Below are 57,671 nucleotides of genomic sequence, written 5' to 3' on the forward strand. Positions count from 1 at the left end.
ACCGGAGCGCTAGCTTCGGTGGAGGCGCTGGTGGGATACCGCCCTGACTGTATTGAAATTCTAACCTACGGGTCTTATCGACCCGGGAGACAGTGTCAGGTGGGCAGTTTGACTGGGGCGGTCGCCTCCTAAAGTGTAACGGAGGCGCCCAAAGGTTCCCTCAGAATGGTTGGAAATCATTCGTAGAGTGCAAAGGCATAAGGGAGCTTGACTGCGAGACCTACAAGTCGAGCAGGGACGAAAGTCGGGCTTAGTGATCCGGTGGTTCCGCATGGAAGGGCCATCGCTCAACGGATAAAAGCTACCCCGGGGATAACAGGCTTATCTCCCCCAAGAGTCCACATCGACGGGGAGGTTTGGCACCTCGATGTCGGCTCATCGCATCCTGGGGCTGTAGTCGGTCCCAAGGGTTGGGCTGTTCGCCCATTAAAGCGGTACGCGAGCTGGGTTCAGAACGTCGTGAGACAGTTCGGTCCCTATCCGTCGTGGGCGTAGGAAATTTGAGAGGAGCTGTCCTTAGTACGAGAGGACCGGGATGGACGCACCGCTGGTGTACCAGTTGTTCTGCCAAGGGCATAGCTGGGTAGCTATGTGCGGAAGGGATAAGTGCTGAAAGCATCTAAGCATGAAGCCCCCCTCAAGATGAGATTTCCCATAGCGTAAGCTAGTAAGATCCCTGAAAGATGATCAGGTTGATAGGTTCGAGGTGGAAGCATGGTGACATGTGGAGCTGACGAATACTAATAGATCGAGGACTTAACCATATAATATGTAGCAAATGTTATCTAGTTTTGAAGGAATATGCCTTCATAGTTTGGTGATGATGGCAGAGAGGTCACACCCGTTCCCATACCGAACACGGAAGTTAAGCTCTCTAGCGCCGATGGTAGTTGGGACCTTGTCCCTGTGAGAGTAGGACGTCGCCAAGCAAGAACCTAAGTTATTTTGACTTAGGTTTTTTTGTGTTTATTTTTATTTACCGAATGCTATAATCCGTAAATTTAATAAAGCTACAGACGAAAAAAGAATGAAGTAGAGACTCTTTAAAATAATAGTAATGATTTTTTGTGTTCCTGATTTTCCTAATGTCGCTAAAGTAATACTTAAAATAGGACACATTATTTCTATCATAAGTATATATTTTAAATAATGAGATGCTATAAATAAATATTTAATAATTACAGAAATTACTGCAATAGAGAAAAATAAATAGGATAATAGCCAAGTTCTTTCTTTAACAGTTATCCTCCTTAGAAATTAAATCGTTATAATAATACAAGAGTGTATATATTTTGATTAAAAACATACTGAAGTGCTATTTAAACGATAAATACATAAAATAGATCTCTAGAAATATATATTCTAATTCCCTTTTCTTCTTGTATATAGTTGCAATTCTTCTTTTGAATATAACTAAAACACGAACGTTATTGACTGCTAATAAAAAAACATTCGATTATTTATTGACATTGTTTATGAAATATTGTTAATATAGCCATAGAAACAATAATATAAGACCTCATATAATCGCGGGGATATGGCCTGCAAGTCTCTACCTAACGACCGTTATTCGTTAGACTATGAGGGAAAGTCACTCGGTATTTTTCTATTCACAAGGGATACGTATGCCTGAGTAGAGCGCTTTCTCTCATAGTAAAAGAGAAACTGTTCTATTTCAGGCTTTTTTTATTTGAATCGGGGGGATTCTAATATGAAATCACTAGTTGGAGTCATAATGGGAAGTACGTCAGACTGGGAAACAATGAAATATGCTTGTGACATTTTAGATGAATTAAATATACCGTATGAGAAAAAAGTTGTATCCGCTCATCGGACTCCGGATTATATGTTTGAATATGCAGAGACGGCTCGTGAACGTGGATTGAAAGTTATTATTGCTGGAGCTGGTGGAGCAGCACATTTACCAGGAATGGTTGCAGCGAAGACAAATCTTCCTGTAATTGGAGTTCCAGTTCAATCAAAAGCATTAAACGGCTTAGATTCATTATTATCCATCGCCCAAATGCCAGGAGGTGTTCCAGTTGCAACTGTTGCAATTGGTAAAGCCGGTTCAACGAATGCTGGATTACTTGCCGCACAAATACTTGGATCATTTCATGATGATATACATGATGCATTAGAATTGAGACGAGAAGCGATTGAAAAAGATGTGCGTGAAGGTAGTGAGCTAGTATGACGAGAATCATTTTACCTGGAAAAACAATCGGTATTATTGGAGGCGGCCAGCTAGGAAGAATGATGGCATTGGTAGCTAAGGAGATGGGATATAAAATTGCTGTTTTAGATCCTACAAAGCATTCGCCATGTGCACAAGTTGCTGATATTGAAATTGTTGCACCATATGATGATTTAAAAGCAATTCAGCATTTAGCAGAGATAAGTGATGTTGTCACATATGAATTTGAGAATATTGATTATAGATGTTTACAATGGCTTGAAAAACATGCGTACTTACCACAAGGTAGTCAGTTGTTAAATACAACACAAAATCGTTTTACAGAAAAGAATGCGATTGAGAAGGCTGGGTTACCAGTAGCAACGTATAGATTAGTTCAAAATCAAGATCAGCTTACAGAAGCAATTGCTGGGTTATCATTCCCTTCCGTCTTAAAAACGACGACAGGTGGATATGATGGGAAAGGACAAGTTGTTTTAAGAAGTGAAGCTGATGTTGAGGCAGCAAGAAATCTTGTGGATAAAGCAGAATGTATTTTAGAGAAATGGGTGCCTTTTGAAAAAGAAGTATCAGTTATTGTGATTCGTAGTGTAAGTGGTGAAACAAAAGTGTTTCCAGTAGCAGAAAATATTCATGTAAATAACATTTTACATGAATCTATCGTTCCAGCTCGCATTACAGAAGAGCTTTCTCAAAAAGCAATTGCGTATGCAAAGGTACTTGCGGATGAATTAGAACTTGTGGGAACACTAGCTGTAGAGATGTTTGCTACAGATAATGGTGAGATTTATATTAATGAATTAGCGCCAAGACCTCACAATTCAGGACACTATACACAGGATGCATGTGAAACGAGTCAATTTGGTCAACATATTCGAGCAATCTGTAATTTACCTCTAGGAGAAACAAATTTGTTAAAACCAGTTGTCATGGTAAACATTTTAGGCGAACATATAGAAGGGGTCCTAAGACAAGTGAATAGATTAACCGGGTGCTATTTACACTTGTATGGAAAAGAAGAAGCAAAAGCACAGCGAAAAATGGGGCATGTTAATATTTTAAATGATAATATTGAAGTCGCTCTAGAAAAAGCGAAGAGTTTGCATATTTGGGACCATCAAGAACAACTGTTGGAGGGAAAAAGATGATTAGTCGTTATACACGCCCTGAAATGGGTGCGATTTGGACGGAAGAGAACAAATTTAAAGCGTGGTTAGAAGTTGAGATTTTAGCTTGTGAAGCATGGGCTGAGCTTGGCGATATTCCAAAAGAAGATGTTAAAAAAATTCGTGAACATGCATCATTTGATATTGATCGTATTTATGAAATTGAAAAAGAAACACGTCATGACGTAGTTGCATTCACTCGTGCTGTATCAGAAACGCCAGCATTAGGCGAAGAACGTAAATGGGTTCATTACGGTTTAACATCTACAGATGTAGTAGATACAGCATTATCTTACATCTTAAAACAAGCGAATGAAATTATATTAAAAGACTTAGAGAACTTTGTAAGCATTTTAGCTAACAAAGCGAAAGAGCATAAATACACAATCATGATGGGAAGAACACACGGTGTTCATGCAGAACCAACGACATTTGGTTTAAAACTTGGTCTTTGGTATGAAGAGATGAAACGTAACGTAGAGCGTTTCAAACAAGCTGCTGATACAGTTCGTGTTGGTAAACTATCTGGTGCGGTTGGTACATATGCAAATATCGATCCATTCGTAGAAAAATATGTTTGTGAAAATTTAGGATTAGAAGCAGCACCAATTTCAACACAAACATTGCAACGTGATCGTCACGCACACTACATGTCAACACTTGCACTAATTGCAACATCTATCGAAAAGATGGCAGTTGAGATTCGTGGTTTACAAAAGAGTGAAACACGTGAAGTTGAAGAAGCTTTCGCAAAAGGTCAAAAGGGTTCTTCTGCAATGCCACATAAACGTAATCCAATTGGTTCTGAAAATATGACTGGTTTAGCTCGTGTTATCCGCGGTTATATGATGACAGCTTACGAAAATGTTCCATTATGGCATGAGCGTGACATTTCTCACTCTTCGGCAGAACGTGTAATTTTACCAGATGCTACAATCGCATTAAATTACATGTTAAATCGCTTTGGTAATATCGTTAAAAACTTAACTGTATACCCAGAGAATATGAAACGTAATATGACAAGAACATACGGCTTAATTTATTCTCAGCGCGTAATGCTTACACTAATCGACAAAGGTATGGTACGTGAAGAAGCTTATGATATCGTACAGCCTAAAGCGATGGAAGCTTGGGAAACACAAGTACAATTTAAAGAGCTTGTAGAAGCTGATGAGCGTATTACAAGCAAGTTAACACAAGAAGAGATTAATGAATGCTTCAACTATGAGCATCATATGCAACACGTTGATACAATCTTTGAACGCCTTGGATTAAACGAAGCGTAAAATTTCATATGGCACAGAATAGAGTCATTCTGTGCCATTCTTTATAAAAATATTATTCACATTTTTCAAACTACAGGGGGCTTGCGAAATGCAAAAGCTAGAATTGCTGTATGAAGGTAAGGCAAAAAGAATTTATCGTACAGAATCAGCAGATATGGTTTGGGTAGAGTACAAAGATAGTGCGACTGCTTTCAATGGGGAGAAAAAAGAGACGATTACAGGAAAAGGTCGTTTGAACAATGAAATTACAACTTTATTGTTCAGAAAGTTACAAGAAGTGGGAATTAAAACACATTTTGTTGAGAAGTTATCTGAAACAGAACAACTTGTTAAAAAAGTGAGTATTATTCCTTTAGAAGTTGTCACAAGAAATGTAATTGCAGGAAGTCTTTCAAAACGATTAGGAATGGAAGAGGGAACTGTACTTGCAGAACCAATCGTAGAATTTTACTTCAAAGATGATGATTTAGGAGATCCGCTTGTAACGGAAGATCATATTCGTGTATTAAACGTTGCATCGCCAGAGCAAGTAAGTGTATTACGAGATATGGCTCTACAAATCAATCAAGTGTTGATTGATCATTTCGCAAGCTGTCGTGTAAGATTAGTAGATTTCAAATTAGAGTTTGGTGTAACGGAAGAAGGAGAAATCATTTTAGCGGATGAAATTTCACCAGATACTTGCCGTTTATGGGATGAAACGAGCAATGAAAAGTTTGATAAAGATGTATTCCGTCGTGATCTTGGAAATTTAACAGATGCTTATGAAGAGATTTTAAAACGTTTAGGGGGAATTTCACATGTATAAAGTTAAGGTATATGTAACATTAAGAGAAAGCGTATTAGATCCACAAGGAACAGCAGTAAAAGGAGCACTTCATAGTCTTTCATTCACAGAAGTACAAGACGTTCGAATCGGAAAGTACATGGAACTAACAATTGATAAATCTGTATCTGATTTAGATAGCAAGGTAAAAGAAATGTGTGAAAAACTATTAGCGAACGTTGTAATGGAAGACTTCCGTTATGAAGTTGAGGAGGTTGTCGCACAGTGAAATTTGCCGTAATAGTATTTCCGGGTTCGAACTGTGATGTCGATATGTTCCATGCAATTAAAGATGAGCTTGGCGAAGAAGTAGATTACGTTTGGCACGATACAGAGAATTTAGATGAATATGATGCAATTCTACTACCAGGTGGATTTTCTTATGGTGACTACTTACGCTGCGGTGCTATCTCTCGCTTTGCTAATGCAATGAAAGCAGTGCAAAAAGCTGCTGAGCAAGGAAAGCCGATTTTAGGTGTATGTAATGGATTCCAGATTCTTGTTGAATCAGGATTACTACCAGGAGCGTTAATAAGAAACGAAAACTTAAAATTTATGTGTCGCACTGTTCAGTTACGTGTTGAAAATAATGAAACGATGTTTACATCACAATATGAAAAAGATGAAATAATTAATATTCCAATCGCGCATGGTGAGGGGAATTACTATTGTGATGAAGCGACTCTTAAACAATTAGAAGAGAACAATCAAATCGCATTCCGTTACGTAGAAAACCCTAACGGTAGCGTTTCAGATATTGCTGGTATTGTAAATGAAAAAGGAAATGTACTTGGTATGATGCCGCACCCAGAGCGTGCTGTAGATGAATTACTTGGCGGTGCTGAAGGGTTAAAAGTCTTTCAATCTATCTTAAAACAGTGGAGGGAAACATATGTCGTTAATGCTTGAACCAAATCCAACACAAATTAAAGAAGAGCGTATATATGCGGAAATGGGGCTAACAGACGAAGAGTTTGCCATGGTTGAAAAGATTTTAGGTCGTCTGCCAAATTATACAGAAACAGGGTTATTCTCTGTAATGTGGTCTGAACATTGTAGTTATAAAAATTCAAAACCAGTTCTTCGTAAGTTTCCAACTACAGGTGAGCGCGTTCTGCAAGGACCTGGAGAAGGTGCTGGAATTGTAGATATCGGTGATAATCAAGCAGTTGTATTTAAAATGGAAAGTCATAACCATCCTTCAGCTATTGAACCATATCAAGGAGCTGCAACAGGTGTTGGTGGTATTATTCGTGACGTATTCTCTATGGGAGCACGCCCGGTAGCTCTATTAAACTCACTTCGTTTCGGTGAATTACAGTCACCACGTGTGAAATATTTATTCGAAGAAGTAGTAGCAGGAATTGCAGGATACGGTAACTGCATCGGTATTCCGACTGTTGGCGGCGAAGTACAATTTGATCCATGTTATGAAGGAAATCCACTTGTAAATGCAATGTGCGTAGGTTTGATTAACCACGAAGACATTAAAAAAGGGCAAGCGCACGGTGCTGGTAACACAGTAATGTACGTAGGAGCATCAACTGGTCGTGACGGTATTCACGGTGCAACATTCGCGTCGGAAGAACTATCTGAAAGCTCAGAAGCGAAACGTCCAGCGGTTCAAGTAGGGGATCCATTTATGGAAAAGCTTCTTATTGAAGCGTGTTTAGAATTAATTCAATCCGATGCACTTGTTGGAATTCAAGATATGGGTGCGGCTGGTTTAACATCATCATCTGCAGAAATGGCAAGTAAAGCAGGAATGGGTATTGAAATGTACTTAGATGATGTACCACAGCGTGAAACAGGAATGACACCATATGAAATGATGCTATCTGAATCACAAGAGCGTATGTTAATTGTCGTGAAAAAAGGTAGAGAACAAGAAATAGTAGATTTATTTGAGAAGTATGGTCTTGCAGCGGTTACGATGGGGAAAGTAACAGAAGATAAAATGCTTCGTTTATTCCATAAAGGTGAAAAGGTAGCTGAAGTTCCAGCAGATGCTTTAGCAGAAGAAGCACCAATTTATCATAAGCCATCAAAAGAAGCAGCATACTTTGCTGAATTCCAAGCAATGAAAATGGAAACGCCAAAAGTAGAAAATTATAAAGAAACGTTATTCGCTTTATTACAGCAACCAACAATTGCAAGTAAAGAGTGGGTATACGATCAATACGATTACCAAGTTCGCACAAGCACAGTTGTTACGCCAGGTTCAGATGCTGCAGTTGTACGTGTACGCGGTACAGAAAAAGGATTAGCAATGACGACAGATTGTAACTCTCGCTACATTTATCTAGACCCAGAGATGGGCGGTAAAATTGCAGTAGCAGAGGCAGCGCGTAATATCGTATGTTCTGGCGGAGAGCCACTTGCAATTACAGATTGCTTAAACTTCGGTAACCCAGAAAAACCAGAAATCTTCTGGCAAATTGAGAAATCAGTAGACGGTATGAGTGAAGCTTGTCGCACATTACAAACACCAGTTATCGGCGGAAACGTATCGATGTATAACGAGCGTAGTGGTGAAGCTGTATATCCAACACCAACTGTTGGGATGGTCGGACTTGTGCATGACTTAAAACATGTAACAACACAAGAGTTTAAGCAAGCTGGTGATTTAGTGTATGTAATTGGTGAGACGAAAGCTGAGTTTGGCGGAAGTGAATTACAGAAAATGATTCACGGCAAAATTTTCGGTCAATCACCAAGTATCGATTTAGATGTAGAATTAAAACGCCAAAAACAAGTATTAGAAGCAATTCAAGCTGGTCTTGTTCAATCTGCACATGATGTTGCTGAAGGTGGTTTAGCAGTTGCGATTTCAGAAAGTGCAATTGGTGCTAAAGGCTTAGGTGCTACTGTGAAATTAGATGGAGAAGCAACAGCAGCATTATTCGCTGAATCACAGTCTCGCTTCGTGATAACTGTAAAACGTGAAAATAAAGAGGCGTTTGAGAAAGTGGTAGAAGCAATCCAAGTTGGAGAAGTAACAAGTACAAATGAAGTAACAATTCATAATGAAGAAAATGAAGTATTACTTACAGCAAATGTAGATGAAATGAGAAAGGCTTGGAAAGGGGCAATCCCATGCTTGCTGAAATAAAGGGGTTAAACGAAGAATGTGGCGTTTTCGGAATTTGGGGGCATGAAAATGCAGCACAAGTTTCATACTACGGATTGCACAGTTTACAGCACCGTGGGCAAGAAGGCGCAGGCATTGTCGTAAATAATGGGGAAAAAATCGTCGGTCACAAGGGGTTAGGTTTAATATCAGAAGTGTTTTCAAGAGGTGAGCTAGAAGGATTAAATGGAAAATCAGCGATCGGACATGTACGATATGCAACAGCTGGTGGAAGTGAAGTTGCTAACGTTCAACCATTGTTGTTCCGTTTTTCCGATCATAGTATGGCGTTAGCTCATAACGGAAATTTAATTAACGCAAAAATGCTTCGTCGTGAATTAGAAGCAGAGGGCAGTATTTTTCAAACTAGTTCAGATACAGAAGTACTTTTACATCTTATTAAACGTAGTACAAAAGATTCTTTAATTGAAAGTGTAAAAGAAGCTTTAAACAAAGTGAAAGGTGCGTTTGCGTATCTTTTACTAACTGGAAATGAAATGATCGTTGCATTAGATCCGAATGGGTTCCGTCCGCTTTCAATTGGAAAGATGGGGGATGCTTACGTTGTAGCATCTGAAACATGTGCTTTTGATGTAGTAGGTGCAACATACATTCGCGATGTAGAACCGGGTGAATTACTTATCATTAATGATGAAGGAATTCACGTAGATCGTTTCACAAACGATGTAGAACATGCAATTTGTAGTATGGAATACATTTACTTTGCACGACCAGATTCTAATATTGCTGGTGTTAACGTCCATGCAGCACGTAAGAATATGGGGAAACGTTTAGCGGCAGAAGCTCCTATTGAAGCAGATGTTGTTACTGGTGTACCAGACTCTAGTATTTCAGCTGCGATTGGCTATGCGGAGGCGACAGGTATTCCATATGAGTTAGGATTAATTAAAAATCGTTACGTTGGACGTACGTTTATTCAACCTTCTCAAGAACTGCGCGAGCAAGGGGTTAAGATGAAGCTTTCCGCAGTAAGAGGTGTAGTTGAAGGGAAACGAGTTGTTATGATTGATGACTCTATCGTAAGAGGAACGACAAGTAAACGAATTGTTCGTATGCTTCGTGAAGCTGGAGCGACAGAAGTTCACGTAAGAATTGCTTCACCACCTCTGAAATATCCATGTTTCTATGGCATTGATATTCAAACGAGAAAAGAATTAATTGCAGCAAATCATACAGTAGAAGAAATCCGTGAAATGATCGGAGCAGATTCTTTAACATTTTTAAGTGAAGATGGATTAGTAGATGCAATTGGACGTCCATATGAAGGGAAATATGGCGGCCTATGCATGGCTTACTTTAATGGGGACTATCCAACAGCTCTTTATGATTATGAGCAAGAGCTTTTAGAAAGCATGAAATAAGAAAAGTGAGAAAAGCTTCTACTTCTTTTGATGTAGGAGCTAGATCCTTTCTTAAAATAGCCCGCCCTGGATGGGGAGAAATTAAAAGACGAGGTGTAAATAACGATGGCGAATGCATATAAGCAAGCAGGAGTAGATATTGAAGCTGGATATGAAGCGGTATCTCGCATGAAAAAACACGTACAAACAACTATGAGAAAAGAAGTACTAGGCGGTTTAGGCGGTTTTGGAGGTATGTTTGATCTATCAAAATTTGCATTAGAAGAACCTGTATTAGTATCTGGAACAGATGGCGTGGGAACGAAATTGATGCTCGCTTTTATGGCAGATAAACATGACACAATTGGTATTGATGCAGTAGCAATGTGTGTAAATGATATTGTTGTCCAAGGAGCAGAGCCGCTTTTCTTCCTTGATTATATTGCTTGTGGTAAAGCTGAACCTAGTAAAATTGAAAACATCGTCAAAGGTATATCAGAGGGCTGTCGCCAAGCTGGTTGTGCATTAATCGGTGGAGAAACAGCTGAAATGCCAGGAATGTATTCTACGGAAGAATATGATTTAGCTGGTTTTACAGTTGGGATTGTTGATAAAAAGAAAATTGTAACAGGTGAAAAGATTGAAGCTGGTCACGTGCTAATTGGCTTAGCATCTAGCGGTATTCATAGCAATGGTTACTCTTTAGTACGAAAAGTGTTATTAGAAGATGGGGAACTATCTTTAGAGCGTATTTATGGCCGCTTAGAACTACCTCTTGGTGAAGAATTATTAAAACCAACGAAAATTTATGTCAAACCTATTTTAGAACTATTGAAGAAACATGAAGTATACGGTATGGCGCATATTACAGGTGGTGGATTTATTGAAAATATTCCACGCATGTTGCCAGAAGGAATCGGTGCTGAGATTGAACTAGGATCTTGGGAAATTCAGCCGATCTTTAGTTTGCTTCAAGAAGTTGGAAAACTGGAAGAGAAAGAAATGTTCAATATTTTTAACATGGGTATTGGTATGGTAGTAGCAGTGAAGGAAGAAGATGCAAAAGATGTTGTTCGTCTTCTTGAAGAGCAAGGAGAAATGGCTCGTATTATTGGACGTACTATACAAGGAGCTGGCGTTACTTTTAATGGGGGCACAGCACTATGAGTAGATTAGCAGTTTTTGCTTCTGGAAGTGGATCTAACTTTCAATCTCTCGTTAATGCGGTAGAAGAAAAAAGATTGGATGCAGAAATTAGTTTATTAGTATGTGATAAACCAGAAGCACGAGCTGTTGGACGGGCAAATTATCATCATATTCCGTGTTTTGCTTTTTCAGCGAAAGCATATGAGTCAAAAGAAGCGTTTGAAAAAGAGATATTAAAGAAGCTAGAAGAATATGAAATTGATTATGTTATTTTAGCTGGATATATGCGTTTAATCGGGCCGACGTTACTAGAAGCATACGGCGGGAAGATTATTAATATTCATCCATCATTACTACCGAGCTTTCCGGGTAAAGATGCTGTCGGTCAAGCGTTAGAAGCAGGTGTGAAAGTAACTGGAGTAACAATTCATTATGTAGATGCAGGTATGGATACAGGGCCAATTATTGCACAAGAAGCAGTGGTTGTTTCTGAAGGGGATACGAGAGAAAGCTTACAAAAGAAAATTCAACAAGTTGAACATAAATTATACGTAAATACAGTGAATCAAATTGTTCAGTCTGTGAAAGAATCAACTGTTAACTAACATACAACCAGGGGTGAAGGATAAATGAAAAAGCGTGCATTAGTAAGTGTTTCAGATAAAACAGGAGTAGTAGAATTTGTTAAAGGGTTACTAGAACAAGGGATTGAAGTTATTTCAACAGGTGGTACGAAAAAGTTACTAGAAGAAAATGGCTTACAAGTAATCGGCATTTCTGAAGTAACTGGTTTCCCTGAAATTATGGATGGCCGTGTGAAAACATTACATCCAAATATTCATGGTGGTCTATTAGCAGTTCGTGATAATGAAACACATGTAACACAAATGAATGAGTTAGGTATAGAGCCAATTGACTTTGTTGTTGTTAACTTATACCCATTTAAAGAAACAATCGCTAAGCCTGATGTAACATTTGCTGATGCAATTGAAAATATTGATATCGGTGGCCCAACAATGATTCGCTCTGCTGCGAAAAATCATAAATTCGTATCGGTAATTGTAGATCCAGTAGATTATGATATTGTGTTAGCAGAACTGAAAGAGAACGGTGAAGTAGCAGAGGAAACAAAACGTAAACTAGCAGCGAAAGTATTCCGTCATACAGCAGCGTATGATGCGTTAATTTCTAACTACTTAACAGAGCAAATGGGTGAAGAAAGTCCAGAAACATTAACTGTGACATTTGAGAAAAAGCAAGACTTACGCTATGGCGAGAACCCACATCAAAAGGCAACTTTCTATAAAGCGCCATTCGCAGCAACTTCTTCTGTTGCATACGCAGAACAATTACACGGTAAAGAATTATCGTATAACAATATTAATGATGCAGACGCAGCACTTAGCATCGTAAAAGAATTTACAGAACCAGCAGTAGTAGCAGTAAAACATATGAATCCATGTGGTGTTGGAGTAGGAACTGATATTCACGAAGCATATACTCGCGCTTATGAAGCAGATCCAGTATCAATTTTCGGCGGTATTATTGCAGCAAATCGTGAAATTGATAAAGCTACAGCAGAAAAGTTACATGAAATTTTCTTAGAAATTGTTATCGCACCTTCGTTCTCGCAAGAAGCTTTAGAAGTGTTACAAAGTAAGAAGAACTTACGTTTATTAACTATAAATATTGAAAAAGCGACAAGTGCAAGCAAAAAACTAACTTCTGTACAAGGTGGACTTCTCGTTCAAGAAGAAGATACGTTATCATTAGATGAAAGTACAATTTCAATTCCAACGAAACGTGAACCTTCAGAGCAAGAATGGAAAGATTTAAAACTAGCTTGGAAAGTTGTAAAACATGTGAAATCAAACGCAATTGTTTTAGCGAAAGATGACATGACAATTGGCGTCGGTGCGGGACAGATGAACCGTGTAGGTTCTGCAAAAATCGCAATTACACAAGCTGGTGAAAAAGCACAAGGTAGCGCACTTGCATCTGATGCTTTCTTCCCAATGCCAGATACATTAGAAGAAGCAGCAAAAGCAGGAATTACAGCAATCATTCAACCAGGCGGATCAATCCGTGATGAAGATTCTATTAAAGTGGCAGATACTTATGGGATTGCTATGGTGTTCACTGGCGTACGTCATTTCAAACACTAATAGAGGATGTTTAAAAAGTCCGGTCGAGATAACCTTTTATTGATATGAAAAAGCAAACTAGGAGCATAGCTTCTAGTTTGTACTTATTTAATTATTGGGGGATGAAATATGAATGTTTTAGTAATTGGCCGCGGTGGTCGTGAGCATGCTTTAGCTTGGAAGTTTGCACAATCTAAAAAAGTAGAAAAGGTATATGTAGCACCAGGTAATGAAGGTATGAGAGATGTTGCAACACCAGTTGATATTGATGAAAATGATTTTGATGCATTAGTTTTATTTGCAAAAGAGAATAATGTTGAGTTAACTTTCGTTGGACCAGAAATTCCGCTTATGAATGGAATTGTTGATTGTTTTAAAGAAGAGGGACTTCGCGTATTTGGTCCGAATAAAGCGGCTGCTGTTATTGAAGGTAGTAAAGCTTTTACAAAAGAGCTTATGAAAAAGTATGATATTCCAACTGCGGCGTACGAAACTTTTACAGATTATGAAGAAGCAGTACAGTACATTCAAAAAGTTGGTGCACCAATCGTTATTAAAGCTGACGGCCTAGCTGCGGGTAAAGGGGTAACGGTAGCAATGACGCTTGAAGAGGCATTACAAGCTGTGAAAGAAATGCTACAAGATGTGAAATTCGGCGCGGCAAGTAAGAAGATCGTTATTGAAGAGTTTTTAGATGGACAAGAATTTTCATTAATGGCATTCGTGAATGGAACAACTGTACATCCAATGGTAATCGCCCAAGATCATAAAAGAGCTTTTGATGGTGATAAAGGTCCAAATACGGGCGGAATGGGTGCATATTCTCCAGTACCACAAATTCCAGAATCAGCAGTTCAAGAAGCGATTCAAACCGTATTACATCCAACTGCTAAGGCGATGATTGCAGAAAACCGTTCGTTTACAGGTATTTTATACGCAGGTCTTATTTTAACAAATGATGGTCCGAAGGTAATTGAATTTAATGCACGCTTCGGTGATCCTGAAACAGAAGTTGTATTACCTCGCTTAGAAAATGATTTAGTTGACGTATGTAACGCTGTATTAGATGAAAGTGAACTAACGTTCCAATGGTCAGAAGAAGCTGTAATCGGTGTTGTACTTGCTTCTAAAGGATATCCAGAAGCATATAAAAAAGGTGATATTATTAGTGGACTAGATGCACTGCAAGATGTGATTGTTTTCCATGCAGGTACAGCAATGAAACATGGGGACTTTGTAACGAACGGTGGCCGTGTATTATTTGTTGCTTGTAAGGCAAATAGTTTACAAGAAGCAAAAGATAAAGTATATAAAGAAATCGGTAAAATTGAGAGTGATGGTCTATTTTATCGAAGTGATATAGGATATCGTGCAATTGGGCATGAGATGACGAAAAGTTAATATGTAAAAATCCCGCTGAGGAATCAGCGGGATTTTTTATGCATCTTTATCTTTTTTTAATTTCCCTTTTTGCTTTGCCATTTCTCGAAGTAAATACTCGATGTGTGCATTGACGCTACGAAATTCATCATTTGCCCATTTTTCGATGACTGCGTGTAATTCAGGATCAATACGTAATGGAAAGCTTTTCTTTTTAGCCATAATTACTTATAGCCCTTAGTATAGGCTTCCTGTATTAATAACTGGTTGCGCACCTTTATCTGAAACGATGGCAACTAATAAGTTGTTTACCATATTTGCTTTACGCTCGTCATCGAGTTCTAGTACGCCTTCTTCATCTAACATATGGATGGAATCTTTCGCCATCTTCACAGCACCTTCAACAATTTCTTTTCTAGCAGCTAATACTGCTTTTGCTTGCTGGCGTTGTAGCATTGCATGGGCAATTTCTGTTGCGTAAGCTAAGTGCGTTAAACGAGTTTCTAATACTTCTACACCAGCAATTTCAAGACGCGCCTCTAATTCACGTTTTAATTCTTCAGAGATTTCTTCAGTATTTCCGCGTAACGTAACGCAGGTTTCATCTTGGAAATTGTCATAAGGATATTTTGTTGCAACATGGCGGATTGCCGTTTCGCTTTGAATTTCTACAAATCGATCATAATGTTCAACACCAAACATTGCTTTTGCAGAATCAACAACTTTATATACGATAACAGCTGCAATTTCAATTGGATTTCCATCAACGTCATTTACTTTTAATTTTTTACTGTTAAAGTTTTCAACACGTAAAGATACAGTTTGACGGAATGCGAACGGAATCGTTAAAAATAAACCGTTTTGACGAATTGTTCCTAAATAATTACCGAAGAACGTAATAACCTTCGCTTGATTCGGTTGAACAATACCGATACCTGTAGCGAGAACTGCGGCTAATATAATAGTTAGTGCCGCTCCTATGAAAATTTCTTGTGCAAGGAAAAATACACCGATAGCAGCTAAAATCAAAATTCCAATAATACCGAGAAAACCATTTACATAAAATACTTGTTTTTCTTTCATATGATCGCCTCCTGATATAAAAATGATATCACTTTTATATCATTTTAAGCAAGAGGTATGCACCTAATTTTCTGAATTTTATTGATTGATATCTTTTATATACATTTTAAGGTCGAAAAAGAGAATGTACGTTCTGTTTTATGGTAAAATAAAGAAGACTTAACCGCCCACTGCAGCAGCTAAGTCCCTTTGAGAGCATCTTGCATCGTGACAAATGATTCAAAGCGGTTTTGCCAGGATTATATTTTCAATCGCTGACTCAATCTCTTTGTCAGAAGCGTCATAACTTCCTTTTGACTTTGGCTTGTCATGAGTGGAAGTTTGATTCACTTCTTCTTTAGCATGTCCTTTTTCAGCAAAATTCATGCTAGGCATTTTAAATGCCCCCATATTCATGTATTTTCCGAATTTCCACATTTCAACAACAGGGCAGAAACGAACAATTCCTTCTGCAACTTTCATTGCACCAATCCATAGAAAAATGTTAGACCAAGTGCACCACGGCTTGCGTACAAGTTTAGTTGCACTACATCCGAAGAGGACAAGCCCAAGTGTAATTCGAATTAGAGCGTTTATTGTCCCGATATTTTGCTTCATTAGAAAAACACTCCTTTTTATGAAAGTTGAAATAGATAATACTATTTCTTTTATTAGTATCCCGTTTGATTTTTGGGATATGTAATCCAACATTTGACGTGGAAAAAGATGTTGGAATGTGCGTGTGTGTAAGTAACTTTTTTTGTTATAATGAAAGAATGCATAAAAGGAACTTCAAAATTAAATCCTCTAGTTTAAAAAATATGGAAGAGGTAATTCCAAACTTAATTCTCCGTTTTAAACAAATATTTAAGATGAAGTTAAAACAATAATGATGAAAATAAACTGTTATTTTGAACAGAAATATATATAACTAGAGAAAAGGAAGGGTGTTTTCATGTACGATATTTCCGGATGGAAACATGTATTTAAGCTTGATCCAAATAAGGAGTTAAGCGATGAACATTTAGAAATGATTTGTGAGTCTGGAACTGATGCGGTTATTGTAGGCGGAAGTGATGGAGTTACAATTGATAACGTATTACACATGCTAGTTAGCATTCGTAGATATGCAGTTCCTTGTGTATTAGAGGTTTCTGATGTAGAAGCAATTACACCAGGATTTGATTTTTATTACATCCCAAGTGTTTTAAATAGCCGAAAAGTAGAATGGGTAACAGGTGTTCATCATGAGGCATTGAAAGAATTTGGGGATATTATGGACTGGGACGAAATTTTTATGGAAGGGTATTGTGTTTTAAATCCAGAAGCGAAAGTAGCCCAGCTTACAGAAGCGAAATGTGATTTAACAGAAGATGACGTTATTGCATATGCTCGTTTAGCAGACAAGTTATTACATTTACCGATATTTTATTTAGAATATAGCGGTACGTATGGAGATGTTGAACTTGTTAAAAATGTAAAAGCAGAATTGAAACAAGCTAAGTTATACTATGGCGGTGGTATTTCTAATGCAGAACAGGCGAAAGAAATGGCACAATATGCTGATACAGTAGTTGTTGGAAATATTATTTATGATGATATAAAATCGGCGTTAAAAACAGTTAAAGCAGTAAAAGGAGAGTAGGTGCAGGCGTATATGAGTATGACAGATAGATTATTAAACGGTTTAAATCCACAGCAACAAAAAGCAGTCCAAACAACGAATGGACCACTTCTATTAATGGCAGGTGCAGGTAGTGGTAAGACACGTGTGTTAACACATCGTATTGCGTATTTACTTGGTGAAAAAGGTGTAGCACCATGGAATGTACTAGCTATTACCTTCACAAATAAAGCAGCTCGTGAAATGCGTGAGCGTATTGATACACTTGTGGGACCAGAAGCAGAAGATATTTGGATTTCGACGTTCCACTCTATGTGTGTACGTATTTTACGACGGGATATCGATCGTATTGGTATTAATCGTAACTTTACAATCTTAGATTCAGGCGATCAGCTAACTGTAGTCAAAAAAATTATGAAAGAGCGCAATATTGATCCGAAGAAATTTGAGCCGCGCTCTATTTTAGCGGGTATTAGTAATGCGAAAAATGAACTGTTATCTGCGGATAAATATGCAAAAAAAATTACAATGGCTGATCCATATGAAAAATTAACGAGCGATGTATACACAGAGTATCAAAAACGTCTTTTGAAAAATAATTCATTAGACTTTGATGATTTAATTATGACCACGATTCAGTTATTTGAACGTGTTCCAGAAGTATTAGAGTTTTATCAGCGTAAGTTCCAATATATTCACGTTGATGAGTATCAAGATACGAACAAAGCGCAATATCTTCTTGTTAAACATTTGGCAGCGCGTTTTAAAAATCTTTGCGTTGTAGGTGACTCTGACCAGTCTATTTATCGCTGGCGTGGTGCAGATATTTCTAACATTTTGTCGTTCGAAAAAGACTATGAGAATGCACAAGTAATTTTGTTAGAACAAAACTATCGTTCGTCACAAAATATTTTAAATGCAGCGAATGCTGTTATTGAAAAAAATACGAATCGTAAGCCGAAGAAATTATGGACAGACAATCAAGTTGGAAGTAAAATCTCGTATTATCGTGCTGCAACTGAAAAGGACGAAGCGTATTTTGTTGCGAAAAAAATTCGTGACGATATTCAAATGGGGAAACGAAAATATACTGATTTTGCAGTGTTATATCGTACGAATGCTCAGTCTCGTATGGTCGAGGAGATTTTCCTTAAATCTAACATTCCGTACAAAATTGTCGGGGGTACGAAGTTCTACGACCGTAAAGAGATTAAAGATATTTTGGCGTACTTACGTTTAATCGGTAATCCAGATGATGAAATTAGTTTTGCACGTATTATTAACATGCCAAAGCGTGGTATTGGTGCGACTTCTATCGATAAAATTATTAATTACGGTGTGCAAAACGGAATTTCATTAACTGCTGTATTTGATGAAATTGAGCATGTTGGAGTAAGTGCAAAAATTACAAAGGCAGTAAAAGAATTTGCGAATTTATTAAATAACTGGGTAAATATGCAAGAGTATTTATCTGTTACAGAATTAGTAGAAGAAGTTATTGAAAAAACAGGCTATCGCGATATGTTGAAAAATGAACGTTCTTTAGAAGCGGAAGGTCGTTTAGAAAACTTAGACGAGTTCTTATCTGTTACGCAAACATTTGAATCTCAAAGCGAAGATAAGAGCCTTGTTGCATTCTTAACAGATTTAGCACTTGTTGCTGATATTGATCGTGTAGATGAAGACCCAACTGCTGGTGAAGAAGTTATTTTAATGACGATGCACTCAGCGAAAGGATTAGAGTTCCCGGTTGTGTTTATTGTTGGCTTAGAGGAAGGGATATTCCCTCATACTCGTTCTCTTATGGAAGAGGATGAAATGCAAGAAGAACGTCGTCTTGCTTATGTAGGTATTACCCGTGCAGAAGAAGAGCTATATTTATCTAACGCGCAAATGCGTACTTTATTTGGTAGAACAAGTATGAACGCTGCGTCTCGATTCATTACAGAAATCCCGACAGAACTAGTGGAATCATTAAATGAAACAGCGCCAAAGCGTGAAACATCGTTTGGTGCAAAAGGCAGAACGGCAAGTAGCGGCAAAACGACAATCACAACGACAACACGCTCTCGTTCAGCTTTCGCGCGCCCTGCAGCTAAGACGACAGGCGGCGAACAAATTGGCTGGGCAGTAGGAGATAAAGCTTCCCACCAAAAATGGGGAGTCGGTACAGTTGTAAGTGTAAAAGGTGAAGGTGATGCAAAAGAATTAGATATTGCATTCCCAAGCCCAATTGGTGTTAAACGTTTGTTAGCAAAATTTGCACCTGTGACGAAACAATAGAAAGGAATGAGGATATGTCAAAAGAGATAGCAAAAAAACGTATAGAAGAACTGCGTGATTTATTAAATACATTTAACTATCAATATCACGTATTAGACAATCCTTCTGTTTCTGATGCGGAATATGACCGTAATATGCAGGAGCTTATAAAATTAGAAGCAGAGAACCCAGAGTTTATGAGTGAAGATTCTCCCTCCGTTCGCGTTGGGGGGACTGTTCTTGATATATTTGAAAAAGTAACACATAAGTCACCAATGTTAAGTTTAGGAAATGCATTTAACGAAGGAGATTTACGTGATTTCGACAGAAGAGTACGTCAAGGAATTGATGGTGCGAATGTAAGATATATATGTGAATTAAAAATTGACGGGCTTGCCGTTTCGCTTCATTATGAAAAAGGACGCTTCATTCAAGGGGCGACACGTGGTGATGGTGTAACGGGTGAAGATATTACTCAAAATTTAAAAACGATTAAAGCTATCCCACTTCGTTTAAATGAAGAAGTAACGTTAGAAGCACGAGGCGAAGCTTATATGCCGAAGCGTTCATTCGTTAAACTAAATGAAGAAAAAGAGCAAAATGGAGAAGATGTATTTGCGAATCCGCGTAATGCAGCAGCAGGTTCAATACGTCAACTTGATCCGAAAATTGCAGCGAAGCGTAACTTATCTATGTTTGTGTATGGTCTTGCGAATGTAGAAGAAAAAACAATTCCATCACATAGTGAATCGCTTGATTTCTTAGGTGAACTTGGATTTAAGACAAATCCAAATCGCCGTACATGTGAAACAATTGAAGAAGTTATAGCTTATGTAGAAGAATGGCAAGAAAAACGTCCGCATCTTGATTATGAGATTGATGGAATCGTTATAAAAGTAGATGATGTTGCCCTTCAAGAAAGTCTAGGAACTACAGCGAAGAGTCCAAGATGGGCGATTGCTTATAAATTCCCGGCTGAAGAAGTTGTAACGAGATTAACAGGCATTGAATTAAGTGTTGGCCGAACAGGAGTTGTAACACCGACTGCAGAACTAGAGCCAGTGAGAGTTGCTGGTACGATTGTTCGTCGTGCTTCTTTACATAACGAAGATTTAATTCGTGAAAAAGACATTCGAATTGGTGACTACGTTGTTGTGAAGAAGGCTGGAGATATTATTCCTGAAGTTGTGAACGTTATTTTTGATAAGCGTACTGGTGAGGAAGAAGAATACCGCATGCCAACTCATTGTCCAGCATGTGAGAGTGAACTTGTTCGTTTAGAAGAAGAAGTAGCACTTCGTTGTATAAATCCAACTTGTCCTGCTCAAATTCGAGAAGGGTTAATCCATTTCGTTTCAAGAAATGCAATGAATATTGATGGACTTGGAGAACGTGTCATTACACAACTCTTTGATGCTGATTACATTCGTACATTTGCTGATTTATATGCATTGACGAAAGAGCAATTATTACAGTTAGAACGTTTTGGTGAAAAATCAGCAACAAACTTAATACAAGCAATTGAAAATTCTAAAGAAAACTCGTTAGAGCGATTATTATTTGGTCTTGGAATTCGCCACGTTGGAGCGAAAGCAGCACGTACATTTGCAGAGCACTTTGAAACGATGGATGAGCTTGTAAAAGCAACGGAAGAAGAACTAAAAGCAATTAATGAAATTGGCGAAAAAATGGCTCAATCTGTTGTGACATATTTTGATAATGAAGATGTATTAGAGTTATTACAGCAGTTTAAAGAGTATGGCGTGAATATGACATACAAAGGTATAAAAATTGCAGATTTACAAAATGTTGAATCTTACTTCGCAGGAAAAACGGTTGTTTTAACAGGTAAGCTAGAAGTTATGGGGCGAAGTGAAGCGAAGAAGAAGATTGAGGCATTAGGTGGAAAAGTAACGGGAAGTGTTAGTAAGAGTACGGATTTAGTTGTTGCAGGTGAAGCGGCTGGTTCGAAATTAGCACAAGCGGAGAAACATAATGTTGAGGTTTGGAATGAAGAGAGGTTCTTACAAGAGCTAAATAAGTAAGAGGTGCAAACTTACCATGAAAAAAATAGCATTAGCGGTATTAAGCCTTGGCCTACTTGTAAGTGGGTGTAGTGCAGGTGCCGACAAAGATGAAAAAGTGGCTGAGAAATCGGGGAAAGCAAAAGAACAATCAGTTGTTCCAAAATACGCTATTTCGGATGAATATTATAAGACGACTATTCCATTTGATGGTGGAAATGCACGTGGTTTAGTGGTGCAAGGGTTAAATAGTCGTCTTGATATAGATGAATTTGAAACAGGGTTAATGCGAATTGCAAAAGAATCATTTAGTACGAAAGATAATTTTTTAAAAGGCGGAAAAGCTCTAGATACTCAAACTATACAGATGCTTGTTAAAAGAAAACGTACAGATGCTGAACAAAAGGAACTAGAGGACAAATTAAAAAAAGATGCAGTTAAATTTCCTAATATAGGATTAAACCCTGCATTAGGAACAGGATCCGAATCACTAGAAGTGAAAAATAAAAAAAATCCAATATATATTTCAAATATTTTAGAGCATGATTATTATGTGAAAAAAGGCGATAACGGCGAGGAACGCGTTGGTATGGTAGTTGGATTAGCAATGAATTCTGTTCAATATTTTAACGAAGAGCATGGTTATCCACGTGAAGCTGCAATCCCGGATGAAAAGATGTTAGCTGAAGGGAAAAAAATGGCGCAAGAAATTTTGAAAGTCATACATCAAAAAGAACCTGAAACCAAAAATATTCCAATAACATTTGCGATTTATCGCCAAGCTCCAAAGTCTTCGCTCGTGCCAGGTAACTTTGTTTCTTATGCAAATGCCGAAAAAGGTAGTGAAACGGTTGAAGATTGGCAACAAATTAATGAAAAATATTATTTGTTCCCATCAGAGCAAGCGAAAACAGATAATAAACGTGAAGACCTTGCAAGAGTATCCAACTTTAAGGCAAAACTAAGCGATTATTTCCAAGGCGACTATACAGCTGTTATTGGTACTGGTATGTATAGAGATGATGAATTAAGAGAAATGAAGCTTGATATTCCTGTCCAGTTTAATGGAAAAGCTGAAATAGTTGGTTTTACACAATATGTGGCAGGGCTTGTTATGGAATACTTCCCGAATTATATGAAAGTACAAGTAACGATTAAATCTGTAGAACGCCCAGAAGCTATTATTATACGTGAAGCAAAACAAGATGAACCACTTGTGAAGATTTTAGATTAAATATGAAGGCTGTTCCTCTATGGAACAGCTTTTTTTCTTATGTAATTTTGTTATAATTTAAAATGTTGTAAAAAATAGGGGTAAGGGGTAAATCTCATGGAAGAATTAAGTTTTCAAGTCATTATTTTATTAATTGCATTCGGTTTTTTAGCAGCTTTTATTGATTCCGTTGTTGGAGGAGGAGGGTTAATTTCGCTTCCTGCGCTTATGTTTGTTGGCTTATCGCCAGCTTCGGCAATTGCAACGAATAAATTAGCGGCAACAATGGGGACGTTTACGAGTGCGATGTATTTTATTCGATCAGGAAAAGTTGATTTTAAAATTGTAGGAAAGTTAATCCCGTTAACTATTGTTGGAGCTGTTGCAGGTGCTTTAGTAGTAAAATTTATTCCACCGGATATTTTACGCCCATTAGTACTTGTAATGTTGGTATTTATTGCTATTTATATTATTGCAAAAAAGAATTGGGGAAGTGTGTCTACCTATAAGAAGATGACGCAAAGAAAAACATTAATATTTTTCTTTGCTATTTTAATGATAGGATTTTATGATGGATTTTTTGGACCAGGGACAGGGTCGTTTTTAATTTTTGCATTTTTATTAATTGGCTTGGATTTTATTCAAGCGGCAGCATCTGGAAAATTTTTGAACTTTGTTAGTAATATTGTATCTTTAATTACTTTTTTATTTTTAGATATAATTCATTTTGAATACGGTATTATCATGGGATTATCAATGATCTTAGGTGCTTATTTTGGATCGAAGTTTGCGGTTCAAAAAGGTGTTGGATATGTAAGGACTTTATTTTTATTAGTTACTATATTATTGATCGGGAAAAATGTTTTGGAATATACTCATATTTTGTAGATTCATACGCATGTATGAATCTCTTTTTTTTATTATATTTTAAAAATTTATTAATTTTTAAAATATAAGTCTAGGAATATTTGAATAAATCTAAATTATCGTGTAGAATAATGTTGTAAAATGTAAACGTTTTTCTAAGGGGAGGCTAAAAAAAATGGTAGTAGCATACAAACATGAGCCATTTACAGATTTTTCAGTGGAGGCTAACAAATTAGCGTTTGAAGAAGGTTTAAAGAAAGTAGAATCTTATCTTGGACAAGACTATCCATTAATTATTGGGGGAGAAAAAATCACTACAGAAGACAAAATTGTTTCTGTAAACCCTGCAAATAAAGAGGAACTTGTTGGTCGTGTTTCAAAAGCAAGCCGTGAGTTAGCTGAAAAAGCAATGCAAGTAGCGGATGAAACATTCCAAACTTGGAGAAAATCAAAGCCAGAAATGCGTGCAGACATTTTATTCCGTGCTGCAGCAATCGTTCGTCGCAGAAAACATGAATTCTCTGCTATTCTTGTAAAAGAAGCAGGTAAGCCATGGAATGAGGCAGATGCTGATACAGCAGAAGCAATCGACTTTATGGAATATTATGGTCGTCAAATGTTAAAATTAAAAGACGGTATTCCAGTAGAAAGCCGTCCAATTGAATATAATCGTTTCTCTTACATTCCATTAGGAGTAGGTGTTATCATTTCTCCTTGGAACTTCCCATTCGCAATTATGGCAGGTATGACAACAGCTGCTTTAGTTTCTGGTAACACAGTATTACTAAAACCAGCTAGTACAACTCCTGTAGTAGCAGCGAAATTTATGGAAGTATTAGAAGAAGCTGGCTTACCAGCTGGCGTAGTAAACTTCGTTCCAGGTAACGGTTCTGAAGTTGGTGACTACTTAGTAGATCATCCTCGTACACGTTTCGTAAGCTTCACGGGATCTCGTGATGTAGGTATCCGCATCTATGAGCGTGCAGCGAAAGTAAACCCAGGACAAATTTGGTTAAAACGTGTTATCGCTGAAATGGGCGGTAAAGATACAATCGTTGTTGATAAAGAAGCAGATCTTGAATTAGCAGCTAAGTCTATCGTTGCATCAGCATTCGGATTCTCAGGACAAAAATGTTCTGCATGTTCTCGTGCAGTAATCCATGAAGATGTATATGATCATGTATTAAATCGTGCTGTTGAATTAACAAAAGAATTAACAGTTGCTAACCCAGCAGTATTAGGTACAAACATGGGTCCTGTTAATGACCAAGCTGCATTCGATAAAGTAATGAGCTATGTTGCAATTGGTAAAGAAGAAGGTAGAATCTTAGCAGGTGGCGAAGGAGACGATTCAAAAGGCTGGTTCATCCAACCAACAATCGTTGCTGACGTTGCAGAAGATGCTCGCTTAATGAAAGAAGAAATCTTCGGACCAGTAGTAGCATTCTGTAAAGCGAAAGACTTCGATCATGCACTTGCAATTGCAAATAATACGGAATACGGTTTAACAGGTGCTGTTATTACTAACAACCGTGACCATATTGAAAAAGCACGCGAAGACTTCCACGTTGGTAACTTATACTTCAACCGTGGATGTACTGGTGCAATCGTAGGTTACCAACCATTCGGTGGCTTTAACATGTCTGGTACAGACTCTAAAGCTGGTGGACCTGATTACTTAGCACTTCACATGCAAGCAAAAACTACTTCTGAAACTTTATAAGAAATAGTAGAGGAGCTCTTCACAGAATGTGAAGAGCTCCTTTTAAAATTGAAATCCTATATATTACCATCGTTCGAAGGGAATGAGCTAAAACCTATTAATAGCGGGATAAACATGTGAACAGAAATAAAATGATGAGAAAAGTTGACTTATTAGTCATATTTTTTAGTATTCATTTTGAGAATTTCCTGTATAATACAATTTGAAAGAAAATCTATGGTTCGACAAGGAACACTCCTTTCGGTTTTGCTCACTGAAAGGAGTGTTTTTTTATGTAGCTAAAAATTCTTGCGTGCTTATTACATTTGCATATACGCCATTTAAACTAGCTAAAATTGTATTGTGAATGTAAACAGCTGGTATAGTAGCGTTCTTAAAAGACAGGTCTTTTGTAGCACAAGCATCATGTATAACGGTACATTGAAAGCCAAAATCGAATGCAGCCCTTACTGTAGCATCGATACACATATGAGTCATCATCCCACATACAACGACATGTTCAATATTTAAACGTTTTAATTGCTCTAGAAGATTAGTTTCTCGGAAGCTATTTGGATAATGTTTGACTATAACTGTTTCTTCTCTAAGTGGACGTACGCTTTCGTGAATATGTACACCTTCTGTATTAGGTAGGAAAAAAGTAGCGTCATCTTTTATAGCTACGTGTTGGATATGAAAAATAGGTTCGCTGTTTGTTCTAAAGTGTTGTAATAACTGATTAGCATATTCGCTTGCTTCTACTGGATTACGCAATTCCATCTTTCCATTTGGAAAATAATCGTTTTGAATATCGATGAGTAAAAGAGCTGTTTTCATATATTTATCTTCCTCCGAGTTTCATATTCAAATAAATTTATTCAATTCGTAGAGAAGATTCTCCTGTTTAAAAATATGAGGAAGAAGAATTTTAAATAACCTTGAAAGTTACTATTTTCTCATGAATTTTCATCTGAAAATTTTAATAAAGGAATAATTAATATTTTTCTAAAAAATGTATTGACTCTTATTATTCTGAGTTCTATAATGAGAATTAATTAAACGACAATTAAATCGATACATTCTTATCCAGAGAGGTGGAGGGACTGGCCCTACGATACCTCAGCAACGGGTTTTTTTAATACCGTGCTAACTCCAGCAAGCCATATAAAGGCTTGGAAGATGAGAAGATGTGAACGAGTACATATAAGTGCTCTCCTTCTTATCTTTATGGTTGATAAGAAGGAGAGCACTTTTTATTTTACCTCGAAAGCTCTGCTTCAAGTTTTTACAGCATATAGGAGGGGAAAAAATGATTTCTTTTAACAATGTAAGTAAAGTGTATGAATCAGCTGGGCAATCTGTTCATGCGGTGGAGGATGTAACATTATCAGTTGAGAAAGGCGAAATTTTTGGCATTATTGGTTTTAGTGGCGCTGGAAAGAGTACGTTATTACGCTTAGTAAATATGTTAGAGAGACCGACGGCAGGAACGATTTCAATAGATGATAAAGATATTACATCATTATCGACGAAAGAATTACGTAAACTGAGACAAAGAATCGGAATGATTTTCCAAAGTTTTAATTTATTTAATTCAAGAACAGTATTTGGAAATATTGCTTATCCATTAAAGTTAGCGAAAGTACCAAAGAATGAGATAAAAGAAAGAGTAAATGAACTGCTGAAGTTTGTAGGGTTAGAAGATAAAGCAAACTATTACCCAGAGCAGCTATCAGGTGGACAAAAGCAGCGTGTGGGCATTGCTAGAGCACTTGCGACATCGCCAGATATTCTTATATGTGATGAGGCAACATCAGCCTTAGATCCAGAAACAACGACAGAAATTCTAAACTTATTAAAGAAAGTAAATAGAGAATACAATTTAACAATTCTTCTTATTACACATGAAATGCATGTTGTGAAAGAAATTTGTCACCGTGTAGCTGTAATGGAGAAGGGAAAAGTTATTGAAGAAGGAAAACTGTTTGATGTTTTCACGCAACCAAAAACAAAGACGACTCAAAACTTTGTACGTTCTGTCATTAATGATCATTTACCGGAAAGTGTTCTAGCGAAAATTCAAAATGGTGGTCAAATTTATCGTCTAACATTTACTGGTGAGGAGACAGGACAGCCGGTACTATCATATATCGCAAAAAACTATAACGTCGATGTAAATGTACTGTACGGAAATATTATTGAACTTCAAAATGTGCTATTTGGAAATCTTCTTGTAGAGTTGCAAGGGGAGCAGAGGGAAATTCAAAAAGCATTACAACATCTAAGACTGCAAGTGCAGCTGAAGGAGGTAGAAGCTCATGCGAGTTGATTGGAGTATATTTTGGCCGCGCATACTAGATGCGACGGGGGATACCCTCTTAATGGTAATTGTAACCCTTATATTTGCTACAATTCTTGGTATACCGCTAGGTTTACTTTTATATGTAACGAGAAAAGGAAACTTTTTAGAAAATAAATGGGTCTTTTCTATTCTTAACATCATAATTAATACAATTCGTCCGGTACCATTCATTATCTTTTTAGTAGCGTTAAGTCCACTAACGAGAAGTGTTATCGGAACGACGATTGGAACAGCAGCAGCAATTTTCCCGATGACGTTAGTCGCATCAATTGGTATTGCTAGAATGGTTGAAACAAACCTTGTTTCCGTTCCGAAAGGAGTAATTGAAGCAGCGCAAGCAATGGGCGCCTCGCCAATTAGAATTGTTTTTGAAATCCTTGTACCAGAAGCGTTAGTACCATTAATCTTAGGTGTCACATTTATGACAGTTGGTTTAATTGAATTTTCTGCAGTTGCTGGGCTTGTCGGTGGTGGCGGTCTTGGTGATTTAGCAATGACATATGGTTATCAACGTTTTGATACATCAGTTATGTTCGTAACGGTCGTGTTACTTATTATTCTCGTACAGATAGCTCAAAATTTAGGGAATTACTTTGCGAAAGTCTTGTTACGCAGATCATAAAAAGGAAGAGAGGAAAAGAGAATGAAGAAAATTTTAGCATTTGCATTATCAGCGATTGTAGGAGTCTCAGCATTAAGCGGCTGCTCAAGTGGAGACACGGGTGCAGGAGCGAAAGAAAAAGTAGTTCGCGTCGGTGTAACTGGAACGGATGGAGACGCTTGGGAAATTTTGAAGAAAAAAGCTGAAAAAGAAGGGATTAAGATTAAACTGGTGGAGTTCTCTGATTATACAACTCCAAATAAAGCTTTAGCTGATGGAGATATTGAATTAAACTCATTTCAGCATATTGCTTTCTTAGAGCAATTTAAAAAGGAACATAAGTTAGATATTACAGCTGTTGGTACAACACAAATTGCACCAATGGGTTTATACTCTGAAAAATATAAGAAATCAAATGAAATCCCAGATGGTTCAGAAATTGCAATTCCAAACGATCCAACGAACCAAGCACGTGCATTAAAACTTCTTGATGCAGCTGGATTATTAAAGCTGAAAAAGGATTTTGGTCTATTTGGAGATCCAAGTGGTATTGCTGAAAATCCGAAGAAATTAAAAATTACACCGGTTATCGCACAGCAAACACCTCGTGTGTTAAAAGATGTAGCGGCATCAGTTATTAATAACGGTGTTGCTGGTCAAGCTGGATTAGATCCAGCGAAGGATCCTATTTTCTTAGAAGATCCAAAGAATGAAAATGCGAAGCCTTATATTAATATTTTCGCAGCTCGTACGAAAGATAAAGATGATCCAACACTGAAAAAAGTAATTGAATTATACCATTCAAAAGAAGTAACAGATGCAATTAAGAAAGAAACAAATGATGGTTCAATTTCAGTAGATCTTTCACTTGAGGAGCTTGAAAAAATCGTAAAATAATGATTGGGTTTAATGGACTAACAGAAGGAACCCCTCCGCTGTTAGTTCGTTCAACATATAAACTTAACAAACCCTAATTCTGTACCTTCCAATTTTGTATAACGTAGAATCCAATGTTTGTTAAGTAGAGTAATGGACCAGGAGTTTTCCTGGTCTTTTTTTATGAATGAAAATAGCTAGCGAACAGTAAGGTAATCCAAATTATAATGGGATAAGAAAATAAGCTGAAAAGGAGTGTAATTACGAATTGCTTTTGATGAATTAAGTGTTTTTTGGATAAAAAAAAGAAAATAGAAAAGAGAGTAATGAAAAATGCTGATATTACGCCGGGGTTATAGGAGCGATAAATGAAAAACAAAATAATATGTTGAACAGAGTTAAAGAAGATGGCCCCTTGTATAAAAATAATCCAGCATATAGAAGACAAGAAGTTAAGTTGATATAGAAAGACGATAAGTAATACAAAGATTGTTAATACGGAAATGGCAATGAAAAATTGTTGGCTAGTTATAAGACGGATTGAAAATTGATTAGCAAGATATTGTGGCATTTGGAAAGCTTCTTCAAGGTTATGAATGAAAAATGATAAGGGAATGATCCAGAGTATAGTAGTGGAATGCTTTTTCATCAACTTACATCACTCCAATAAAGTATAGAAAGCCTAAAAAAGGCCCTCTATACAGAGATAGTTATTCAATTATGATATTTTTTAAATTAACTTCATGATGATCTCGTTCTTTCGGATAAGCAGTTAGCTCCTCTTGCAAAATATTTAATATTTGCTTAGCTGATTGCTGGATTGGATTAGGTAGCTCATCTAATATATGCATCCCGACTTTTACTTTTGTACGAATTACCCTTCGTAGTAGTTCCTCATGCATGCACTACACCTCCAAACCGAATGTTTAGTATATCTTCTTCAAATTTTGCCCCTTGAATAGAAAGGTGTGTTAACGTTTTTGGCAATGTAATATTTCGTTTCACAGAGCCAGCTCGAATAATTAGCTCATCACCTTTTTGATTTAATGAAAGTTCACTTTTGTTTGAGAAGGGAATAGAAAGAATGAAAATATAATCATCGCCATCTTTTCTTACATATTGTGTGCGGCCGTTAAATTTCACTTCAGTAGGACAATGATCAGTTTTAAATAAAGCATCTCCTACACGCTCTAACATGGGTAAACCAACAACTTCTTGTTCAAACATTGGAGCTTCGTAAATAGGAAGTGGATCAAAACTATTTTGAATTAATGTTTTATATTTCTTTTGCGTATCTTTCCATGCTTGAAAATAAGGATCGGTGACGGTGTTAGGGATGACGCGATTAATCATAATGGCATCTACGTTATAATCGTATAAATTTAAATAAGTAAAGCTACGCTGAGCTTCTTTAATGACCATTTTTTCAGGATTTACAACGATGCGGATACTTGTTACTTCTCGGTTTGATAAAATATCTCTCATTTCTCCGAGCTGTTCAAGTGTATTTGTTAATTCGTCCATAATATCATCGGTTGGAAGAGGGACACCAAGGAGTGGTTGAGCTACAGGACGAACGACTTTTAAAACTTTTCTTTTAATAGGAAACAATTTTTCCATCCACCAGCCGAGCATGTCTGGAAAGCTTAGCATTGCTAATGTTTCTCCTGTTGGAGCACAATCAATAATGATAACATCATATGTGTTTTGTTTATAATAATCGAGTACGCGAAGTAAGCTAATTAAATCTTCCATACCAGGAAACATCGTTAATTCTTCTGTTGTAATATCATCGGCTGCTTTGGAAGTGAAGAGTAGTGTAATATATTTCTGTAATTTTCCCCATCCTTTTTCCATCTCATAAATCGTATTAATTTCTTGTGCCCACAAATTTTCACGAATTTCTAATGGCTCAGAAGATAGCTTTATACCAAATGAATCTCCTAAACTATGAGCGGGATCTGTACTCATGACTAAAGTTTTTAATCCTTGTTTTGCGCTTTGAATTGCTGTTGCTGCTGAAATGCTAGTTTTTCCTACGCCGCCTTTACCTGTATACAAAATAATTCTCATCATTCATATCTCCTTTGTTTCGAATATCGAATATTACGAGTGTCGAAGTAAATGATTGAATAAAAACCCAGATAGGGTTTTATTCAATCGGAATGTTTTTCATTTTAGGTGTAGAAACTTTTTCTTCTGTTTTTTGCTGTGACGTAGCAATGTGATTCATAATCTTTTGGAAGATTTGTAGTAAGAATGCTTTTTCTTCTTCTGACAATGCTTCTGTCACTAAGCTAAAGTAGTGGGCTGCATTTTGTTTTACTTCTTGAACGAGCATTACGCCGTTTTCTGTTAACCGAATTAATACAATACGTCGGTCGTTTTCATCACGGTAGCGCTCAATATATCCCTTTTTTACAAGGCGATTTACAACGCCCGTCGTTGTACTCATCGGTATATCAAGAAGGTCAGCAATTTTCGTCATTGTAATATCTGTATTTCGTTCCATCCAAAGTAAACAAAATACTTCTGTTTTAGAAAGTGTTAAATCTAGGCTTACCCATTCTTCAGGATAGAAAAGTTTCTTGGCGTTATCTAGCAGTAAGTCTAAAAAATGTTCATATTGCAACAATTAATTCCACTCCCGTATATTTCGAGGTTCGTAATATTTATTTTTATTTTATGTAGAATAGAAAAAATTGTCAATGATTTTAATTATTTTTTCAGATTAGACAGAAAACTTTCTTTAAAATAGTATTCTTTTATGATAGATTTATAAATATAAAACTAGAATTTACATAAAAATCCATCATGGTAAATATACTTATCTATAATGGGTATACAGCTAACGAGGGGGAGAACGATGAGAAGACGTAATACGCAAGCGTTCACATTTTTAGCATGGACTTCATTTGTTTGTGCGCTTTCAGGTATGCTAATTGGGATTTATACGTTAGATGAAACGCTTAGTGTAAAAGGATACTATTTAATTGGAACATTATTTTTAACGATGTCTTGTTTTGTATTACAAAAAACAATTCGTGATAATGAAGAAGATAACGAGAGATTTCCAAAAAATAAACCGTTAGATAAAGAGTAAATTGTAAAGAAAGGCATTTGCCTTTCTTTTTTTATGTAAAAATGGCGTAAGTACTCTGTGTTGACTTGCTTGAAGTACTGAAAATTTGGTATCATCAATAGTATTGTAGATTGAACGATATATTATGGAGGTGGCCTAGCCGTGTCAAGAATTTCCGTTGAGAATGTAAAGCACGTAGCACATTTAGCACGTCTTGCAATTACTGATCAAGAAGCAGAAAAATTTCAAAAACAACTAGATGCAATTGTTACATTTGCAGAACAGTTAAATGAATTAGATACAACAGATGTAAAACCAACAACTCATGTATTAACTATGAAAAATGTTATGCGTGAAGATGTACCAGAAAAAGGTTTACCAGTTGAAGAAGTATTAAAAAATGCACCGGATCACAAAGATAATCAAATCCGTGTTCCAGCAGTATTAGAATAGAGGAGGGGAATTTCGATGTCATTATTTGATCATTCAGTATCAGAGTTACATAAGAAGTTAAACAACAAAGAAATTTCCGTTACGGATTTAGTAGAAGAATCTTACAAACGTATTGCGGATGTTGAAGATAACGTAAAAGCCTTTCTTACATTAGATGAAGAAAATGCACGCGCAAAAGCGAAAGAATTAGATGCAAAAATCGGCGCTGAAGATAATGGTTTATTATTCGGTATGCCAATTGGTGTAAAAGATAACATTGTAACTAACGGTCTTCGTACAACTTGTGCAAGCAAAATATTAGCAAACTTCGATCCAATTTATGATGCGACAGTTGTGCAAAAGCTAAAAGCTGCTGACACAATTACAATCGGTAAATTAAACATGGACGAGTTCGCAATGGGTTCTTCAAATGAAAACTCAGGATTCTACGCTACGAAAAACCCATGGAACTTAGATTACGTTCCAGGCGGATCTAGTGGTGGTTCTGCAGCAGCTGTAGCAGCAGGAGAAGTACTATTCTCTCTAGGTTCTGATACGGGTGGTTCTATCCGTCAGCCAGCTGCATATTGCGGTGTTGTAGGTTTAAAACCAACTTACGGACGCGTATCTCGTTACGGATTAGTAGCATTCGCATCTTCACTTGACCAAATCGGACCGATTACACGTACAGTAGAAGACAATGCATACTTATTACAAGCTATTTCAGGTATTGACCGCATGGATGCAACTTCTGCAAACGTTGAAGTTGGAAACTATTTAGCTGGTTTAACAGGCGATGTTAAAGGTTTACGCATTGCTGTACCGAAAGAATACTTAGGCGAAGGTGTTGGCGAAGAAGCTCGTGAGTCAGTACTAGCTGCTTTAAAAGTATTAGAAGGTATGGGCGCAACTTGGGAGGAAGTATCTCTTCCACACTCTAAATACGCTCTAGCAACGTATTACTTACTATCTTCTTCTGAAGCATCTGCTAACCTTTCACGCTTTGATGGCGTGCGTTACGGTGTTCGTTCTGATAATGTAAATAACTTATTAGATCTTTACAAAAACACACGTAGTGAAGGTTTCGGTGATGAAGTTAAACGTCGTATTATGCTTGGTACATTTGCTCTTAGCTCTGGTTACTATGATGCATATTACAAAAAAGCACAACAAGTACGTACATTAATTAAGAACGACTTTGAAAATGTATTTGCTAACTATGATGTTATTATTGGACCAACAACACCAACTCCGGCATTTAAAGTGGGAGAAAAAGTTGACGATCCAATGACAATGTATGCAAATGACATTTTAACAATCCCAGTAAACTTAGCGGGTGTTCCAGCGATTTCAGTTCCATGTGGATTCGGTGCTAACAACATGCCACTTGGTCTACAAATCATTGGTAAACACTTCGATGAAGCGACAATTTACCGCGTTGCACATGCGTTTGAGCAAGCAACAGACTATCATACAAAAAAAGCAAGTCTGTAAGGAGGCGAGCATAGATGAATTTAGAAACAATTATTGGTTTAGAGGTTCACGTTGAGTTAAAAACAAATTCGAAAATTTTCTCTGCGAGTCCAACAGAATTCGGAGCGGAGCCAAATACACAAACAAGTGTAATTGACTTAGGATACCCAGGGGTACTTCCTACTTTAAATAAAGAAGCAGTTAACTTTGCGATGAAAGCTGCAATGGCATTAAACTGTGAAATCGCAACGGAAACGAAGTTTGACCGTAAAAACTATTTCTATCCAGATAACCCGAAAGCTTACCAAATCTCTCAATTTGATAAGCCAATTGGTGAAAATGGTTGGATTGAAATCGAAGTAGACGGTAAAAAGAAACGTATCGGTATTACACGTCTTCATTTAGAAGAAGATGCTGGTAAATCAACGCATACAGCTGATGGTTCATTAGTAGACTACAACCGTCAAGGTATGCCTTTAATCGAGATCGTATCTGAGCCAGATATGCGTACGCCAGAAGAAGCATATGCATACTTAGAGAAGTTAAAATCAATCATTCAATACACTGGTGTATCTGATTGTAAGATGGAAGAAGGTTCCTTACGTTGTGATGCGAACATTTCTCTTCGTCCAGTTGGACAAGAGAAGTTCGGTACAAAAGTGGAACTGAAAAACTTAAACTCATTCACTTACGTACAAAAAGGTCTTGAGCACGAGCAAGTGCGCCAAGAAAAAGAACTGTTATCTGGTGGTATCATCCAACAAGAAACACGTCGTTATGATGAAGCAACGAAGAAAACAATCTTAATGCGTGTGAAAGAAGGATCTGACGATTACCGTTACTTCCCGGAGCCAGACTTAGTTGAACTTTACATTGATGATGAGTGGAAAGAAGCAGTTCGAGCTTCTATTCCAGAACTTCCAGATGCACGTAAAGCTCGCTACGTTGCAGAACTAGGCTTACCAGCTTATGATGCACACGTGTTAACATTAACGAAAGAGATGTCTGATTTCTTTGAAGCAACTGTTGCAGACGGTGCTGATGCGAAATTAACATCGAACTGGTTAATGGGTGAAGTACTTGCATACTTAAACAAACAACAAAAAGAATTAAAAGACGTTGCATTAACGCCTGCTGGTTTATCTAAAATGGTTCAATTAATTGAAAAAGGTACAATTTCTTCTAAAATCGCGAAGAAAGTATTTAATGAATTAATTGAAAAAGGTGGAGACCCAGAAGAAATCGTTAAAGCGAAAGGTCTTGTTCAAATTTCTGACGAGGGTACACTTCGTAAAGTTGTAACAGAAATTCTTGATAATAATGAGCAATCTATCGAAGACTTTAAAAACGGTAAAGACCGTGCAATTGGCTTCTTAGTTGGTCAAATTATGAAAGCTACAAAAGGACAAGCAAATCCACCGCTTGTTAACAAAATCTTACTTGAAGAGATTAATAAGCGATAATAGTAGTAACTTTTAAAGATTAAGCAGAAAAACACCCGTACATGGGTGTTTTTCTAGGTTAATCAAACGTTTGTTTAAATGAGACAAAATCGTTTAAACAAACGTTTGATTAACTGTCAAAAGTGGAAAAATGTTTGTATAGCAACTATGGTATGATAGTTGCAAAAAGGTGGGAATAATGATAAATCTAAACATAGAGGTTTTTTTCATCTCATGAAATAATAGATAGTTATTATTCGTTATATGTAAATTTTTATGGAAGAATGGATAGAAATAAAGTGAAACTTTAATCAGTGGGAGGTTCATCCAACACTGATTATTAGCCCTCACCAATCGGGCATTTACTGCCCGCAAATAGCGGGATAAATTTTGGGGTCAAATAAAAAACCATTGAAATGAATATTTACTTTTGATGGACTACACGAATCGGGTTCTTACTGCCTGTTTGAGCGGGATAAAAGAAGGATAGCAAGATGAGAGGAGGTAGGCATGGGAATACTGAATAGAAGTTCAGTATGTTCTTTTTCGATACATAAAGAAATTTCCTGTGCTAATAAATGATGAAGCGAGCAAGAATTATTTATAATCCTACTTCTGGGCGTGAGCTATTTAAGAAGAGCTTACCAGAAGTATTACAAAAATTAGAACAAGCTGGCTATGAGACATCTTGTCATGCGACAACGGGTCCTGGAGACGCTACTGTGGCGGCGAGGCAAGCTGCGGATCGTAAGTTTGATGTTGTTATTGCGGCTGGTGGCGACGGTACGTTAAATGAAGTAGTAAACGGTTTAGTTGGGCATGAATTCCGTCCGAAATTTGGAATTATTCCAGTTGGAACGACAAATGACTTTGCACGTGCAATTGGTGTACCTCGTTCTATTGAAGAGGCAGCAGATATTATTTGCGAAGGAAAAACAGTGCCATTAGACCTTGGTAGAGCGAACGATACATATTTTATTAACATCGCTGGTGGCGGTCGTATTACAGAATTAACATACGAAGTACCGAGTAAGTTAAAGACAGTATTAGGGCAGCTTGCTTATTACCTAAAAGGTATCGAGATGTTACCATCATTGCATCCGACATATGTTGAAATTGAGTATGATGGAAAGTTACTACAAGAAGAAATTACGATGTTTTTAATTACGAATACTCGTTCAGTAGGTGGATTTGAAAAGGTAGCACCGTATGCATCTATTAACGATGGGTTATTTGACCTATTAGTACTGAAAAAAGGTTCTATCGCTGATTTAATTAAAGCAGCAACACAAGCACAACGTGGTGAACATATTAATAATCCAAAAGTGTTATATACACAAGCGAACCGCATTAAAGTACATTCACCAGATAAACTAATGATTAATTTAGATGGTGAGTATGGTGGAGATGCACCGATGGAATTCGAAAATATATATCATTGTTTAGAACTATTTGTTCCTGAACATCAAGAGGATGCCTTGTAAAGGCATCCTTTTTTACTTTGTTAAAATGAATTGTAAATTGGGAGTTAGTTTGATTTTTATGGTATTTTTACAATTCTTTTATTTTACATCCATATTTTATTGATACACTGGAGGAGATAAGAAACGAGAGGTAGGATGCTATGGAGAAGGTAAAAGCAATACTATTTGATAAAGATGGGACATTAATGGATTTTCATTCAATTTGGATAAAAGTAGCTGAAGAACTTGTAGCTGAATGTATAAGTTTATATCATTTACCAAGTACAATAGGGCAGACCTTATTAGAAGAGATTGGTGTAGAGGGAGCATTTGTTAATCCGAGGAGTGCAATAGCTGCTGGAACAAGCCTTGATGTAGCGAAGGGGCTTTGTAATTATATTGAGTCTGCTAGAGAAGAAGAGATGCATCAGTGGGTAAGTGAGAAGTTATTTTCCCTTATGTATGAGCATCGTTCGCATATGAAAATGACAGCGGATTTACCGAAAGTGTTACAGGCATTAAAAGATAAAGGATTTATATTAGGGGTTGTCACGGCGGATGATTTCGCACCAACAGAATTATTTTTAAAACAATATAAGTTGGAGAACTTTTTTGATTATATTATAGCCTCGGATACATTCCTTGCGCAAAAACCAGATAAAAAGATTATAGAAGTGTTTTGTGAGAAATTTAATTTAGAATCATGTGAGGTTGCGGTTGTTGGAGATACGCCAACTGATTTACATTTAGCTAAAAATGGCGATTGCTATGCAATTGGGGTGCTATCTGGTACGGGAGACCGTCCAACATTAGAACCACTTGCTGATTTAGTGTTAGATTCTGTTGGAGAGTTTATTTCTCAATCGGGTGAGTTTTTCTGGGAGAAAGAAAAGTCTAATGTGTAAGGAAAATAAGTCTATAAAGACTCTTAATGAGTCTTTATAGACTTATTTTTTATGCCTGGATACAAAGAATATAGGATAAATGCTAGAAAAGAAAGTTGGCATATATTTTGCAATAAGAAGAGAAAACAATGTAAAGAAAAGGATGGGGTACGCAATGAATACAAAAAAATTTGCTAAAGTAAATGAACAAATTCCAGGACCGAAAGCGGCATCTTTATTGGAACGCCGTCAAAATATAGTACCAAAAGGAGTAAGTAACGGCATCCCAACGTTTGTACAATCTGCAAATGGTGCTCTTGTAACAGATGTTGATGGCAATCAGTACATTGATTTTGCAGGAGCAATCGGGACAATTAACGTAGGGCATTGTCATCCAACGGTTAAAGAAGCGCTCCATAAACAAGTCGATCAATACATTCATACTGGATTTAACGTTATGATGTATGAGCCATATATTGAATTAGCAGAAAAGCTTGCGGCATTGGCACCAGGAAGTTTCGATAAGCAAGTCCTGTTTTTAAATAGTGGTGCAGAAGCAGTTGAGAACGCGGTGAAAATCGCTCGTAAATATACGAAGAGACCTGGTATTATCGCATTTTCTAAAGGTTTCCACGGGCGTACATTAATGACAATGACGATGACAAGTAAAGTGAAGCCATATAAATTTGGGTTTGGTCCCTTTGCTCCAGAAGTATATAAAGCGCCATTTCCATACGAATACCGTCGCCCAGAGGGATTAACGGAAGAGCAGTATGATGATTTTATTATTGAAGAGTTTAAGAACTTCTTCATATCGGAAGTAGCACCAGAAACAATTGCAGCTGTTGTAATGGAACCTGTTCAAGGGGAAGGTGGATTTATCGTCCCAAGTAAGAAATTTGTTCAAGAAGTACGCCGCATTTGTTCAGAGAACGGCATCTTATTTGTAGCGGATGAAATACAAACAGGCTTTAGTCGTACAGGAAAATATTTTGCAATTGATCACTATGATGTCGTTCCAGATTTAATTACAGTGTCTAAATCATTAGGTGCTGGTGTACCGATAAGTGGTGTCATTGGACGTAAAGAAATTATGAATGAGTCTGCACCAGGTGAACTTGGTGGAACGTATGCAGGAAGTCCATTAGGATGTGCGGCTGCATTAGCTGTTCTCGATGTAATAGAAAATGAGAAATTAAATGATAGAGCGATAGAATTAGGAAAAGTCGTAATGAACCGATTCGAAGAGATGAAAAATAAATATCATTGCATCGGTGATGTGCGTGGGTTAGGCGCAATGTGTGCATTTGAGGTCGTTCAAGATCGTAAGACGAAAGCACCTGACAAAACGTTAACGGCTAATCTATGTGCAGAAGCAAATAAGCGTGGGTTACTGTTATTATCAGCAGGGACATATGGAAATGTTATCCGTGTGTTAATGCCTTTAGTTATTACAGATGAGCAACTTGAAGAAGGTTTAACAATAATTGAAGAATCATTGCAAGCTTGTTATGAGCAAACAAACATCGCTCGCGTTTAAAAACTGAAGTATAAATAGCAAACATTCTGGTTGACTCTATATTAAATGCAGAAAATTCACTTTATAATAAAGGTAGTGAAGTGGATCGATGGATTTGAAGTTAGGGGTGGCTAGGATGGTTGCAGAAAAGGAACGAGTGTTAATGGATTTAAAAGATGTATTTGAATATGCGTTTGACGAAATTTTTGTTACAGATGAGCAAGGGATCGTTGTACGTGTAAATAGTACATGTGAAGGGCACTACCAACTAGCTGCAGAAGAGTTAGTTGGTAAGCATGTAAAAGAACTACAAAAGGATGGAATCTTTTATCCATCAGCGACATTAGAAGTGATTGAAAAAAAGAGGCCAATTGAACTCGTTCAAACTACAAAATCAGGAGAGTATTTACACGTTCGTACAAGGCCTGTTTTTGATGATGAGGGAAATTTAAGAAGAGTGATTAGTTATTCTCGCGACCTTACTGAACTCTATCAATTACGTCAAAAGGTAGAGGAAATGGATAATCAGCTAAAAACATATAAAAAAGAATTAAGAGAAACATATGAGCATGAAGGACTTATTTTTAAAAGTCTAGCTATGCAAAAAATAGTCGATACAATCAAAAAAGTATCTGTAGTGGATAGTACTGTTCTCGTTTTAGGCGAGACTGGAGTAGGAAAAAGTCGATTAGTACGCCATTTACATGAAGTGAGTCACCGTAAGCATGAAAGTTTCTATGAAATTAATTGTGCGGCATTACCAACTAATTTAATTGAATCGGAGCTTTTTGGATATTCAGGTGGATCTTTTACAGGTGCGAATCGTGAAGGGAAAAAGGGACTATTAGAATCCGCGCATAAAGGAACTCTTTTTTTAGATGAAATCGGTGAAATGCCGCTTGAAATTCAAGCGAAGCTTTTGCAAGTATTGCAAGAAAAAACATTTCGTCCTATAGGCGGAAGAGAATTAAAAAAAGTAGATGTTCGAATTGTGGCGGCAACAAATAGAGATTTAAGCGAGATGGTGAAACAAGGAACATTTCGGAAAGATTTATACTATCGTTTGAATGTCATTCCAATTGCAATTCCCCCGCTTAGGGAAAGAACAGAAGATATTTTGCCGCTTATTTATCATTACTTGCAGCACTTTAATAAAAAGTACGGACGTGATGTGAAACTAGCGCCGAGTACGTTACAAATGTTTGTTGGATATCCGTGGGAAGGGAACAATAGAGAAATAGAGAATGTAATTGAGAGAATTGTTATTACTGTTGATGATGTTGTAACGGTAGAGGATTTGCCACTCTCTATGCAAGAGGCTGCAGTTGAACAATCGGGGCAAAGCCTTTATAAAATGCTGGAAGAGGTAGAGAGAAATATAATTCTTAAAGCGTATAAAACGTATGGATCAAGTTATAAAGTGGCTGAGTTTTTGCAAATTAGTCAATCTGCTGCTACTAGAAAAATTAAGAAGTTCATAGAGGAGGAAGAAAACATTGGATAAAAAGGCGACTTTCGTAAGTATAGATAAAAAGGCGATGTATATAAATGGTGAGTGGATTACACTACAAGAACAAATTGAAGTAAATAATCCTGCGACGAAGGAAATATTTGCAACTGTACCAAAAGGCGGAGTAACAGAGGCAAAGCAAGCTGTTGATGCTGCACATGAAGCTTTTAAAACGTGGTCTAAGTTAACGGCAGCAGATCGTGCAACGAAGTTAAAAAAGTGGTTCATGCTTATTGATGAAAATAAAGAAGAGATCGCAGCGATTATGACGAAGGAACAAGGGAAGCCGTTTGCAGAAGCGCTTGGTGAAGTAAATTATGCAAACAGTTTTGTTGAATGGTATGCAGAAGAGGGGAAACGCGTATATGGTGAAATGATTCCTGCTGCTCATCCGAATAAGCGCATTTTAGTTATGAAGCAACCAGTTGGCGTTATGGCCGCTATTACACCTTGGAACTTCCCAGCTGCTATGATTACGAGAAAGGTAGCCCCAGCGCTTGCAGCAGGCTGTACAGCCGTTGTGAAACCGGCAAGTCAAACGCCATTAACTGCATTGAAATTAGCTGAATTAGCCCATGAAGCAGATATTCCAAAGGGCGTAATCAATATCGTAACAGGTAGTGCAAAAGCAATTGCTGATACATGGATGGAAGATGGTCGCGTTCGAAAAGTGTCCTTTACAGGGTCAACGGAAATCGGGAAAGAGTTAATGGCTAGTGCGGCGCAAACGATGAAAAAAGTTTCGCTTGAGTTAGGGGGACACGCTCCGTTTATCGTAATGAATGATGCAGATTTAGATAAAGCAGTAGAAGCGGTGATTGGTTCGAAATTCCGTAATGCAGGACAAACGTGTATATGTACAAACCGAGTATTCGTTCAAGAAGAAGTATACGAAGTATTTGTAGAGAAGTTCCAAAAGGCAGTAGGGCAATTGAAAGTAGGAGACGGTTTCGGTGACGGAACGACTGTCGGGCCACTTATTGATGAGAATGCAGTTTCAAAAGTACAAGAACATATTGAAGATGCTATTCAAAAAGGTGGAACAGTTTTATATGGTGGTCAAAAGGTCGCAGAGTTAGAGGGACATTTCATTCAACCGACTGTAATTGGGTTGGCAAATGATACGATGCTTTGTATGAATGAAGAAACATTTGGGCCAGTGGCACCAGTTGCGAAATTTAAAACAGTTGATGAAGTAATCGAACGTGCAAACAATACACCATACGGTTTAGCTGCGTATATTTTCACGAAAGACATTAGCCAAGCATTCCAAATTAGTGAAGCGTTAGAGTACGGTATTATCGGTCTAAACGATGGTCTTCCATCAGTTGCACAAGCACCATTTGGTGGATTTAAAGAAAGTGGTATCGGTCGTGAAGGAGGCCATTTCGGCATCGAGGAATATTTAGAAATTAAATATATTTCATTGGGACTATAAGTAGTATACTAGAATCTCTATAAGGTAACAGAGAAGGAGATTCTAGTATGGTATATTGGCTATTATTACTTGTTACAATTATTTTTGAAGTAGCTGGAACAATTGCGATGAAACTATCAAATGGTTTAACAAAGCTCGTTCCAAGTGTACTGATTTTCGTGTTTTATGGGATTTGTTTCAGCGTGTTTGCCATCGTTGTGAAAAAGATTCATTTAAGTATTGCTTATGCTATTTGGTCTGGCGTTGGAACATTACTTATTACAATCATTAGTGTGTACTTTTTTAAAGAGCATATTAGTTTATTTCAAGCATTTTGTATTCTTTTTATTGTTTTGGGTGTCATTGGGCTTAAGGTTTCATCGGCATCATGAAAGCTATCTTTTGTAGAAGATAGCTTTTTTCTATTTGTGCAGTTAGCAATTAATACGACAAAATATGACAAGAAAGAGTAAAGCGTTTTGTTATGATACATATGAAATATTGTCTTATGTGGAGGAAAGAGTATGTTAAAAAAGGTAAGTCAAATTGTTTTAATTTTTGGCATAGCTTTTAGTTTAAGTGCTTGCACTGAGACTAAAGATAGTAATGAAAGTAAACAAGAAGATGTTCAAGATAAAGTGTATAAAATAGGGGAGACAGTAGACGTAGATGGTTTGCAAGTAACTATCGATTCAGTTAAATTAGGATATCCGGATTATGATGAGAATAAAAAGAAAGAGGAGATTTTGGGGATTATTTTCAAAGTAGAAAATAATAGTAAAAAGGAAATACCTTTTGCATTTTATGAATTTGAGATTACCGATAAGAAAGGTACAAGATTTAAAGAATATAATAACCCTGATAGCTTTATTAGTAAAAAGTTAGCACCAGATGAAAAAATTCAAGATATCATGCTATTTGACGTAGCGAAAGAAAATACGTATATCGCTACGTATAGACCGGAGTTTACGCATGAAAATAGAACGATAAAATTTGAATTGAAACCAAATAAATAAAGAAACACATTGGATTATCCAATGTGTTTCTTTATGGTAATAAATTTAAAACGCCCAGTTACCTTTACGGAAGATAGGCTCATGTCTGCCATCAGCAGTAATACCGTCAATATCAAGCTCAGCTGATCCAATCATGAAGTCGTTGTGTGTGATACTAGCGTTTGCGCCGTTTTCAGCAAGTTCTTCTTTAGACATTGTTTTTCCGCCAACTAAGTTAAATGCATAAGCATTTCCGATTGCAAGGTGGCAAGATGCATTTTCGTCAAATAGTGTATTGTAGAATAAAACATTTGTATTTGAAATTGGTGAGTCATGAGGTACTAAAGCTACTTCTCCTAAGAAGTGAGAACCTTCATCTGTTTCTACTAAATGTTTTAAAGCTTCTTCACCAGCTTCAGCTTTATAGTCTACGATACGCCCGTTTTCAAATGTTAACGTGAAATTATCGATAATATTACCTGCAAATACTAACGGTTTTGTACTAGAAACTTGGCCGTTTACACCTGTTTTAAGTGGCATTGTAAATACTTCTTCAGTTGGAATATTAGCCATAAATGGTACGTTCTTTTCATTTAAGCTACCAGCACCAGCCCATACATGTTTTTCTGGAAGTTCGATTGTTAAATCTGTTCCAGGACCTGTATAGTGAAGAGCTTTATAATGCTTTTCGTTTAAGTAATCCACTTTTGTATGTAATGTTTCATCATGTTCTTTCCATGCTTCTACAGGATTTTCTAAATCAGCACGAGTAGCTTTGAAAATAGCATCCCATAACTTTGCTTCTTGTTCTTCTGGCGCTACGTCAGGGAATACTTTCGCAGCCCATTCTTTCGTAGGAACAGAAATGACACACCAACTTACTTTATCTGCTTGTACGTAATCACGGTATACTTTCATTGCTTCTCCAGCTACTTTATGAGCTGTTGCAATACGCGATGCTTCTACACCTTTTAATAAATCAGGGTTTTCTGCATAGATAGACATAAATGCAGCGCCTTCTTTTGCTAATTCTTCACGAGCATGTGCTTTCCAAGATGGAAATTCAGCGAAAGCTTCTTCAGGAGCTAGATCGAACTTTAAGCGTGTTAACGTCTCATCATTCCAATCTACATATACGTGTTTTGCACCAGATTTATATGCTTTTTCTGTAACGAGGCGTACAAATTGTACAGCTTCAAGAGGTGCACTAATTGATAAAGTTTGTCCAGGTTGAATATTAACACCAACATTAACTGCAAGAGCAGCATATTTCTCTAACGTTTGTTCAAATGACATATGTATAATCTCCTTTAATTTGAAAGATTTCTTACTATATATAATACAAGAAAATTCTAAAAATATATATAAATATAAAGTAAAAAGAGAGCTCAAAATGTATTGAGCCCTTATATTTACTTAATTGAAGAAGCAAACTGCTCTACAGTCGTTGTATGGTGTATACGAACGCGCTTCATCTTTAACAATTCATCAGGTTCACCCTTCGTAATGAATTGCCCAGGCTTTGTCGTCGTCGCAAATTGATAATACTTCTTCGTTTCTGTAACAACCTTATCATCTACATGACCGAATGGATAAGCAATCGCGATAACAGGCTTACCTGTTATTTTTTCTAGTTTTTCTTTTGAACCTTTTAACTCTTCCTCATAGTTTGTAATTTTCGGTAAGTCTGCATGTGTTGCAGTATGAGATTGCACCGAGAAAATGCCGGAATCAACCATTTCTTTTATTTCAGAAGTAGACAATGCTCCTTCTACATCAACGTTATCAACAATCATATATTCTGTTGCTGCCGGTTTAAAAGTATCATCTTTTAGCTTTTGTAAAACGCGAAATGCATTCATATTATTTTTCATACCATCATCAAATGTAACGAAAATCGGCTTATTTACTTTATTTATATCACCCCAGCGTTCAAACGTTAAAAGCGTATAACCATTGTCTTTTAAATGTTTCATTTGTGCTTCAAAGTTAGCTGGTGATACGAATAAGTCTTTAATACCTTGACCATGATAATCATCGATTGCGTGATACATAAGAACAGGAACCTTTTGTTCGAAAGTAATAGTAGATTTCGTAAGCGGGATTGTTTTCCCATCTTCTTTCATTCCTGTTGCTTCAATTTGGAACTCACCGCGTTTTCCTTCAAATTCTTTTATGTCAAAAGGAATTGTAAATTGTTTCTCCTTTTCTTTAGAAGAAAAAGATTTAGCACGTTCCTTTCCATCAGCTGTGCGCCAAATTTTATATTGTACTTCATTTAAAGAATCTTTTAAGTCTGTAATATGAATACTTGTGTTTGTAGATTCGTGTGTGATGGGAGTATAAGAAATTTTACCTTGTTCTTGTAGAGCCTCTTTTTGTATAGCTACTTCTTGAACCTTTTTCTCTTTTTTAGGTTCTTGGCTTACATTGCTAGTATTGCAGCCTGCTAGAATGGCAGACGTACATAAAGCAATTGCTGCGTATTTTCTCATAAAAATCACCTTCTATTGTGTAGTATGTTGCATATTGACATTAAAATCCCCACCGCTATAAGAGTGGTGGGGATTTACCCTTGTTCATCATATCATTTGAAGAAAATGAGGGGAATATGATTTTTAGGAGGCTATTAAGGTAATAGATTAGTGACTTTGAATAGATGTATTTTTTTGTTTCTTATTAGAATTAATAATAATATAACCGACTACAAAGATAAGAGGAATAATGAAGACATAGATAGGCATTCCCCATACATAATAGCTTTTCAGCGTTAAGACTAGTAAATGTAAGAAATCGAAAATTGCGTGGGCTTTCATAATATCCTCCAATGGTTTTTTTGAAAATTATAACATTTTTAACTTGTTATTTGTATAATTTGGAAAGTGATTTAAGCTAATTTTAAAGTAAGAAGAATACATATTAATATGCAATTTTGCATATTAATATGTATTTTATTAAAATATAAAGATTTTATACTATAATGAAAACCGCTATAAAACTAAGTAAGAATAATGTATGGAGTGGAGAATAGAAATGAAATATAAAAAAATAATATATATCTTTTTCATATCGCTATTTATAGTTGGTTGTCAAAGTGAAGTGAGTAAAGCGAATAGCGTGGAAGAGTATATTCCATCGCATCTTATGAATGCGGAAGTGACGGCGGATATTATGACAATAGAATTTCCTTATGAGATAAAAGAGAAATTAGAGAAAATCGGAAATAAAATGAGCAATAGTATTACAAATAATTTAGATTGGTATTTGAAGTATGCCGAAGAAGAAATTATACCGAAAAAAACGTTTCCTTATCATCAAAACTTAGGTATTACAAAAGAAGAATATGATTTTATGATAGATAAAATGGATAATGCAGAATATATAAATACCAAAGACGGAAAACTCTTTTTTAAAAAGAAAGATCATGAAATTCAAATTCTCTCTGATGAAAATTTGAAGCTAATTAAAAATATTCGAATTGATACAGAGAAGAATACAATTAAAACTCCTTTGGGAGAATGCGAATATGAAGGTGAAATAAAGGCGTCGGATGAACAAAAAGCTACTGGTCCATGGAGTGGGAAGATGTGGACTTTAAAAAGCGATGGATTACTTTATCATTTTTCATTAGGAAAGTTAAAAAATATAAACAAATCTATCATTTACATTTCAATAAAAGGTATATATAAAGATAGGATTATCAATACAGAAGAAGCAGTTGAATTTCACTCGGTTTCATAAAGAATCAAAAAAAACACCTTACTTGTTAAAGTAAGGTGTTTTTTTATTAAATAAACAATCCAGCGATTGTCGCAGATAAAATAGAAGCAAGTGTTGATGCAAATAGCATTTTCCAACCAAATTTAGAAACAACGCTTCCTTGCTTTTCAGAAAGGGCACGGATTGTACCAACGATTGCACCAATTTGGCTAATACTTGCGAAGCTAATTAAGAATACTGTAACGATTCCAACTGTACGTGGAGCTAATGTTGTAGCTGTGTCTTTTAAATCAAGGATTGCTACAAACTCATTTAAAACAATCTTCGTACCCATAATACCACCAGCTGGGATAATATCTTGAGTTGGAATACCCATTAAGAATGCGAATGGAGAAAGTACGTAACCGAAGATTTGTTGTAAAGTAACAGCATGTCCCATTGCGCCTGAAGCTGCACTAATTACGTAGTTTACAACTTCCATCACACCGATAAAGGCGATCATTAATGCGGCAACGATACCAGCTACTTTTAAACCATCAAGCGCACCGTTAATCATTGCGCCGATAAAGCTGTCCCCGAATAGAGTTCTATCAAATTTCTGAATCACTTCATCTTCTTTCTTCGTATCAACTGGTGTTAATAACGAACAAACGATTAAGCTTGAGAATAAGTTTAGCGGAAGAGCTGCCAGTACGTATTTTGCATCTAACATCATTACGTATGATGCTGTAACAGAAGCAGAAACGGAGCTCATCGCAGAACAACAAATGATAAACATACGGTTTTTATTGAAATGCTGTAAATCGTTTTTAATAACGATTAACGCTTCACTTGAACCGAAGAATACAGAGTTTACTGCGTGGAATGACTCAACACGTGGTAAACCAGTAATTTTTGAAATAGCACCGCCGACAACGCGAACGATGAATGGTAAAACACCTAAATAACTAAAGATTGAAAGTAGTGCTGAGAAAAATACGATAATTAATAATACGTTTAAGAAAAAGACAAAATCTCTGTGAATTCCATTAAAGAGAAAATCGACACCTGTCGTACCAAGTTTAATTAGTTTGTTGAAAACTTTACTAATGAAAATAATGATTTGTTGACCAATCTTTGTAGCAAACATAAACCAACCGATTAAAATTTGGAAACCAATCATAATTGCAATTGCACGGAAGTTGATTTTACTTTTGTTGTTTGACAAAGCAAAACATAAACCTAACACGGCAATAATACCGATAATGCTCATTACATATTGCATGTAGTTGCCCCTTTCAGAAGTTCGTATAAAGTTTGTACATAAAACGCTCGTTATATTACTAAAAATAAAGGAATGAGGTTTTATGTCATACGTAAGATGTCTGACCTTTTAGAAAAATAAAAATAAAAAAGACCCATATGGATTCACTTTCATCTATGAGAGAAAGCTAATCAATATGAGTCCTTTTTTGCGCATAGGCTAATATTCATTAGTTTTCCCCATAGTCCAGCAATTTAAGGTTGCCGGGTAGAAACTCTCGATCCATATTATCAAGTATATATGAGGTAACATCGTCCGTATTAAATTAGTAGTAGCGTAACATTAACAGAGAAGTATCGTCAATAGCTTTTTTTCTTCCAATAGAAAAAGACCATATAAGTATGATAAAATGTAACGCAGTGTTATGAAAAAGAGAGGTCGGAAAATGAGTACTAAAATGACGCCACCAGTTGAGAAAAACGAGTTTATAGATGTAGTATTTGAAGATTTAACACATGATGGTGCCGGTGTTGCGAAAGTAAAGGGCTATCCTATTTTCGTTAAAAACGGATTACCAGGTGAAGAAGCGCAAATTAAAATTATTAAAGTGAAGAAAAACTTCGCATTTGGTCGTTTAATGAAGCTTCATACAGAAAGTCCATATCGTAAAGATGCTGAATGCCCAGTATATAATCAGTGCGGCGGTTGTCAGCTTCAGCACTTAACTTATGAAGGACAATTACAAGCGAAAGAAAAACAAGTACGTGACGTTATGCAGCGTATCGGAGGACTAGCTGATGTTCCTGTTCATCCTGTACTTGGCATGAAGAATCCGTGGGTATACCGTAATAAAGCACAAGTACCAATCGGAGAACGTGAAGGCGGACTTGTAGCTGGTTTTTATCGCCAAGGAACGCATGACATCATTAATATGGAATCATGCTTAATTCAGGCAGAAGAAAACGATACATTAATCCAAGAAGTAAAACGTATTTGTGAAAAGCACGGTATCACTGCGTACAACGAAGAGCGTAACAAAGGAACACTTCGTCACGTAATGGCTCGTTACGGACAAGTAACAGGAGAAATTATGCTTGTCTTCATTACGCGTACAGCAGAATTGCCGAACAAAAAAGCAATTATTGAAGAAATTGCAGCGAAATTCCCAGAAGTAAAATCAATTGTTCAAAACGTAAATACGAAGCGTACGAATGTAATTTTCGGAGACAAAACGACAGTACTGTACGGATCAGAATACATTTATGACTTTATCGGTGACATTAAATTTGCGATTTCAGCACGTTCATTCTATCAAGTAAACCCAGAGCAAACGAAAGTGCTTTACGATAAAACGTTAGAATACGCAAAATTAAATGGTAACGAAACAGTAATCGATGCCTATTGCGGAATCGGATCAATCTCGTTATTCCTAGCGCAAAAAGCGAAAAAAGTGTACGGCGTTGAAATCGTCCCAGAAGCAATCGAAGACGCAAACCGAAACGCAGCACTAAACAACATGACAAACGCTGAATTTGGCGTAGGAGAAGCAGAAGTAGTCATTCCAAAATGGTACAAAGAAGGCGTAATCGCCGACACAATGGTCGTAGACCCACCGCGTAAAGGCTGTGACGAAGCATTACTAAATACAATCATCGACATGAAGCCAAACCGCGTCGTATACGTATCGTGTAACCCAGCAACATTAGCACGTGATTTAAAAGTACTAGAAGAAGGCGGATATAAAACACAGGAAGTACAGCCTGTTGATATGTTCCCGCATACGACGCATGTGGAGTGTGTGGCTTGGCTTAAGTTGGTATAATAGGAAAGCAGTTGATATAGGGGAAATCTATACCACCTGCTTTTTGGTTTACAAAAATACCATTCATAAGCGATTTTAGTTAAAATAAATATTGCTGATTTTCACAAATTATAAATTGAGATTTTGAAATTGTATTCATAGTGAGAGGATTTGAATTTGAAATGATAGATAATTTTTGGCGTGAATTACCACGACCATTTTTCGTACTTGCACCAATGGAAGATGTGACAGACGTTGTTTTCCGTCACGTAGTAAGTGAAGCAGGTCGTCCGGACGTATTCTTCACAGAGTTTACAAACTCGGATAGCTATTGTCATCCAGAAGGTATGAAAAGTGTACGTGGCCGTTTAATTTTTACAGAAGACGAACAGCCGATGGTGGCACATATTTGGGGAGACAATCCCGAATACTTCCGTCAAATGAGTATTGGTATGGCAGAACTAGGATTTAAAGGCATCGATATTAACATGGGTTGCCCAGTACCGAACGTTGCATCAAGAGGAAAAGGTAGTGGCCTTATTCTACGTCCAGACGTTGCGGCAGAACTTATCCAAGCAGCAAAAGCGGGCGGACTACCTGTCAGCGTAAAAACACGACTTGGCTTTAAAGAGTTAAGCGAGTGGGAAGATTGGTTAACGCACATTTTCAAACAAGATATTGCAAACCTTTCTATTCACTTACGTACAAGAGAAGAAATGAGCCAAGTAGATGCGCATTGGGAACTAATTCCGGAAATTAAAAAATTACGTGACCGTATCGCACCAAATACGTTAATAACAATCAATGGAGACATCCTTGATCGTAAAATGGGGCTGGAACTTGCTGAAAAATACGGCATTGATGGCGTAATGATCGGACGAGGCATCTTCAAAAATCCATTTGCTTTTGAAAAAGAGCCAAGAGAGCATAGCAGTAAAGAGCACCTAGATCTTTTAAGACTACAACTTGATCTTCAAGATCAATATGCAGAAGTACTGCCACGCTCAATCACAGGGCTTCACCGCTTCTTCAAAATTTATGTAAAAGGCTTCCCTGGAGCTGCTGAATTGAGAAATCAATTGATGAGTACGAAATCGACTGATGAGGTGCGTGCTTTGTTGGATAAGTTTGAGGATAGTGTTGGTGTGGCTCAGGATAGTGAGACGGTTTAACTTTTAAGCAGTTAAATCATTTCATATGTAGTGCATGACATGAGTGAGTTGAAAATAAGCGTAGAGCTGGAAAAGAACAGTGTATTTGAGAAATCAAAACACTGTTTTTTTTCTTTTAGTTAATGTTAAGAGAGAAATCTTTTTATAGGCATATAAAAAACATGTAAGAGCGCTGTAGATACAATGATAGAGAAAAGTTCGGGTAAGACTATAAAACATATCTTTAAAATGTTAAAGTATTAATTTAGCGGACAATAACTAAAAGGTTAGATTAAACATGATAATTTAAAGTAGGTTATAGCATAAACTTTAACCGCTGAATAAATAATCAACATTTCAGGAGGAAACCCAATGGCAATGAGCAACAACGATATATTAAAAAGAGTACGATACGCTTTAGATATAAAAGATATAGATATGGTAGAAATCTTTAAACTAGGCGGGATGGAAGTAACGAAAGAAGACGTAGTTGATATGCTTACAAAAATAAAGAGAGCTCCTCAGCATGAAGCTGAAAATGATGAGGTAGCTGAAGATGAGTACGTAAAAACATGCGATATGATGATGTTAGAGGCATTTTTAAATGGATTTATTACTTTAAAAAGAGGAAAGCAAGATCCGAAACCAGGGCAGCCTGCACCTGTACAGAGCAAGGAGAGTGCCAATAACCTTCTTCTAAAGAAAATGAAAATCGCACTATCTTTAACGAGTGAGGATGTACTTGATATATTAGATAGCGTAGGCGTTACGGTAACAAAAGGAGAGTTAGGCGCTCTATTAAGAAAGAAAGGCCATAAAAATTACAAAGAGTGTGGCGATAGATACGCAAGGAATTTCATTAAGGGATTAGGTGTAAAGTATAGAGGATAATGAGTTCGTTAAAGCAGTAAATGATATAATAGGTAGAGTAGGACGTTCGTATCCTACTCTTTTTTATTTGTAAAAATACTATGCTAGGTGATGAAATGGTACATACATATTTAGGTGAGACAATTAATTTTCATATAACTTATAAGAAGAAAAAGTCCGTGCGTCTTTTTGTGGATTCGTATGGAAATGTGGAAGTACAGGCTCCGAAAGGAACACCTGTTGAATACTTAGTCCAGTTGCTAGAGGAGAAGTGGGATTGGATTCAGACAACACGTAAGGAAATGGCGGAGCGAGCGCATGGACCACAGGAAAAGGATTATGATCAAGGAGAGGGCTTTTTGTATTTAGGGAATACGTATCCGATACAGATTTCCCAAGATGCAAGCATTGAGCAAGACAATGCGATTTTTGAAGGGGATAAGTTACATATTTATGTGAAAGAGCTTAAGGATGAGAAAATACAACAAGCTTTAAAACGATTTTACTATAAGCGGTGTAAATCTTTAGTAGAGAAGAGTATTAAAGCGCATCAAAGTAATTTCAAAACAAAACCACGTTCTATTCGTATTACAGATAGTAGTCGTACTTGGGGTACTTGCGATTCTAATTTACAACTAACATTCAATTGGAAGCTAGCAATGGCACCACAGCGAGTAATTGACTATGTAGTTGTTCATGAAATGTGTCATATGGTTCATTTAAATCATGATCGATCTTTTTGGCGTCTTGTCGGGAAGATAATGCCTGATTATAAAGAAATGGAGAATTGGTTAGCGTTATCTAGTTGGAAGATGACGGTTTAGGAAGGGATATCGATTTTTGTCTGTAAATCGATATTTCTTGTCGAATCGTTGATATATTGTGAGTTTTGATAGATATATTTTAAAAATCGTTGATATATTGTAAGTTATGATAGATATATTCGAAAAATCGTTGATATAATTTCATTTACCACAGGATTGTTCAACAAATCGAAAAGAGAAGAGGTCACAGCAGACATCTCCTCTTTTCGAGTATATAGATTATCGCCCAAACTTCACAATGAAAGTATCTGCTGTTTTCTCCATCTCATACCCACGATACCCCTCCGAAAGCAAAGCCTGCTGTCGACTAGCATCACTCATTAGAATACTTTGAATATCCGTCCAATCGCTTTCTTTATCTCCGCGCAATTTCTTCACAAAAACATACCGCAGACTACCACCATACTTCTCCTTTAGCGCAGCAATCGCCATCCCTTGCGCAAACTTATCCTTCAAACTCGGGATGTTAAAAGGAGCAACGGTGCAGCATACATAATCATATTTGCTATCTTCTTTTTGCAATTCGTCCATGATGACGTTTGCTAATATTTTTTGCATACCATTTCCTCGGCAGTTCGGATGAACGTTTGAGATTTCTTGATAGATGACGCGGTGCAGTTCACTTTCTGATAGACCAATATCAAGCCCTAAATGTTCATCGTCGATAGGAGGGACGAGTAGAGCGCGAAATGCGATGAGTTCGTTTTCGATAAAAGCACCGATCATCATGCCGTTTCCTTCTAGAATGTATTGAAATTCTTCTTGTGAGAGTGGTTGTAAACGACTTTTATCTTCTAGTGCTTCAACTACAATGTTTTGTAGTGATAAAATTTGTTCGATGTGCTCTAGTGATAGTAATGTAACGTGAAATGATTCGTTATTTTGTTTTAATGTTCCTTCGTATAGAACCGTCATATGATAGTCCTCCTTTAGCGTACAACGTCTTGAAAGACGGTTAGTTCTTGTAATGTATCTTCGTTTATTTCAATGCCGAGTCCGGGCTTTTCGTTTAAGCGAATGAATGGTACGTCGTAATGTAAGTTTCCGATGTCTTTTGTGAATTTTAATGGCCCTGTTAGCTCTACGCTCGTAATGATTTTTTTTGAGAAAGCGACATGGAATCCTGCGGAAGAGGCAACAGATGATTCGACCATTGATCCCACTTGGCATTCAATGCCTGCCATTTCTGCTTGATGAGCGAGCTTTACAGCTGGATATATGCCGCCGCATTTCATTAGTTTTATATTTACTTTATCAGCAGCTTCTAATTTAATAATTTGGCGCATTTCACGAGAACTTTTTAATCCTTCATCAATCATAAGCGGGAGGTCTGTTTTAGAACGAATATGAGCCATGGCATCAATATCGTCCGCGATAACAGGTTGTTCAATCCAGTCAATGTTTAAATGTCCTAATGAACGTAGTGCTGTTAATGTGTTTGCGCTATTTTTCCAGCCTTGGTTTACATCAACGCGAATAGCGATGTCATTTCCTACACGTTCTCGTACAGCTTCAATACGTTTCACATCTTCTTTTACATTTGTACCAACTTTCATTTTGAAAGATTGGTAACCTTTTTGAATCATAGAAGCAGCTTCTTCAGCCATGTTTTCTGGATCGGCAATACTTAAAACATGAGTGACAGGGAATTCTTCATGGTAGCGCCCGCCAATTAATTGATATACAGGTTGATTTAGTTTTTTGCCCATTATATCAAAACAAGCAATATCAATTGCGGCTTTCGCTGTTGGAACACCGTAAATTGTATTGTCCATCATGTCGTGTATTTTTTCGATATTCATTGGATTTTGCCCGATTAGAGCAGGGGTTAGCGTATGTTTTAAAGTATAGAAAGTACTTTCCCATGATTCACCTGTGACGTGATCATCAGCAACGCCTTCACCGTAACCGATAATACCTTCATCTGTTTCCATTTTGACGATAATAGAGGGCATATCAGAATAAGAGCCATAACTAATAACAAACGGATTGCGAAGCGGTAAACGAATTGCGTAAAGATGAATAGCTGTAATTTTCATTGAATAGAAACCCCTTCCTGTTTACAATAGTTTTATACATTTGATATAGTTGACGTTAAATAGTCGTTAATTAATGATAAGGAGTTAGAGAAAATGATGATAAAAATTGCAGTTGTCGGTTCAAAGGAGTTTATGGAGAACCTTTTTCCTATTGCTCAAAAATTAGAAGGAATAGAAATTGATCCATATATTTACCTTCATCCGGCGGAATCTTCTGAACTATTAAAGTGTTTAAAGCCTTGTGATGTCATCTTTTTCTCAGGTGCTTTACCTTATTATATGGCAAAAGAAATAAGAGAACAATTACGAATTCCAAGTACATACTTACAGCAAGACGAGACAACTGTCGCATCTTCAATTCTTTCTATCATGTATCATCAAAGTATTCAACCACATAACATTTCCATCGATTTAGTAGACCGCTCGTTTATTACAAATGTGTTCCATGATATCGGTATAAAAGAAAGCCCGCAAGTGTTGGATTATGAAAATATGCTGTGGAGTAAAGATGAGATAAATAGAGTTATCGATTTTCATGTAGCTAAATATCAATCTGGAGAGGCTCATTTAGCTTTAACTAGTATTCACGCTGTTTACGACGAGCTTCAAAAAATAGGTGTTCCTTCAGAGCGTATGATTGATCCAACACAATCCATTATACATGGGCTAAAAGATGCAAAAATAAAAGCTGAGTTAGCAAAAAGCTATTCAGCTACTGTTGGTGCTTGTATTATTTCTTCCTTAGAATTACGAACGAGTTTGCTTGAAAAACTAGATGTCATTTCAAAAGAACTACGTGGTTCATTTAAACAAGTGGATGAAATGACATGCATTTTGTATACAACTCGTGGTGATATCGAATCAATTATTAAAACAAATGCGATAGATAACTTGTTTGCGAGCGTAGAAGGAACGATAGCTATTGGATTTGGTTATGGGAAAACCGTGAAAGAAGCGGAGCAAAATGCAAAAATCGCTCAAAGTTTTGCAAAGAACAATCCAATAGATCGTTGTTTTTATATACTAACAAGTGATAAAGATTTGTTTGGTCCGTTCCCGAAAGAACAGAGAGTACAAAGTTTGAAAAATGATAATCCGGAACTAATGAAAATAGCGAAGGAAACAAAGCTTAGTCCGGCCAACTTGTCAAAAATCATTCAATTTAGTCAATCGCACCCGTCATTGAAGTTTACAGCAGCTGATCTTTCTGAGTACTTACAAGTGACTCGAAGATCGACAGAAAGGTTGTTAAAGAAATTAGTTGATTACGGGTATGCTCATATTTGCGGCGAGGAAATGCCCTATCTACAAGGGCGACCTCGCGCACTATATGAACTGAATTTACCGCTATTTTTAAGCTTCTAGTTGAGCTTTTTGTTTCTTTAGTAGTTCTGCTTTTTCAATGTCTGATAGTTTTACAATTGTGAAGCCTGTTATACCATAAATGATTGAGATAATAGGTACGATGAAATTCAAAATAGCATAAGGGGCATATTCAAATGCACCTACGCCAAGTGTAGCGAGAATAAATACACCGCACGTATTCCAAGGAACGAAGACAGAAGTTAATGTTCCGCCATCTTCTAATGCTCTGGATAAGTTTTTTGAATGTAGTCCTTTTTCTGTGTATGCATTTGCGTACATTCTTGAAGGGACAACAATTGAAATATATTGTTCAGAGCAAGTAAGGTTTGTTGCAAAACAAGATGCGATAGTAGAAGCGATAAGCCCTTTTGCTGATTTCGCTAACTTTAAAATTTGATTTACAATTGAGCGAAGAATACCTGTATGTTCTAATACTCCTCCGAAAGTCATAGCGACAATTGTCATCGAGACTGTATTCATCATCGAATCTAAGCCACCGCGGTTAAATAGTTCGTCTACTAGCTTGTTTCCAGTGTCTATAACAAATCCAGCTTGGAGTGCACCGACAGATGCTGAGACAGAACCACCTTGAATAAAGACTTGTGATAAAAATCCTAAAATAATACCGACGAGAATCGCTGGTATAGCAGGGACCTTTTTAGCGACCAATACCATAACGACTACGGGTATAATTAGTAGGAAAGGTGAGATAACAAAGTTTTGTTGCAATACTTGTAACGTTTGATCGATACTCTTCGCATCAATATTGTTAGCGCCGAAGCTTCTTCCTAAGACCGCGTAGACGATAAGAGTAATAATTAAACCTGGAACTGTAGTAAATAACATGTGACGAATGTGTGCGAATAAATCTGTATTTGTTAATCCTGCGGCTAAGTTAGTGGTATCTGAAAGCGGTGACATTTTATCGCCAAAATAAGAGCCTGAAATAATGGCACCAGCAACCATTGGAGCTGGGATTCCCATACTTAGGCCAATTCCCATTCCAGCAACACCAATTGTTCCCATTGTAGACCAAGAGCTACCAATTGCTAATGCAACGATAGAACAAATGACGGTAATGGAAACTAAAAATAGTGATGGAGTTAAAAGTTTTAAACCGTAATAAATCATCGTTGCGACGATTCCACCGCCAATCCAAGCACCAATTGTTAAGCCAACAAGAATAATAATGACGATAGCAGGTAATGCAAG

Annotated in this window: 53 protein-coding genes, 2 rRNA genes, 1 pseudogene and 3 riboswitches (2 of these 59 only partly in view); of the genes and pseudogenes, 40 read left to right on the forward strand and 16 right to left on the reverse strand. The window is 36.9% G+C overall.

Annotated elements, in window-relative coordinates:
* Positions 1-764: ribosomal RNA gene (locus tag C3Y97_RS01710) — 23S ribosomal RNA — on the forward strand (it extends 2,158 nt beyond the left edge of the window).
* Between the two features lie 49 nt (positions 765-813).
* A 5S ribosomal RNA gene (rrf, locus tag C3Y97_RS01715) occupies positions 814-929 on the forward strand.
* 43 nt (positions 930-972) lie between these two features.
* On the opposite strand, the gene C3Y97_RS27990 is transcribed toward rrf, so the two are convergent.
* Positions 973-1,245 carry a hypothetical protein gene (locus C3Y97_RS27990; protein WP_078214846.1) on the reverse strand — a complete coding sequence of 91 codons (273 nt, stop codon included), beginning with the start codon at positions 1,243-1,245 and terminating at the stop codon, positions 973-975.
* A 254-nt stretch (positions 1,246-1,499) separates the two neighbouring features.
* Positions 1,500-1,601, forward strand: a riboswitch (purine riboswitch).
* A 110-nt stretch (positions 1,602-1,711) separates the two neighbouring features.
* Between C3Y97_RS27990 and purE the strand changes: the two genes are divergently transcribed.
* The 12 genes from purE to purD all read left to right on the forward strand — a co-directional run bounded on the left by purE (position 1,712) and on the right by purD (position 14,657).
* Positions 1,712-2,197, forward strand: a complete 486-nt coding sequence (purE, locus tag C3Y97_RS01725) for a 5-(carboxyamino)imidazole ribonucleotide mutase (RefSeq protein ID WP_000839365.1) — start codon at positions 1,712-1,714, stop codon at positions 2,195-2,197.
* The gene (gene purK / locus C3Y97_RS01730) at positions 2,194-3,345 is read left to right on the forward strand and encodes a 5-(carboxyamino)imidazole ribonucleotide synthase (protein WP_000196809.1); all 1,152 of its coding nucleotides are present in this window, start codon (positions 2,194-2,196) and stop codon (positions 3,343-3,345) included. Before purE ends, purK begins: the two co-directional genes overlap by 4 nt.
* Positions 3,342-4,649, forward strand: a complete 1,308-nt coding sequence (gene purB, locus C3Y97_RS01735) for an adenylosuccinate lyase (protein WP_000625682.1) — start codon at positions 3,342-3,344, stop codon at positions 4,647-4,649. Before purK ends, purB begins: the two co-directional genes overlap by 4 nt.
* Before the next feature lie 88 nt (positions 4,650-4,737).
* Entirely contained in the window at positions 4,738-5,457 is a 720-nt protein-coding gene (gene purC, locus C3Y97_RS01740) for a phosphoribosylaminoimidazolesuccinocarboxamide synthase (RefSeq protein ID WP_001170544.1), read from the forward strand.
* Positions 5,450-5,704: a phosphoribosylformylglycinamidine synthase subunit PurS gene (gene purS, locus C3Y97_RS01745; RefSeq protein ID WP_000278823.1), complete on the forward strand. Its 255-nt coding sequence runs from the start codon at positions 5,450-5,452 to the stop codon at positions 5,702-5,704. The genes purC and purS overlap by 8 nt, the downstream gene beginning before the upstream one ends.
* Positions 5,701-6,384 (forward strand): phosphoribosylformylglycinamidine synthase subunit PurQ, encoded by a 684-nt coding sequence (gene purQ / locus C3Y97_RS01750; RefSeq protein WP_000666774.1) that lies wholly within the window; start codon positions 5,701-5,703, stop codon positions 6,382-6,384. Before purS ends, purQ begins: the two co-directional genes overlap by 4 nt.
* On the forward strand, positions 6,368-8,587 hold the full coding sequence (purL, locus tag C3Y97_RS01755) for a phosphoribosylformylglycinamidine synthase II (RefSeq protein WP_000055564.1): 2,220 nt from the start codon (positions 6,368-6,370) through the stop codon (positions 8,585-8,587). The genes purQ and purL overlap by 17 nt, the downstream gene beginning before the upstream one ends.
* Positions 8,572-9,987, forward strand: a complete 1,416-nt coding sequence (gene purF / locus C3Y97_RS01760) for an amidophosphoribosyltransferase (RefSeq protein ID WP_000879025.1) — start codon at positions 8,572-8,574, stop codon at positions 9,985-9,987. Before purL ends, purF begins: the two co-directional genes overlap by 16 nt.
* 105 nt (positions 9,988-10,092) lie before the next feature.
* Positions 10,093-11,133 (forward strand): phosphoribosylformylglycinamidine cyclo-ligase, encoded by a 1,041-nt coding sequence (purM, locus tag C3Y97_RS01765; protein WP_001262439.1) that lies wholly within the window; start codon positions 10,093-10,095, stop codon positions 11,131-11,133.
* Complete coding sequence (gene purN, locus C3Y97_RS01770; protein WP_000088589.1) at positions 11,130-11,717, forward strand: phosphoribosylglycinamide formyltransferase; 588 nt, start codon at positions 11,130-11,132, stop codon at positions 11,715-11,717. Before purM ends, purN begins: the two co-directional genes overlap by 4 nt.
* A gap of 24 nt (positions 11,718-11,741) precedes the next feature.
* Positions 11,742-13,277: a bifunctional phosphoribosylaminoimidazolecarboxamide formyltransferase/IMP cyclohydrolase gene (gene purH / locus C3Y97_RS01775; protein WP_088362278.1), complete on the forward strand. Its 1,536-nt coding sequence runs from the start codon at positions 11,742-11,744 to the stop codon at positions 13,275-13,277.
* Positions 13,278-13,385: 108 nt separating this feature from the next.
* Positions 13,386-14,657, forward strand: a complete 1,272-nt coding sequence (purD, locus tag C3Y97_RS01780; protein ID WP_098212901.1) for a phosphoribosylamine--glycine ligase — start codon at positions 13,386-13,388, stop codon at positions 14,655-14,657.
* Between the two features lie 36 nt (positions 14,658-14,693).
* Here the strand turns inward: purD and C3Y97_RS01785 are convergent, their stop codons facing one another.
* The 3 genes from C3Y97_RS01785 to C3Y97_RS01795 all read right to left on the reverse strand — a co-directional run bounded on the left by C3Y97_RS01785 (position 14,694) and on the right by C3Y97_RS01795 (position 16,316).
* Positions 14,694-14,858 carry a type II toxin-antitoxin system antitoxin gene (locus C3Y97_RS01785; protein WP_001085171.1) on the reverse strand — a complete coding sequence of 55 codons (165 nt, stop codon included), beginning with the start codon at positions 14,856-14,858 and terminating at the stop codon, positions 14,694-14,696.
* A gap of 15 nt (positions 14,859-14,873) precedes the next feature.
* Positions 14,874-15,719, reverse strand: coding sequence for an SPFH domain-containing protein (locus C3Y97_RS01790; protein ID WP_000660669.1), 846 nt, complete (start codon positions 15,717-15,719; stop codon positions 14,874-14,876).
* A gap of 219 nt (positions 15,720-15,938) precedes the next feature.
* Positions 15,939-16,316, reverse strand: coding sequence for a YgaP family membrane protein (locus C3Y97_RS01795; protein ID WP_000812346.1), 378 nt, complete (start codon positions 16,314-16,316; stop codon positions 15,939-15,941).
* A gap of 337 nt (positions 16,317-16,653) precedes the next feature.
* On the opposite strand from C3Y97_RS01795, the gene pcrB reads away from it, so the two are divergent.
* The 6 genes from pcrB (at position 16,654) to pruA (ending at position 25,411) form a co-directional block, all read left to right on the forward strand.
* Complete coding sequence (gene pcrB / locus C3Y97_RS01805) at positions 16,654-17,343, forward strand: heptaprenylglyceryl phosphate synthase (RefSeq protein ID WP_000272099.1); 690 nt, start codon at positions 16,654-16,656, stop codon at positions 17,341-17,343.
* A gap of 12 nt (positions 17,344-17,355) precedes the next feature.
* Positions 17,356-19,605, forward strand: a complete 2,250-nt coding sequence (pcrA, locus tag C3Y97_RS01810; RefSeq protein ID WP_002164784.1) for a DNA helicase PcrA — start codon at positions 17,356-17,358, stop codon at positions 19,603-19,605.
* 14 nt (positions 19,606-19,619) lie between these two features.
* Complete coding sequence (ligA, locus tag C3Y97_RS01815) at positions 19,620-21,629, forward strand: NAD-dependent DNA ligase LigA (protein WP_000031450.1); 2,010 nt, start codon at positions 19,620-19,622, stop codon at positions 21,627-21,629.
* Between the two features lie 16 nt (positions 21,630-21,645).
* Complete coding sequence (locus C3Y97_RS01820; protein ID WP_000717030.1) at positions 21,646-22,842, forward strand: CamS family sex pheromone protein; 1,197 nt, start codon at positions 21,646-21,648, stop codon at positions 22,840-22,842.
* A 96-nt stretch (positions 22,843-22,938) separates the two neighbouring features.
* A complete protein-coding gene (locus C3Y97_RS01825) occupies positions 22,939-23,709 on the forward strand; it encodes a TSUP family transporter (protein ID WP_121868411.1) in 771 nt (256 codons plus the stop codon).
* 154 nt (positions 23,710-23,863) lie between these two features.
* Positions 23,864-25,411 (forward strand): L-glutamate gamma-semialdehyde dehydrogenase, encoded by a 1,548-nt coding sequence (gene pruA / locus C3Y97_RS01830; protein ID WP_000259555.1) that lies wholly within the window; start codon positions 23,864-23,866, stop codon positions 25,409-25,411.
* Between the two features lie 250 nt (positions 25,412-25,661).
* Here pruA and C3Y97_RS01835 read toward each other — a convergent pair.
* Positions 25,662-26,227 (reverse strand): annotated as a pseudogene (locus tag C3Y97_RS01835) (cysteine hydrolase family protein).
* A gap of 242 nt (positions 26,228-26,469) precedes the next feature.
* Positions 26,470-26,576, forward strand: a riboswitch (SAM riboswitch).
* A 123-nt stretch (positions 26,577-26,699) separates the two neighbouring features.
* On the opposite strand from C3Y97_RS01835, the gene C3Y97_RS01840 reads away from it, so the two are divergent.
* From C3Y97_RS01840 to C3Y97_RS01850, 3 genes are read left to right on the forward strand one after another with little or no spacing between them, the layout of a single operon-like run.
* Positions 26,700-27,719: a methionine ABC transporter ATP-binding protein gene (locus tag C3Y97_RS01840; protein WP_000622969.1), complete on the forward strand. Its 1,020-nt coding sequence runs from the start codon at positions 26,700-26,702 to the stop codon at positions 27,717-27,719.
* Positions 27,709-28,374: a methionine ABC transporter permease gene (locus tag C3Y97_RS01845; RefSeq protein ID WP_001261870.1), complete on the forward strand. Its 666-nt coding sequence runs from the start codon at positions 27,709-27,711 to the stop codon at positions 28,372-28,374. The genes C3Y97_RS01840 and C3Y97_RS01845 overlap by 11 nt, the downstream gene beginning before the upstream one ends.
* 21 nt (positions 28,375-28,395) lie before the next feature.
* Positions 28,396-29,250, forward strand: coding sequence for a MetQ/NlpA family ABC transporter substrate-binding protein (locus tag C3Y97_RS01850; RefSeq protein ID WP_000721599.1), 855 nt, complete (start codon positions 28,396-28,398; stop codon positions 29,248-29,250).
* Positions 29,251-29,410: 160 nt separating this feature from the next.
* Here C3Y97_RS01850 and C3Y97_RS01855 read toward each other — a convergent pair whose 3' ends face one another.
* From C3Y97_RS01855 to C3Y97_RS01870, 4 genes are all read right to left on the reverse strand, one after another.
* Positions 29,411-29,878, reverse strand: a complete 468-nt coding sequence (locus C3Y97_RS01855; protein ID WP_002204877.1) for an HXXEE domain-containing protein — start codon at positions 29,876-29,878, stop codon at positions 29,411-29,413.
* A 61-nt stretch (positions 29,879-29,939) separates the two neighbouring features.
* Positions 29,940-30,131 carry a DUF3926 domain-containing protein gene (locus C3Y97_RS01860; protein ID WP_000544103.1) on the reverse strand — a complete coding sequence of 64 codons (192 nt, stop codon included), beginning with the start codon at positions 30,129-30,131 and terminating at the stop codon, positions 29,940-29,942.
* Entirely contained in the window at positions 30,124-31,305 is a 1,182-nt protein-coding gene (locus tag C3Y97_RS01865) for an ArsA family ATPase (RefSeq protein ID WP_002182396.1), read from the reverse strand. The genes C3Y97_RS01860 and C3Y97_RS01865 overlap by 8 nt, the downstream gene beginning before the upstream one ends.
* A 76-nt stretch (positions 31,306-31,381) precedes the next feature.
* Positions 31,382-31,864, reverse strand: a complete 483-nt coding sequence (locus tag C3Y97_RS01870) for a MarR family winged helix-turn-helix transcriptional regulator (protein WP_000942482.1) — start codon at positions 31,862-31,864, stop codon at positions 31,382-31,384.
* 231 nt (positions 31,865-32,095) lie between these two features.
* On the opposite strand from C3Y97_RS01870, the gene C3Y97_RS01875 reads away from it, so the two are divergent.
* From C3Y97_RS01875 to C3Y97_RS01925, 11 genes are all read left to right on the forward strand, one after another.
* Positions 32,096-32,332, forward strand: a complete 237-nt coding sequence (locus tag C3Y97_RS01875) for a YiaA/YiaB family inner membrane protein (RefSeq protein ID WP_001254393.1) — start codon at positions 32,096-32,098, stop codon at positions 32,330-32,332.
* A gap of 141 nt (positions 32,333-32,473) precedes the next feature.
* On the forward strand, positions 32,474-32,764 hold the full coding sequence (gene gatC / locus C3Y97_RS01880) for an Asp-tRNA(Asn)/Glu-tRNA(Gln) amidotransferase subunit GatC (RefSeq protein WP_000086999.1): 291 nt from the start codon (positions 32,474-32,476) through the stop codon (positions 32,762-32,764).
* A 15-nt stretch (positions 32,765-32,779) separates the two neighbouring features.
* Positions 32,780-34,237, forward strand: coding sequence for an Asp-tRNA(Asn)/Glu-tRNA(Gln) amidotransferase subunit GatA (gene gatA / locus C3Y97_RS01885; RefSeq protein ID WP_000051433.1), 1,458 nt, complete (start codon positions 32,780-32,782; stop codon positions 34,235-34,237).
* 14 nt (positions 34,238-34,251) lie between these two features.
* On the forward strand, positions 34,252-35,679 hold the full coding sequence (gene gatB, locus C3Y97_RS01890) for an Asp-tRNA(Asn)/Glu-tRNA(Gln) amidotransferase subunit GatB (RefSeq protein WP_136362977.1): 1,428 nt from the start codon (positions 34,252-34,254) through the stop codon (positions 35,677-35,679).
* Positions 35,680-36,236: 557 nt separating this feature from the next.
* Entirely contained in the window at positions 36,237-37,142 is a 906-nt protein-coding gene (locus tag C3Y97_RS01895; protein ID WP_000977679.1) for a diacylglycerol kinase, read from the forward strand.
* A gap of 140 nt (positions 37,143-37,282) precedes the next feature.
* Positions 37,283-38,026: an HAD family hydrolase gene (locus tag C3Y97_RS01900; RefSeq protein ID WP_047792104.1), complete on the forward strand. Its 744-nt coding sequence runs from the start codon at positions 37,283-37,285 to the stop codon at positions 38,024-38,026.
* Between the two features lie 154 nt (positions 38,027-38,180).
* Positions 38,181-39,545 (forward strand): 4-aminobutyrate--2-oxoglutarate transaminase, encoded by a 1,365-nt coding sequence (gabT, locus tag C3Y97_RS01905; protein WP_001093019.1) that lies wholly within the window; start codon positions 38,181-38,183, stop codon positions 39,543-39,545.
* 115 nt (positions 39,546-39,660) lie between these two features.
* Positions 39,661-41,028 (forward strand): sigma-54 interaction domain-containing protein, encoded by a 1,368-nt coding sequence (locus C3Y97_RS01910; RefSeq protein ID WP_136362979.1) that lies wholly within the window; start codon positions 39,661-39,663, stop codon positions 41,026-41,028.
* On the forward strand, positions 41,021-42,472 hold the full coding sequence (gene gabD, locus C3Y97_RS01915) for an NADP-dependent succinate-semialdehyde dehydrogenase (RefSeq protein WP_000358124.1): 1,452 nt from the start codon (positions 41,021-41,023) through the stop codon (positions 42,470-42,472). The genes C3Y97_RS01910 and gabD overlap by 8 nt, the downstream gene beginning before the upstream one ends.
* Before the next feature lie 47 nt (positions 42,473-42,519).
* Complete coding sequence (locus C3Y97_RS01920) at positions 42,520-42,843, forward strand: DMT family transporter (RefSeq protein WP_000263262.1); 324 nt, start codon at positions 42,520-42,522, stop codon at positions 42,841-42,843.
* Between the two features lie 132 nt (positions 42,844-42,975).
* Positions 42,976-43,467, forward strand: coding sequence for a DUF4352 domain-containing protein (locus C3Y97_RS01925; RefSeq protein WP_000915109.1), 492 nt, complete (start codon positions 42,976-42,978; stop codon positions 43,465-43,467).
* A gap of 45 nt (positions 43,468-43,512) precedes the next feature.
* On the opposite strand, the gene C3Y97_RS01930 is transcribed toward C3Y97_RS01925, so the two are convergent.
* The 3 genes from C3Y97_RS01930 to C3Y97_RS27675 all read right to left on the reverse strand — a co-directional run bounded on the left by C3Y97_RS01930 (position 43,513) and on the right by C3Y97_RS27675 (position 46,262).
* On the reverse strand, positions 43,513-44,742 hold the full coding sequence (locus C3Y97_RS01930) for an aminopeptidase (RefSeq protein ID WP_000007349.1): 1,230 nt from the start codon (positions 44,740-44,742) through the stop codon (positions 43,513-43,515).
* 116 nt (positions 44,743-44,858) lie between these two features.
* Positions 44,859-45,941 carry a polysaccharide deacetylase family protein gene (locus C3Y97_RS01935; RefSeq protein WP_001233731.1) on the reverse strand — a complete coding sequence of 361 codons (1,083 nt, stop codon included), beginning with the start codon at positions 45,939-45,941 and terminating at the stop codon, positions 44,859-44,861.
* Positions 45,942-46,088: 147 nt separating this feature from the next.
* On the reverse strand, positions 46,089-46,262 hold the full coding sequence (locus C3Y97_RS27675) for a hypothetical protein (protein WP_000643592.1): 174 nt from the start codon (positions 46,260-46,262) through the stop codon (positions 46,089-46,091).
* Between the two features lie 217 nt (positions 46,263-46,479).
* Here C3Y97_RS27675 and C3Y97_RS01940 point away from each other — a divergent pair, with 217 nt between their 5' ends.
* Positions 46,480-47,187: a hypothetical protein gene (locus tag C3Y97_RS01940; protein ID WP_000875591.1), complete on the forward strand. Its 708-nt coding sequence runs from the start codon at positions 46,480-46,482 to the stop codon at positions 47,185-47,187.
* Between the two features lie 46 nt (positions 47,188-47,233).
* Here the strand turns inward: C3Y97_RS01940 and C3Y97_RS01945 are convergent, their stop codons facing one another.
* A complete protein-coding gene (locus C3Y97_RS01945) occupies positions 47,234-48,430 on the reverse strand; it encodes a NupC/NupG family nucleoside CNT transporter (RefSeq protein WP_001200484.1) in 1,197 nt (398 codons plus the stop codon).
* A gap of 201 nt (positions 48,431-48,631) precedes the next feature.
* Positions 48,632-48,733: riboswitch (purine riboswitch) on the reverse strand.
* Between the two features lie 121 nt (positions 48,734-48,854).
* Here C3Y97_RS01945 and rlmD point away from each other — a divergent pair.
* From rlmD to C3Y97_RS01965, 4 genes are all read left to right on the forward strand, one after another.
* The gene (gene rlmD, locus C3Y97_RS01950) at positions 48,855-50,231 is read left to right on the forward strand and encodes a 23S rRNA (uracil(1939)-C(5))-methyltransferase RlmD (protein ID WP_000105019.1); all 1,377 of its coding nucleotides are present in this window, start codon (positions 48,855-48,857) and stop codon (positions 50,229-50,231) included.
* A 161-nt stretch (positions 50,232-50,392) separates the two neighbouring features.
* Positions 50,393-51,382 carry a tRNA dihydrouridine synthase gene (locus C3Y97_RS01955; RefSeq protein ID WP_000566708.1) on the forward strand — a complete coding sequence of 330 codons (990 nt, stop codon included), beginning with the start codon at positions 50,393-50,395 and terminating at the stop codon, positions 51,380-51,382.
* Positions 51,383-51,733: 351 nt separating this feature from the next.
* Positions 51,734-52,252, forward strand: coding sequence for a YehS family protein (locus C3Y97_RS01960; RefSeq protein WP_001251702.1), 519 nt, complete (start codon positions 51,734-51,736; stop codon positions 52,250-52,252).
* Positions 52,253-52,347: 95 nt separating this feature from the next.
* A complete protein-coding gene (locus C3Y97_RS01965; protein ID WP_078438914.1) occupies positions 52,348-53,055 on the forward strand; it encodes a M48 family metallopeptidase in 708 nt (235 codons plus the stop codon).
* Between the two features lie 219 nt (positions 53,056-53,274).
* Here C3Y97_RS01965 and C3Y97_RS01975 read toward each other — a convergent pair whose 3' ends face one another.
* Positions 53,275-53,970 carry a hypothetical protein gene (locus C3Y97_RS01975; RefSeq protein WP_000217555.1) on the reverse strand — a complete coding sequence of 232 codons (696 nt, stop codon included), beginning with the start codon at positions 53,968-53,970 and terminating at the stop codon, positions 53,275-53,277.
* 14 nt (positions 53,971-53,984) lie between these two features.
* Positions 53,985-55,094: a mandelate racemase/muconate lactonizing enzyme family protein gene (locus C3Y97_RS01980; RefSeq protein WP_000704497.1), complete on the reverse strand. Its 1,110-nt coding sequence runs from the start codon at positions 55,092-55,094 to the stop codon at positions 53,985-53,987.
* Positions 55,095-55,187: 93 nt separating this feature from the next.
* Here C3Y97_RS01980 and C3Y97_RS01985 point away from each other — a divergent pair, with 93 nt between their 5' ends.
* Positions 55,188-56,459, forward strand: coding sequence for a hypothetical protein (locus C3Y97_RS01985; protein WP_000972810.1), 1,272 nt, complete (start codon positions 55,188-55,190; stop codon positions 56,457-56,459).
* On the opposite strand, the gene nhaC is transcribed toward C3Y97_RS01985, so the two are convergent.
* Positions 56,448-57,671, reverse strand: the 3' portion of a protein-coding gene (gene nhaC, locus C3Y97_RS01990; protein WP_000711525.1) for a Na+/H+ antiporter NhaC. Its footprint extends 198 nt past the window's final position; the window shows 1,224 of its 1,422 coding nt (coding positions 199-1,422); its start codon lies beyond the right edge, outside the window; it ends in the stop codon at positions 56,448-56,450. The two genes, C3Y97_RS01985 and nhaC, sit on opposite strands and share 12 nt — an antisense overlap.

The sequence above is a fragment of the Bacillus sp. DU-106 genome (assembly GCF_004799705.1).
GTDB lineage: Bacteria > Bacillota > Bacilli > Bacillales > Bacillaceae_G > Bacillus_A > Bacillus_A cereus.

Excerpts from the sequence above, each read along its gene's own strand:
- purE (WP_000839365.1), top strand. The coding sequence starts at position 1,712 with ATGAAATCACTAGTTGGAGTCATAATGGGAAGTACGTCAGACTGGGAA.
- purK (WP_000196809.1), top strand. The coding sequence starts at position 2,194 with ATGACGAGAATCATTTTACCTGGAAAAACAATCGGTATTATTGGAGGC.
- purB (WP_000625682.1), top strand. The coding sequence starts at position 3,342 with ATGATTAGTCGTTATACACGCCCTGAAATGGGTGCGATTTGGACGGAA.
- purC (WP_001170544.1), top strand. The coding sequence starts at position 4,738 with ATGCAAAAGCTAGAATTGCTGTATGAAGGTAAGGCAAAAAGAATTTAT.
- purS (WP_000278823.1), top strand. The coding sequence starts at position 5,450 with ATGTATAAAGTTAAGGTATATGTAACATTAAGAGAAAGCGTATTAGAT.
- purL (WP_000055564.1), top strand. The coding sequence starts at position 6,368 with ATGTCGTTAATGCTTGAACCAAATCCAACACAAATTAAAGAAGAGCGT.
- purF (WP_000879025.1), top strand. The coding sequence starts at position 8,572 with ATGCTTGCTGAAATAAAGGGGTTAAACGAAGAATGTGGCGTTTTCGGA.
- purM (WP_001262439.1), top strand. The coding sequence starts at position 10,093 with ATGGCGAATGCATATAAGCAAGCAGGAGTAGATATTGAAGCTGGATAT.
- purN (WP_000088589.1), top strand. The coding sequence starts at position 11,130 with ATGAGTAGATTAGCAGTTTTTGCTTCTGGAAGTGGATCTAACTTTCAA.
- purH (WP_088362278.1), top strand. The coding sequence starts at position 11,742 with ATGAAAAAGCGTGCATTAGTAAGTGTTTCAGATAAAACAGGAGTAGTA.
- purD (WP_098212901.1), top strand. The coding sequence starts at position 13,386 with ATGAATGTTTTAGTAATTGGCCGCGGTGGTCGTGAGCATGCTTTAGCT.
- C3Y97_RS01785 (WP_001085171.1), bottom strand. The coding sequence starts at position 14,858 with ATGGCTAAAAAGAAAAGCTTTCCATTACGTATTGATCCTGAATTACAC.
- C3Y97_RS01790 (WP_000660669.1), bottom strand. The coding sequence starts at position 15,719 with ATGAAAGAAAAACAAGTATTTTATGTAAATGGTTTTCTCGGTATTATT.
- C3Y97_RS01795 (WP_000812346.1), bottom strand. The coding sequence starts at position 16,316 with ATGAAGCAAAATATCGGGACAATAAACGCTCTAATTCGAATTACACTT.
- pcrB (WP_000272099.1), top strand. The coding sequence starts at position 16,654 with ATGTACGATATTTCCGGATGGAAACATGTATTTAAGCTTGATCCAAAT.
- pcrA (WP_002164784.1), top strand. The coding sequence starts at position 17,356 with ATGAGTATGACAGATAGATTATTAAACGGTTTAAATCCACAGCAACAA.
- ligA (WP_000031450.1), top strand. The coding sequence starts at position 19,620 with ATGTCAAAAGAGATAGCAAAAAAACGTATAGAAGAACTGCGTGATTTA.
- C3Y97_RS01820 (WP_000717030.1), top strand. The coding sequence starts at position 21,646 with ATGAAAAAAATAGCATTAGCGGTATTAAGCCTTGGCCTACTTGTAAGT.
- C3Y97_RS01825 (WP_121868411.1), top strand. The coding sequence starts at position 22,939 with ATGGAAGAATTAAGTTTTCAAGTCATTATTTTATTAATTGCATTCGGT.
- pruA (WP_000259555.1), top strand. The coding sequence starts at position 23,864 with ATGGTAGTAGCATACAAACATGAGCCATTTACAGATTTTTCAGTGGAG.
- C3Y97_RS01840 (WP_000622969.1), top strand. The coding sequence starts at position 26,700 with ATGATTTCTTTTAACAATGTAAGTAAAGTGTATGAATCAGCTGGGCAA.
- C3Y97_RS01845 (WP_001261870.1), top strand. The coding sequence starts at position 27,709 with ATGCGAGTTGATTGGAGTATATTTTGGCCGCGCATACTAGATGCGACG.
- C3Y97_RS01850 (WP_000721599.1), top strand. The coding sequence starts at position 28,396 with ATGAAGAAAATTTTAGCATTTGCATTATCAGCGATTGTAGGAGTCTCA.
- C3Y97_RS01855 (WP_002204877.1), bottom strand. The coding sequence starts at position 29,878 with ATGAAAAAGCATTCCACTACTATACTCTGGATCATTCCCTTATCATTT.
- C3Y97_RS01860 (WP_000544103.1), bottom strand. The coding sequence starts at position 30,131 with ATGCATGAGGAACTACTACGAAGGGTAATTCGTACAAAAGTAAAAGTC.
- C3Y97_RS01865 (WP_002182396.1), bottom strand. The coding sequence starts at position 31,305 with ATGATGAGAATTATTTTGTATACAGGTAAAGGCGGCGTAGGAAAAACT.
- C3Y97_RS01875 (WP_001254393.1), top strand. The coding sequence starts at position 32,096 with ATGAGAAGACGTAATACGCAAGCGTTCACATTTTTAGCATGGACTTCA.
- gatA (WP_000051433.1), top strand. The coding sequence starts at position 32,780 with ATGTCATTATTTGATCATTCAGTATCAGAGTTACATAAGAAGTTAAAC.
- gatB (WP_136362977.1), top strand. The coding sequence starts at position 34,252 with ATGAATTTAGAAACAATTATTGGTTTAGAGGTTCACGTTGAGTTAAAA.
- C3Y97_RS01895 (WP_000977679.1), top strand. The coding sequence starts at position 36,237 with ATGATGAAGCGAGCAAGAATTATTTATAATCCTACTTCTGGGCGTGAG.
- C3Y97_RS01900 (WP_047792104.1), top strand. The coding sequence starts at position 37,283 with ATGGAGAAGGTAAAAGCAATACTATTTGATAAAGATGGGACATTAATG.
- gabT (WP_001093019.1), top strand. The coding sequence starts at position 38,181 with ATGAATACAAAAAAATTTGCTAAAGTAAATGAACAAATTCCAGGACCG.
- C3Y97_RS01910 (WP_136362979.1), top strand. The coding sequence starts at position 39,661 with ATGGTTGCAGAAAAGGAACGAGTGTTAATGGATTTAAAAGATGTATTT.
- C3Y97_RS01920 (WP_000263262.1), top strand. The coding sequence starts at position 42,520 with ATGGTATATTGGCTATTATTACTTGTTACAATTATTTTTGAAGTAGCT.
- C3Y97_RS01925 (WP_000915109.1), top strand. The coding sequence starts at position 42,976 with ATGTTAAAAAAGGTAAGTCAAATTGTTTTAATTTTTGGCATAGCTTTT.
- C3Y97_RS01930 (WP_000007349.1), bottom strand. The coding sequence starts at position 44,742 with ATGTCATTTGAACAAACGTTAGAGAAATATGCTGCTCTTGCAGTTAAT.
- C3Y97_RS01935 (WP_001233731.1), bottom strand. The coding sequence starts at position 45,941 with ATGAGAAAATACGCAGCAATTGCTTTATGTACGTCTGCCATTCTAGCA.
- C3Y97_RS27675 (WP_000643592.1), bottom strand. The coding sequence starts at position 46,262 with ATGAAAGCCCACGCAATTTTCGATTTCTTACATTTACTAGTCTTAACG.
- C3Y97_RS01940 (WP_000875591.1), top strand. The coding sequence starts at position 46,480 with ATGAAATATAAAAAAATAATATATATCTTTTTCATATCGCTATTTATA.
- C3Y97_RS01945 (WP_001200484.1), bottom strand. The coding sequence starts at position 48,430 with ATGCAATATGTAATGAGCATTATCGGTATTATTGCCGTGTTAGGTTTA.
- rlmD (WP_000105019.1), top strand. The coding sequence starts at position 48,855 with ATGAGTACTAAAATGACGCCACCAGTTGAGAAAAACGAGTTTATAGAT.
- C3Y97_RS01955 (WP_000566708.1), top strand. The coding sequence starts at position 50,393 with ATGATAGATAATTTTTGGCGTGAATTACCACGACCATTTTTCGTACTT.
- C3Y97_RS01960 (WP_001251702.1), top strand. The coding sequence starts at position 51,734 with ATGGCAATGAGCAACAACGATATATTAAAAAGAGTACGATACGCTTTA.
- C3Y97_RS01965 (WP_078438914.1), top strand. The coding sequence starts at position 52,348 with ATGGTACATACATATTTAGGTGAGACAATTAATTTTCATATAACTTAT.
- C3Y97_RS01975 (WP_000217555.1), bottom strand. The coding sequence starts at position 53,970 with ATGACGGTTCTATACGAAGGAACATTAAAACAAAATAACGAATCATTT.
- C3Y97_RS01980 (WP_000704497.1), bottom strand. The coding sequence starts at position 55,094 with ATGAAAATTACAGCTATTCATCTTTACGCAATTCGTTTACCGCTTCGC.
- C3Y97_RS01985 (WP_000972810.1), top strand. The coding sequence starts at position 55,188 with ATGATGATAAAAATTGCAGTTGTCGGTTCAAAGGAGTTTATGGAGAAC.